35 protein-coding genes, 1 other RNA gene and 1 pseudogene are annotated in these 46,051 nt (G+C 55.2%); 27 read left to right on the plus strand and 10 right to left on the minus strand.

The window, feature by feature from the left end:
• From OEW58_06705 to OEW58_06715, 3 genes are all read right to left on the minus strand, one after another.
• On the minus strand, positions 1 to 3,419 hold a 3,419-nt coding region (locus OEW58_06705; GenBank protein MDH5301036.1), incomplete at its 3' end, for a hypothetical protein.
• Positions 3,409 to 4,074 (minus strand): DUF4194 domain-containing protein, encoded by a 666-nt coding sequence (locus OEW58_06710; GenBank protein ID MDH5301037.1) that lies wholly within the window; start codon positions 4,072 to 4,074, stop codon positions 3,409 to 3,411. The genes OEW58_06710 and OEW58_06705, both read right to left, overlap by 11 nt.
• Positions 4,075 to 4,082: 8 nt before the next feature.
• Positions 4,083 to 5,522, minus strand: coding sequence for a DUF5716 family protein (locus tag OEW58_06715; GenBank protein ID MDH5301038.1), 1,440 nt, complete (start codon positions 5,520 to 5,522; stop codon positions 4,083 to 4,085).
• A gap of 171 nt (positions 5,523 to 5,693) precedes the next feature.
• Between OEW58_06715 and OEW58_06720 the strand changes: the two genes are divergently transcribed.
• From OEW58_06720 to recR, 5 genes are all read left to right on the plus strand, one after another.
• A complete protein-coding gene (locus tag OEW58_06720) occupies positions 5,694 to 6,485 on the plus strand; it encodes an RMD1 family protein (protein ID MDH5301039.1) in 792 nt (263 codons plus the stop codon).
• A gap of 139 nt (positions 6,486 to 6,624) precedes the next feature.
• Positions 6,625 to 6,721, plus strand: an RNA gene (ffs, locus tag OEW58_06725) — signal recognition particle sRNA small type.
• A 34-nt stretch (positions 6,722 to 6,755) separates the two neighbouring features.
• Positions 6,756 to 8,690 (plus strand): DNA polymerase III subunit gamma/tau, encoded by a 1,935-nt coding sequence (gene dnaX, locus OEW58_06730; protein MDH5301040.1) that lies wholly within the window; start codon positions 6,756 to 6,758, stop codon positions 8,688 to 8,690.
• Positions 8,691 to 8,714: 24 nt separating this feature from the next.
• Positions 8,715 to 9,041: a YbaB/EbfC family nucleoid-associated protein gene (locus OEW58_06735; protein ID MDH5301041.1), complete on the plus strand. Its 327-nt coding sequence runs from the start codon at positions 8,715 to 8,717 to the stop codon at positions 9,039 to 9,041.
• 12 nt (positions 9,042 to 9,053) lie between these two features.
• Entirely contained in the window at positions 9,054 to 9,662 is a 609-nt protein-coding gene (gene recR / locus OEW58_06740; protein MDH5301042.1) for a recombination mediator RecR, read from the plus strand.
• 22 nt (positions 9,663 to 9,684) lie between these two features.
• Here the strand turns inward: recR and OEW58_06745 are convergent, their stop codons facing one another.
• From OEW58_06745 to OEW58_06755, 3 genes are all read right to left on the minus strand, one after another.
• Positions 9,685 to 10,314: a TIGR04211 family SH3 domain-containing protein gene (locus OEW58_06745; GenBank protein MDH5301043.1), complete on the minus strand. Its 630-nt coding sequence runs from the start codon at positions 10,312 to 10,314 to the stop codon at positions 9,685 to 9,687.
• 122 nt (positions 10,315 to 10,436) lie between these two features.
• Positions 10,437 to 10,757: a PilZ domain-containing protein gene (locus OEW58_06750; protein MDH5301044.1), complete on the minus strand. Its 321-nt coding sequence runs from the start codon at positions 10,755 to 10,757 to the stop codon at positions 10,437 to 10,439.
• A 232-nt stretch (positions 10,758 to 10,989) separates the two neighbouring features.
• A complete protein-coding gene (locus tag OEW58_06755) occupies positions 10,990 to 11,610 on the minus strand; it encodes an arylesterase (protein ID MDH5301045.1) in 621 nt (206 codons plus the stop codon).
• Here OEW58_06755 and OEW58_06760 point away from each other — a divergent pair.
• Positions 11,609 to 12,298, plus strand: coding sequence for an ABC transporter ATP-binding protein (locus tag OEW58_06760; protein ID MDH5301046.1), 690 nt, complete (start codon positions 11,609 to 11,611; stop codon positions 12,296 to 12,298). The genes OEW58_06755 and OEW58_06760 overlap by 2 nt on opposite strands.
• A complete protein-coding gene (locus OEW58_06765) occupies positions 12,298 to 14,784 on the plus strand; it encodes an FtsX-like permease family protein (GenBank protein ID MDH5301047.1) in 2,487 nt (828 codons plus the stop codon). The genes OEW58_06760 and OEW58_06765 overlap by 1 nt, the downstream gene beginning before the upstream one ends.
• A 44-nt stretch (positions 14,785 to 14,828) precedes the next feature.
• Here OEW58_06765 and OEW58_06770 read toward each other — a convergent pair whose 3' ends face one another.
• The gene (locus OEW58_06770; GenBank protein MDH5301048.1) at positions 14,829 to 15,191 is read right to left on the minus strand and encodes a phenylpyruvate tautomerase MIF-related protein; all 363 of its coding nucleotides are present in this window, start codon (positions 15,189 to 15,191) and stop codon (positions 14,829 to 14,831) included.
• 116 nt (positions 15,192 to 15,307) lie between these two features.
• Positions 15,308 to 16,042, minus strand: coding sequence for a response regulator (locus tag OEW58_06775; protein MDH5301049.1), 735 nt, complete (start codon positions 16,040 to 16,042; stop codon positions 15,308 to 15,310).
• A gap of 196 nt (positions 16,043 to 16,238) precedes the next feature.
• On the opposite strand from OEW58_06775, the gene OEW58_06780 reads away from it, so the two are divergent.
• Positions 16,239 to 16,862 (plus strand): nitroreductase family protein, encoded by a 624-nt coding sequence (locus tag OEW58_06780; protein ID MDH5301050.1) that lies wholly within the window; start codon positions 16,239 to 16,241, stop codon positions 16,860 to 16,862.
• Here the strand turns inward: OEW58_06780 and OEW58_06785 are convergent.
• Positions 16,859 to 17,158: a DUF3579 domain-containing protein gene (locus OEW58_06785; protein MDH5301051.1), complete on the minus strand. Its 300-nt coding sequence runs from the start codon at positions 17,156 to 17,158 to the stop codon at positions 16,859 to 16,861. The genes OEW58_06780 and OEW58_06785 overlap by 4 nt on opposite strands.
• A 320-nt stretch (positions 17,159 to 17,478) precedes the next feature.
• Here OEW58_06785 and OEW58_06790 point away from each other — a divergent pair, with 320 nt between their 5' ends.
• The 11 genes from OEW58_06790 to OEW58_06840 all read left to right on the plus strand — a co-directional run bounded on the left by OEW58_06790 (position 17,479) and on the right by OEW58_06840 (position 29,383).
• Positions 17,479 to 19,200 carry an acetolactate synthase 3 large subunit gene (locus OEW58_06790; GenBank protein ID MDH5301052.1) on the plus strand — a complete coding sequence of 574 codons (1,722 nt, stop codon included), beginning with the start codon at positions 17,479 to 17,481 and terminating at the stop codon, positions 19,198 to 19,200.
• On the plus strand, positions 19,200 to 19,694 hold the full coding sequence (gene ilvN, locus OEW58_06795; GenBank protein MDH5301053.1) for an acetolactate synthase small subunit: 495 nt from the start codon (positions 19,200 to 19,202) through the stop codon (positions 19,692 to 19,694). Before OEW58_06790 ends, ilvN begins: the two co-directional genes overlap by 1 nt.
• Positions 19,695 to 19,731: 37 nt before the next feature.
• A complete protein-coding gene (gene ilvC / locus OEW58_06800; protein MDH5301054.1) occupies positions 19,732 to 20,748 on the plus strand; it encodes a ketol-acid reductoisomerase in 1,017 nt (338 codons plus the stop codon).
• A 59-nt stretch (positions 20,749 to 20,807) separates the two neighbouring features.
• Entirely contained in the window at positions 20,808 to 21,464 is a 657-nt protein-coding gene (locus OEW58_06805) for a hypothetical protein (protein MDH5301055.1), read from the plus strand.
• Between the two features lie 17 nt (positions 21,465 to 21,481).
• A complete protein-coding gene (gene pssA / locus OEW58_06810; protein MDH5301056.1) occupies positions 21,482 to 22,249 on the plus strand; it encodes a CDP-diacylglycerol--serine O-phosphatidyltransferase in 768 nt (255 codons plus the stop codon).
• A 237-nt stretch (positions 22,250 to 22,486) separates the two neighbouring features.
• Positions 22,487 to 24,028 (plus strand): 2-isopropylmalate synthase, encoded by a 1,542-nt coding sequence (locus OEW58_06815; GenBank protein MDH5301057.1) that lies wholly within the window; start codon positions 22,487 to 22,489, stop codon positions 24,026 to 24,028.
• 5 nt (positions 24,029 to 24,033) lie between these two features.
• Positions 24,034 to 24,756 (plus strand): uracil-DNA glycosylase, encoded by a 723-nt coding sequence (locus OEW58_06820; protein MDH5301058.1) that lies wholly within the window; start codon positions 24,034 to 24,036, stop codon positions 24,754 to 24,756.
• Positions 24,753 to 25,211 (plus strand): ribosomal protein S18-alanine N-acetyltransferase, encoded by a 459-nt coding sequence (rimI, locus tag OEW58_06825; protein ID MDH5301059.1) that lies wholly within the window; start codon positions 24,753 to 24,755, stop codon positions 25,209 to 25,211. Before OEW58_06820 ends, rimI begins: the two co-directional genes overlap by 4 nt.
• Before the next feature lie 93 nt (positions 25,212 to 25,304).
• A complete protein-coding gene (locus OEW58_06830) occupies positions 25,305 to 26,744 on the plus strand; it encodes a hypothetical protein (protein ID MDH5301060.1) in 1,440 nt (479 codons plus the stop codon).
• Positions 26,741 to 28,582 (plus strand): hypothetical protein, encoded by a 1,842-nt coding sequence (locus tag OEW58_06835; GenBank protein MDH5301061.1) that lies wholly within the window; start codon positions 26,741 to 26,743, stop codon positions 28,580 to 28,582. The genes OEW58_06830 and OEW58_06835 overlap by 4 nt, the downstream gene beginning before the upstream one ends.
• Before the next feature lie 60 nt (positions 28,583 to 28,642).
• Complete coding sequence (locus OEW58_06840) at positions 28,643 to 29,383, plus strand: hypothetical protein (protein MDH5301062.1); 741 nt, start codon at positions 28,643 to 28,645, stop codon at positions 29,381 to 29,383.
• 932 nt (positions 29,384 to 30,315) lie between these two features.
• On the opposite strand, the gene OEW58_06845 is transcribed toward OEW58_06840, so the two are convergent.
• The gene (locus tag OEW58_06845; GenBank protein MDH5301063.1) at positions 30,316 to 30,918 is read right to left on the minus strand and encodes a hypothetical protein; all 603 of its coding nucleotides are present in this window, start codon (positions 30,916 to 30,918) and stop codon (positions 30,316 to 30,318) included.
• A gap of 508 nt (positions 30,919 to 31,426) precedes the next feature.
• On the opposite strand from OEW58_06845, the gene OEW58_06850 reads away from it, so the two are divergent.
• The 8 genes and pseudogenes from OEW58_06850 to OEW58_06885 form a co-directional block, all read left to right on the plus strand.
• Entirely contained in the window at positions 31,427 to 33,013 is a 1,587-nt protein-coding gene (locus OEW58_06850; GenBank protein ID MDH5301064.1) for a peptide chain release factor 3, read from the plus strand.
• Positions 33,014 to 33,859: 846 nt separating this feature from the next.
• Positions 33,860 to 35,479 (plus strand): annotated as a pseudogene (locus tag OEW58_06855) (GMC family oxidoreductase).
• A 2-nt stretch (positions 35,480 to 35,481) separates the two neighbouring features.
• Entirely contained in the window at positions 35,482 to 36,510 is a 1,029-nt protein-coding gene (locus OEW58_06860) for an esterase (GenBank protein MDH5301065.1), read from the plus strand.
• Positions 36,511 to 36,527: 17 nt separating this feature from the next.
• Positions 36,528 to 37,463 carry an acetoacetate decarboxylase family protein gene (locus OEW58_06865; protein ID MDH5301066.1) on the plus strand — a complete coding sequence of 312 codons (936 nt, stop codon included), beginning with the start codon at positions 36,528 to 36,530 and terminating at the stop codon, positions 37,461 to 37,463.
• Positions 37,436 to 38,938: a patatin-like phospholipase family protein gene (locus tag OEW58_06870; protein ID MDH5301067.1), complete on the plus strand. Its 1,503-nt coding sequence runs from the start codon at positions 37,436 to 37,438 to the stop codon at positions 38,936 to 38,938. The genes OEW58_06865 and OEW58_06870 overlap by 28 nt, the downstream gene beginning before the upstream one ends.
• Before the next feature lie 64 nt (positions 38,939 to 39,002).
• Positions 39,003 to 39,761, plus strand: coding sequence for a TatD family hydrolase (locus tag OEW58_06875; protein ID MDH5301068.1), 759 nt, complete (start codon positions 39,003 to 39,005; stop codon positions 39,759 to 39,761).
• A 344-nt stretch (positions 39,762 to 40,105) separates the two neighbouring features.
• Positions 40,106 to 44,782: an Ig-like domain-containing protein gene (locus OEW58_06880; protein MDH5301069.1), complete on the plus strand. Its 4,677-nt coding sequence runs from the start codon at positions 40,106 to 40,108 to the stop codon at positions 44,780 to 44,782.
• A gap of 296 nt (positions 44,783 to 45,078) precedes the next feature.
• Positions 45,079 to 46,051 (plus strand): hypothetical protein (locus tag OEW58_06885; GenBank protein ID MDH5301070.1); only part of this gene is annotated, 973 nt, incomplete at its 3' end.

A 46,051-nucleotide genomic window follows, 5' to 3' on the forward strand; every position in this document is an offset into this window, starting at 1 on the left:
GGACCGCATTTACTGGTCGGCATGATGAACAACAATTGCAGGCCCAGCGACTCTGTCAAATAGTTGATCACCTCGCGTGAGCGGGTTTCATCCATTTTGGAGAACGCCTCGTCGACCAGCACCATACGCAAATGACTGTTGCCTTCGGAGAAGCGGAACGCCGAAGTAATCGCCGCTGCACGAATGATGTACGCGGGCGTTTCCAACTGGCCGCCGCTGCCGGTGCCGTATTCGCTGAGTGCGATCGGTGGTTTGCCGTCCACTTCTTTGTAAATTTCATACCTGCGATAGTTGCGATAATCGGCAATGCGCTCGAGTTCGCCCAGGGCTTTTTGCTCGTCGTCGGACAACAGCATGGCCATCAGCTCATCGCGCACTTTCTGTGATGCCTTGCTGAGTTCCGCATTGAACAGTGTCACCTCATCGCCCAGGGTCGGGTTTTTAATAACATCCTCAAAAAACTTGGCGTAGGTGCGATATTCAGGAATCCATTCGCTATCAAAGCGGAAGGTTTCGCGATCAGCTCCAAAGCGGTGATGCTGCAGTTCCTTGTTGAGCATTTCAATTTGCCGCTGGCCATCGCTGATGGACTGGTAAATGGAATGGCACAAGTTGGTGACGAAGGCGTTGTTGAAGCTGTCCTTGAGTTCTTTCAGCTTGTGGTGCTTTTCAACCAGAATGTTGTTGCGCAGCATGTTGTAGACGCGGTCGATGTCTTTTTGCAAATCGCAAATGCGGCTGAACAACTGGCTGTCGTAGTTGGCGTCCAGACCCTGATAGAAAATCCGGTCGACCGGGCGGCAGTGTTCATTGTGCTGTTGCAGCAGATCGTTCATGCGACGTTCGCTGCTGCGCAGTTGTTTGCTGATGTCTTCGCGCTGTTTTTCGGCAATGCTTGCGTTGATCGAATCGATTTCCAGCTCGGCCTGATCCAGATGATGTTGTACATCAAAATCGGTCCAGACCTTGGCGATGGCGCGCAGGTTTTCAGCGCACTTTTCAACCGCCTGTTCGGTGCTGTCCTGCAGTTGCGAAAGTTGCTTGCAGGTGTCCGTCAGTTTTTTCAGATCGGACTGAAGTTCGCCTTCATGGATGTTGAGCTGATTTTCCTGGGCGCGGAAGGCTTTTTCAGTATCACGCAGCAAGTCCAGTTGGCGTTCCATGTCGGAAAACTCAGTCAAGTCCAGATGGCTTAACCGCGTTTCCAGTTGCTGAGTTTGTTTGTGAACGCCGAGCATGTCGCTGATCAAATCGCTAAAGCGCAGCTCGCGCAGGGATTGCACGGATTTGAGCAAGTCGCTGCTTTGTTGTGCTTCGGCGCTGGTCAGTTGGAACTGACGGTTCAGGTTGGCCAGTTCGGTTTGTTTGGCGAGCAATGCGCGTTGACGTGCGGCGGCACCGAATACCAGTTCGCTGTCGTCAATGTCGCAGCGCCACATGCTGTAGTTGCCCGAACCCACGCCATCGGCGGTGATGCCTCGGCGGGTCTGGCGCAGTTCTTCGGTGTTGTCGACACGTTGCACGCTGCCATAGCTGGCGGTCAAATAATGGCGCGCAGTGGCGTGGCTGAACTCCATGATGTGAATGATGGAATTGCTGTCGAGTTTGATGCGTTGCGCGTCGCTTTGCGCAGTTTGTCCCTGAATGATGCGCGCCCGATTATCGCGGCCACTCATGTTGCGCACGATGCGGGTGGCTTCGGCTTCGTATTCGGCGGCGACGATAATGGAAAAACGCGCATTGCCAAGATAGCCTTCGATGGCGGCCTGCCAGTGGGGTTCGCTGATTTCCACGTGATCGCACAACACGCGAGGATCAGCCTTGGGGCATTGCTGGCGTATCGCGGTTATGGCGCGCTCGACGTAGGCCGGATAACTTACCTTGTGATCCTGCAGGCGTTCGACTTCGTGTTGTTTGCGCGCCAGTTGTGGTTTGAGCTGTTCCAGTTGCTGTTCATTGCGCTGGGCAACGCGCTGCAGTTGCGCCAGCACGCTGTCAGTCCACAACGATGACCACTGGTGATGCAATTGTTGAAGCTGTTGTGCCTGAATGTGCAGTTGATCCAGCGCGCGCAAATCGCCGGTCCAGTCGCGATTGACCAGCGAACGAAAATCCAGTGATTGCCGGGCATCCTGTAAAAGTTGTTTGGACAGTGAGCGGGTTTTGCCGGCATCCAGCGAAGTCAGTTCTGTCAGCAGGTCGCTGTTGTTGAGGGCGTTGTCGGTGCTGCGAACCAGTTGTAATTGTTGTTGCCAGGTATTGTCTTCCTGCAACAATTGTTGCGCCAGACTGATTAATTGTTTTTGCAAATCCTGTTGCTGTTTTTCCAGTTGATCTTTTTCCTGCAGCACACGCACGCCCAGGCGTTTGGCCTCCAGTTCAACCAGTTGCTGGCGCGCCAGTTCGCGCTGTTCGCCGATATGCTGCAACTGTTGCTTGTTTTCCTGCATGGCGCGCATCAGGTCGCGCTGTGCCTGTTTGCTGGTGGTGTATTGCTGCTGGCGCTGACGATGCTGGTGTTGCGCCAGCGTGTAGTCCAGCGTGTTTTGCGCAATCCATTGCTCGATGTAGGTTTGCGAGTGGTGTCGCGTTTGCTGCAGCAAATCGATGGAACCCACCAGACGCGCAGCATCGCGTTCCATGGCATGAATGGTTTTTAACTGGCTGGAAATGGAGTGAATCACTTCATCCAGATTTTTGCGTTCTAGAATTTCTTCGGCGACGAAGTTGTTAATGCTTTGCACCGGCTTGTAGGCCATGAAACGGGAAAACGCCCGGGCCGCCGCCACCGCTTCGTTTTCGCTGACGGCATCGTCGCGGCCACGCAGCATGGCGTACAGGCGACGCAGGTAGGCCTTTTTGGTGTCGTATTTTTCCACATGCGCATTGCCATACTGTTTGATCAGCAGTTTGGGCAGGCGATCAATCGGGGTGACGTATTTGCCGCCAATGTCTTCGCGAACAAAATCGGCCAGACTCAATTGTTCTTCGGGCAGGATCAGGAAAAATAATTCGTCCTGGCGCGCCATGTTCAGGCCGCCGGCCTGATCCAGCCAGGCGCGAATGCAAATGACCGCGGTGAAGGGCGAGGCGCTTTCGCCTTCGGTCGGATGGAATACGCCGGCGAGATAACCGTCGGTGGTGTCGACACGGGCAAAGCTGCCGTCATCACAACCTAAAACGTAGGACGACAAGGTGCGAACTTTTTTGCCGCCGCGACCGCGCTGGGTGGTTTCGTCCTGGCCGGGATTGAACTGAAATAAATTTTCATGCGCGGCGGTCATGATGGTTTGGATCGCATCGGCAGCGGTGGTTTTGCCTGAACCGTTGCCGCCGGACAGCAGGTTCACCGGCCCCATGTCAAATTCCATGTTGGGAATGTTGCCCCAGTTCACATAGATGAATTTTTTAAGAAACATAGTCGCTGTCCAGTTCTTGTTCGGGCAGAGGTTGGTCACTGCTGTGCAGTTGTTGCAGTGCCGCATCGGTGACAAAGCTGACGATCATGGGATGAATTTTTATCCAGGCATCGTGATTGTCGAATTCCATTTCCTGACGATATTCAATCAGACGCAGCCGGCGTAAACGATGGAACAGTTTTTTGCGTTCAGTGACTTTTTCCGGCAGGTTGCGGCCCAGCAGATTTTTCATGGCGATGCTGATGGCTTCCAGCGGTTCGAGCACATAGCCATGATCGTCGACCTGGCCTTCGCGCAGGGCTTTGTCGTACTGGGCGCGCAGCACCAGGATCAATGCCACTTCGTGACCGGCCAAGCGCTGGCGCAAATTGGTGTTGAGGCTGTTGTCGCTGTCTTCGCCGGGCAGCAGCGAGCCGGGTGGATAAACGCGAACAAATTCAAATCGACTGTCGTGGTACAGCTTGATGTCGATGATGGACAGATAGTCGTTGACCAGCGGCGCAATGCGCAGGAAACGATCGTACAGTTGTTGCTCGATTTGATTTTCGTTGCGCACCAGCACGCCGTAGTTGAGCAGGCGAATGATCAGTTCCTTGAACTCGCCAAGGCTTAGATTGGCTTTTTCCAGTGCGATTTGCAGTTGTTCGGTAATCATGCTCGGGCTCAGGTTGGGCTGTGTTGCAGCTCGATGGTGAAATCATCCATGCGGCTGAAAAATTCATTGCTGACTTGTTCGCCAGTGAATTGCAGTTTGAAACGGAATTCACTCGACAGGTGATTGCTGGCGGCGACTTCGATGGCATGCGCCAGCATCAGCAATTCGTTGGCATTGTTGATCGGCAATTGGCTGCTGCGAATGACCTGCTGGTTTTGCAGCGCCTGGAAAATGTAATTTCGCAGTTGCTGCGAGTTAAAGCTGAACGCCTGATCGATGACTTGCTGCAAATACAGATTGCGTCGCGCATCCTGATCAATCTGGCCGTGATCTTCGCTGTCGGTATTGAGTCGGCGTTCCATTTTTCGATCGGGCAGACGCAGGCTGTCGGGATCGACAAAACCCAATTGGAATTCGGCCAGCAAGTCGCCCACCTGTTGCAGGCGCTGATCCTGTTCGGTTTCGCTGAGTTGCGCCAGTTGCTGGCACAGCGGCAGCAATTCGCTTTGCGCACCGCCGCTGTTGAAACTGAGTTGGCGAATGATGATGTCGGCGCGGCGGGTGAAACCATGCAGCGCATGGCGCAGTGCCGGCAACATGATTTCGGCGGCGCGATGCAGGCGCTGGTCGATGTTGTCGAGAATTTTCAGATAAATCGACTGGCGCGGATCATCCAGTAATTCGGGGGCCAGTTTGCGCAGCTCGCGTTCGGCGTCGGCTTTGAATTCGCTGCGTTTGCGTCGCGCCTTGTTGGTCAGGTCGGTGATCTGGTCGCGATATTTTTCGACGCTGTCGGCGGATAAACGCACCGCCAAATCCGGCATGAAGCGATTTTCCATGAACTGGAAAAATTCATCGCTGGCACTTTGGATCAGTTGCTGGGCTTCGACTTCTTTGACCAGTTGGCGTTTGCGTTCGTCGAGTTCGGCAATAACGTCAGTGAAGTCGCTGATGATGCGTTCGGAATATTCAAACGCGTCGAGTAAATCGTAGGCTTCGCCCTTGTCGAGAAAACTTTGCAGCGAATTGCGCGTATTGCGGGTGTTGCGATGCCGGGTGCGAAAGCGTGCGCCGCTGGTTTCCAGCATGGGCTGGGTGAACAGGCGACCGAAGCGGCTGAAGGCGTAACTGCTGCTCAGGCTGGCTTCGTCGATCTGGCGTTCCAGCCAGCCGTATTCCAGCAACAGGTTGAGTATCCAGCCGGAGTGTTCGCGCGGGGTGCGGGCGGGGCTGGCGTCTTCGCCGTCGTCGTCCAGGATGGGGCTGCGGGCGATGGCTTCCTGAAACAGTTCGATGATCTGGTCGCGGTCAAAGCTGCGGCTGTATTCGGCCAGCGAGCTGTAGCAACGGGCGTAGAGCAGCTTCAGGCAGTCCATGACCTGCTCGCGGTATTTGCCGTTGAGGGGGCGGAAAAAGTGATTACGCTGCTGCTGGAAGAAACTGCTCATGGGGCGCAATGATAGCCCGTTTGGCGGTCGGAGGCATCAGTCTTTATGGGTGTGAGTGAGTACTTGCAATCGTTTGCTTGAAAAATGATCGCTGCTGGCGGTGTGGGCGTCGGCTCGCATTTTGCTGTGCTGTTGTTAGACCTACAACCTGGCCACAATAAAGCTAACTATATGGATAACAGAGAAGTTTTTGTCGTTTGTCTGGGCAAGCAGTTCGCCTTTGCGCAGATGCAGCAGCAGTTGCTCTCCCAATACCGCTCGGCCCTGTATCGCAACGTGCTGTACCTGGAATGGCGCGATGGCGAAGTGTTTGTCTTCGATTACGGCGTGGCGGTGTTCTGGGGACTGAGTTACGACGAGCGTGCCGCAGTGCAGGATAAGCTGCTGGATTATGCCCAGGAGCCGTTGTCGCAGCCGGTAGAGGACTCGTTTGAGTACGAGCTGGGCTGTGGCGATACCAGTCTGCGCAATGACCTGATCAGGGTGGAAGACGACGAGCTGATGAGTCGACTGGCGATTTCCCACGGCCTGGCGCAGTCGGTCAAGCTGGGCCAGTTTGAGTCCGAAGTGCAGCAAACCATTCAGCAGACCGAGCACATTCCGGCCAACATTGCCCGGGTGGGGGACACGCAGATGAATCGCGGCGATATCGCCAAGATGCGTGGCCGGCTGTTTATGACCAAGAGCAATATTGTGCTGCAGTACGATTTGCTGGACGTGCCCGACTTCTTTTGGGAATACCCCGAGTTGCAACACCTCTATGACAAAGTGGTGCTCTATCTGGAGCTGAGACAGCGGCTGGATGTGCTCAACAAGCGACTGGAAACTATCCACGAGCTGTTCGAGATGATGGCCGATGAGCAGAAGCACAAGCACTCGGCGATGCTGGAATGGATCATCATCTGGTTGATCGCCATCGACATCGTATTGATCATGCTGCACGACATCTTCAAGCTGTTTTAACGGCGGGCTTGCCCCAGCGGCCAATAATCAGGATAATGGCGCCCTCTTGTCGGAATGTCGCCGCTGTCTTGTTCACACGCGGTTACGCGATTCCAACATGCTGAAATCATTGAATTTCAGTGAAATTTATGGTGACCCGTGCCGGTCCCCTCGCGACGATATATTGTGAACCCGGTCAGGTCCGGAAGGAAGCAGCCGCAGCAGTAGATTCGTGCGCCGAGGTAGGGCGGGTACGGGCCGCCGCCCAATTCAGTCAGATACCAGGGCCATATGAGTTACCAAGTACTGGCACGCAAATGGCGGCCCCGCATATTTTCTGAGGTGGTGGGACAGGAGCACGTACTGCGTGCACTGATCAATGCCCTGGACAACAACCGCCTGCATCACGCTTATTTGTTCACCGGTACCCGCGGCGTGGGCAAAACCACGCTGGGGCGCATTCTTGCCAAATCCCTGAACTGCGATAAGGGCGTTAGCGCCAGTCCTTGTGGCGTCTGCTCGGCCTGTCAGGAAATCGATCAGGGTCGCTTCGTTGATCTGCTGGAAGTGGATGCCGCGTCGCGCACCAAAGTGGAAGACACCCGCGAACTGCTGGAAAACGTCCAGTACGCCCCGACCCGTGGCCGCTACAAGGTGTACCTCATCGACGAGGTGCACATGCTGTCCAATCACAGCTTTAATGCGCTGCTCAAAACCCTGGAAGAGCCGCCGCCCCACGTAAAATTCATTCTCGCGACCACTGATCCGCAGAAACTGCCGGTGACGATTTTGTCGCGTTGTCTCAAATTCAATCTCAAGGTAATACCGCTGGCCCAGATCGTGGGCCACCTGTCCAATGTGTTGGGACAGGAAGGCGTCGAATTCGATTCTGCCGCCATCCGTTTGGTGGCGCGTGCCGCTGCCGGCAGTATGCGTGATGCGCTGAGTCTGACCGACCAGGCCATTTCCCACGGTGCCGGTGCAGTGCGCGAGGCCGAAGTGCGGGCGATGCTGGGTACCATGGATCGCAATGATGTCTCCGGCTTGTTGCAGGCACTGGTGACCAAAGACGGTCGAGCCCTGTTGGCGCGGGTGGACGAATTGGCGCAGATGGGCAGCGATTTCATGGCGGTGCTGGAAGAATTGCTGTCGGTGCTGCATGCCGTGGCGCTCAAACAAGTGGTGCCCGAGCATCCGCTGGAAGAGGCGGGCAACGAAATCCTGGCGCAGCAGTTGTCGCCGGCAGATGTGCAGTTGTACTACCAGATCGCGCTGACCGGGCGTCGTGATTTGCCGTTGGCACTGGATGCCCGTGCCGGTTTTGAGATGACCCTGATTCGCATGCTGGCGTTCGATCCGGAAATGTTTGCCGCGACTTCCGCCAAGGCACCCAGCAGTGGCAAGCACGCTCCGGCGGTGATGCCAGCGGCCGAGCCGGTGTCAGCGCCGGCCGTGCGGGCGACTGAGGTGGCGGCCGAGCCTGCGCCTTTGCCGACAACGCCCGCTGCCGCACCGCAAGCCACGGCTGCGCGCGGCGAGAAATCCGATTTGCCCAGTCCGCTGGCGGCGGCGCGTGCGGCCCTGGCCAAAAATAATTCGGGCAAGTCCGCGCCACGTGCCATGCCTGCTGCCAGTGCGCAACGGGTGGCTCAACCTGCGCGCCCTGCGCCGATGGCTGCGCCCGTTGACGAGGAACCTCCTCCCTACGTGAGCGATGTGCCGCCCATGATGGACGCGCTGGAACCGCCGATGATGGATGAGCCGCCACCCTGGGGTGAGGCGATGCATGCCACTGCGCCGGTCAATACCCCGCCCGTCACGCCAAGTGTGACTTCTGCGGAACCCGCCTGGAGTCAGGTGGTGGCCGCGTTGCAGGTCGGGGGCGTGATTCGCCAGTTGGCGTTGAATTCCACCCTGGTTCGTCGCGATGGTGCGCTGTTGACGCTGGGAATTGCGCCGTCACACGAACAATTGGCGAGCAAGGACAAACTGGAGCGTTTACAGGACGCGCTGAGCGAGTATTATCAGCAACCCATGCGGGTTGAGATCGTGTTGCAAAGTGGTTCGGGCGAAACTCCGGCGATGCAGGCGCAGCGCGAGCGCCAGGAGCGTCTGGCCCAGGCCGCGACAGCGATAGAAAATGATCCCGCCGTGCAGGCGATGAAACAGGCTTTTGGTGCGCAACTGGACCGGACGTCGATCCAGTTGCCCGAAGACAAACACTAGTCACTGATTATTGAGGAGAGAACCGTGTTCAAAGGTGGAATTGGTAACCTGATGAAGCAGGCCCAGCAGATGCAGGCCAACATGCAAAAGGCACAGGAAGAACTGGCGGCGCTGGAAGTCACCGGCAAGGCGGGTGGCGGCATGGTGACGGTGGTGATGACCGGTCGTCATGATCTGCGTCGCGTTTCTATCGATGACAGCCTGATGAAAGAAGACAAGGAAATGCTGGAAGACCTGCTGGCGGCGGCGGTGAATGACGCAGTGCGCACCCTGGAAGAAGCCACCAAGCAGAAAATGGCGGCAGTTACCGGTGGGATGGAATTGCCTCCTGGCATGAAGATGCCTTTCTAAGTCTTTTTGACCATGTCGTATCACACTGCCGATGGCTCGTTGCTGTCCCGCCTGATGGAAAGTCTGCGCTGTTTGCCTGGGGTTGGTCCCAAGAGCGCGCAGCGCATGGCTTATCATCTGCTGGAACGGGACCGCGAAGGTGCGCTGGCGTTGTCGCACGCACTGGCCGAGGCGATGGAGCACATCGGCCGCTGTGCATCGTGCCGGACGTTTACCGAGCACGAGCTGTGCTCGATTTGCCGCAACAGCAGCCGCGATGCGTCCCTGCTTTGCGTGGTCGAATCGCCGGCGGATTTGTCGGCCATTGAGCAGTCCACCGGATTTCGCGGGCGCTATTTTGTCCTCATGGGGCGCCTGTCACCCATTGATGGAATAGGCCCGAATGAGCTGGGACTGGATCAGTTGGAAAAACACCTGGACAGTGGCGATATCCGCGAAGTGATTCTGGCGACCTCTGCCACGCTGGAGGGGGAAACCACCGCGCATTTCATCAAGGAAATGGTGATGCGTCGCGGCATCGCTGTCACCCGCATTGCCCATGGCGTACCCATGGGCGGTGAGCTGGAATTCGTCGACGGCAACACCTTGTCGCGAGCATTTGCAGGGCGACAAACGCTCTAGGTTTTAAGCCGGTGGATTGTGATTACAGTCCGCCCCAGTTTTTCTTGCGCTGGCTCAGGCGTGGACCGAACATGCCCAGCAGTACCCCACCCAAACACAGTCCGGCACCCAGCAAGAACCAGCGTTGACTGGATTGATCGGACAACTTGATGTTCTCCTGTTTCAGACCGTTCATTTCCCGCTGCAATGCCAGTGTCTGCGCTTTGAGTTTGGTGGTTTCGTCATTGGGGTCAACAATGACGTCGGTAGTGGCTTGGGTTGGCGTGAATTGCACTTGCTCATGCTGTTGCTGCAGTGCCACGAGCTGATCATTGAGTGTCTGCGATTTTAGTTTTTCTTCTTCCAGCAATTTTTCCATGCGCTTGAGGCGACCGCTGAGTTGATCTTTGCCGGCGACGGCTTGCTCGGACAGGTAGCGACGAACAACCCAGCCTTCCTCGCCGCTTTCGGTGCGCACATGAATCATGCCGTTATTGGCGCTGTCATCCACGGTTTCCAGACGGGTGCCTATGCTTATATTTTTAACCACGCTGCTGTCAGCGGTGGGGCCGGCACGCAGTGCGATGTCCAAATTGTCGGAAACGTACAGGGTGGTTTGGGCGAAGCTGGCGCTGGATAACAGCAAAAACAGTGGCGCGACTATCGTTTTCATTCTTGGCCTTTGCGCGGAGTGGCATGTATGCACATTGTTGTTTTTTTGACGGAATATTGCAACTGTAAGAAAACGACGACAGCCGGCAGCATTGTGCTGTCGACTGCAGTCGTTTGGTTGGGTTAATGATATGCGGGAATTAACAAATGACTTTCTGTGAAAGCCAAAGCATCGAATTTGAAGTTTTCAAACAGTAAGCCGATTCCATCCTCTTTGGTGTGACGCACCGTGGCCCGTGCATTAATAATGCGGCGGTTTTCTCCCAAGGGATAGGCAAAGGAGACAGAAACTATGTCGTTACGATATACCAACACCCGGCCGGTTTGCACAAACATACCGTCGGCGGAAATATCGCGGGTTTTGCCCATGATGAGACCCAGTGGACCGTATTGCAGTGCGACACCAAATTTGATGGCTGCGCGCTCACTCCAACGATTGTCCATAGATTGTCCTCCAACAACTAAAAAAGTGAGTCGGAGACCGCTCCACAGGTTTTGCAGAGGCAAGATTCCCAACGCACTCTTTCATTTTTAGACCTTGATTGATCGTTTTTCAAGCACTCAGAAAATCATGAAATGCGGGGCCCTGGTTGTGGGCGTGGGAACTGAAAGCACGTGCAGGCCCCGCAGAATTCAAGTGACGTTAGTCATTAGGCTGTAAAAACAGATGGTTGGATCAGCTTTGAGGTGGCAGCATCGGCAGTAACGCAGGCCAGACATTATTTAGCATTTGCGGCTGGCCCTGTGCGTTGGGGTGGATCATGTCGGCCAGAAACAGCTCGCGTCTGGTTTCCAGTCCGGCGAGAAAAAAGGGAACCAGCGAGGTTCGGGTTTGCTTTGCCAGTTTGGTATAGGTCAGGGCAAAGCCCTGGGTGTATTGCGGGCCGTAATTGGGCGGAATTTGCATGCCCAGCAGTAGAACCTTGGCGCCGATGCGCTGTCCTTGTTCTATGATGCGACGCAAATTGGTTTCCATGGCATTGAGCGGCAGCCCGCGCAGGCCATCGTTGCCGCCCAGTTCGACAATAAGAATGGCAGGGCGATGGCTCAAGGCTTGTTCCAGGCGCGCCAGGGCCGAGCCGGTGGTGTCGCCACTGATGCTGGCATTGATCACGCGGTGCGGGTAGTCTTGCTGTTTGAGCCTTTGCTGCAGCAGGTCCACCCAGCCTTCACCGCGTTGCAGGCCAAAGCCGGCGCTGAGGCTGTCGCCCAGTACCACGATTACCGGCGGGGATGCGCTCCAGCCCGCTTGACTGAACATCCACAAACTGACAACGAGAAGTAACCGTCTTACCATGACTGACTCACCTGATAACCTCATCCTGAAAGTAGAGCAACTGACCAAGTGGGTGGAAAGCCCGGAAGGTCGGCTGGATATTCTTCGTGACGTGAATCTTACCATTATGGCCGGGCAAACGCTGGCCGTACTGGGGGCCTCGGGGGCGGGAAAATCCACCTTGCTGGGTATTTTGGCCGGTCTGGACGTGCCCAGCAGTGGCAAAGTCTGGCTAAAATCGCACGACTTTTTTCAGCTTAATGAAGATGGACGCGCACGCTTGCGCGGCGAGTTGATGGGCTTTGTGTTCCAGTCGTTTCAGCTCTTGCCCAGTCTGACCGCGCTGGAAAATGTCATGTTGCCGCTGGAATTGTCGGGGCATCGGGATGCCCGCGAGGCGGCGATGGCGACATTGCAGCGTGTCGGCTTGCAGCCGCGAGCGCTGCATTACCCACGACAATTGTCCGGTGGTGAACAGCAGCGCGTGGCGATTGCGCGAGCGTTTGCCGGACGGCCGGCGATTCTGCTGGCCGATGAGCCGACCGGCAATCTGGATGGTCACACCGGCGAGCGCGTTATCGATTTGCTGTTTGAACTCAATCGCGAACAGCACACCACTCTGGTGCTGGTGACGCACGATCTGGACTTGGCGCAGCGCTGTCAGCGGCGCGCGCGTTTGGCCGACGGCAGTTTGCACGAGGAAGCATAATGACATCTCCTTTGCGCATGGCATGGCGCTTGTTGCGCCGCGAGTGGCGGTCTGGCGAGCTACGGGTGTTGGCTTTGGCGCTGTTGATAGCGGTGGCGGCGGTGACCTCGGTAAGCTTTTTTACCGATCGCGTCGAACGGGCATTGTCGCAGCAGGCGAACGATTTGCTGGGCGCAGATTTGTTGCTCAGTGCCGGTAATGAATTTGCGCCGGCGTACGTGCAGCAGGCGGCCAAGCTGAATTTGCAGACCTCGGCGTCGATCAGTTTTCCCAGCATGGTGATGACGGATCAGGCCAGTCATCTGGGCATGATCAAGGCGATTGACGATCACTTTCCGTTGCGTGGCCATGTGCGGGTGGCGGACAAATTGTTTGCACCGGATTATGAGCTCGATCGTGTGCCTCATGCCGGCGAGATCTGGATGGAAGGTCAGATCATGAGCGCGCTGGGGTTGCAGGTGGGCGACCGGGTGGCGTTGGGGATGCGCGAATTTACTGTGGGTGCGGTGTTGACCACCGAGCCCGGCGTGGGCGGGATGTTTACCCTGGCACCGCGGATATTGTTCAACATGAGCGATTTGGCGGCCACGGAGCTGGTTCAGCCGGCGAGCCGGGTGAAGCATTATCTGCAAGTGGCGGGTGAACGCTCTGCGGTTGCCGAGTTCCGCGCCTGGGTTGCGCAGCGCAATGACGTGGGTGTGGCGGCGCAGGGTGTGGAGGATGCCCGTCCGGAAATGCGTCAGGCGCTGGATCGTTCCCGCCAGTTTTTGGGCCTAGCGGCGCTGACCTCGGTATTGCTGGCAGGTGTGGCGATTGCGTTGGCGGCGCGACGCTTTGCCCAGCGGCATCTGGATCATTGCGCGATATTGCGCTGTTTGGGTGCGGTTCAGGGATATGTGCTGAAAATCTATTTGTGGCAACTGGTGCTGCTCGGCCTGATTGCCAGCCTTTTGGGGTGTGCGCTGGGATTTGTTGCCCATTTGCTGCTGGTGGATTTGTTGGGCGGCTTACTGGACATTGCCTTGCCAGCGGCGTCATGGACCTTGTTGTGGGTGGCGATGGTGACCGGCGTGATGACCTTGCTGGGGTTTGCCTTGCCGCCACTGTTGCAGTTGCAGTCGGTGCCGGCGCTGCGGGTATTGCGCCGCGATTTGGGCCAACTGGGGGCGCCAGGCTGGATCAGTTATTCGTTGGGTTTGCTGGTGCTGGCGGGGTTGATGGTCTACCAGGCTGGTGAACTGCGGATGGGCTTGCTGCTGGTGGCCGGGACGCTGGTGGCGCTGCTGGTGTTGTGGTTGGTGGCGCAGTTGCTGGTGGCGCTACTGGGTCCACTGCGCGCACGCACCGGCGGTGCTTGGCGCTTTGGTCTGGTGAATATTGTGCGGCGGCGTCAGGCCAGCGTGGTGCAAGTGGTGGCCTTCGGTTTGGGTTTGATGGCGCTGTTGCTGCTGGCGGTGATTCGCGGTGATTTGTTGGCGCAGTGGCAGAACAGTATTCCGGATGGCGCGCCCAATCGTTTCATCATCAATCTTCAGCCGGAACAAGTACCGGCGATGCGGATTTTCTTTGCCGAAAATGGCCGTGATGCACCGCTGTTGTGGCCGATGGTGCGTGGACGTCTGGTGGCCATTGGCGATAAGCCGGTGGTGGCACAAAGCTACGCCGATGATCGTGCCCGGCAGTTGGCGACGCGGGAGTTCAATTTGTCGTGGACCGATACGCTGCCCAAGGCAAACAAGCTGCTTGCGGGCCATTGGTGGTCGGGGCAGGGGCATGAGTTTTCAGTGGAAAGTGGTGTTGCCAAAGCTCTGGGAATCCAGCTGGGCGACGAACTGCATTTTGAAGTGGCGGGGCAACGCTTTTCGGCGCGGGTTAGCAGTCTGCGTGAGGTGAGTTGGGATTCGTTTGAGCCGAACTTCTTCGTGCTGGGATCTCCGGGTAGCATGGATGGACTGCCAGCAACGTATATGACGGCGCTGTATCTGGGGAGCGAGGATTATACCCTCCTCAATCAAATGCTTCAGGCTTTCTCAAATGTGTCGGTGATTGACGTGGCGGCGATCATGACCCATGTGCGCAACGTCATTACGCGGGTATCCAATGCGGTGGAATACGTATTTGGTTTTACCTTGTTGGCGGGATTGATGGTGCTGTATGCCGGCATACAGTCGACTCATGACGAGCGCCTGCAGGAGAGTGCCATTGTTCGGACCCTGGGGGGGCAGAAAAAACAGGTGCTGCAGGCGTTGTTGATGGAGTTTGTGCTGCTAGGTGTGCTGGCCGGGACACTGGCGGCAGCGCTGGCGAGTGCGTTGGCCTGGGGGTTGGCCACCTGGGTGCTGAAAATTGACTACCATTTCAATGCGCTGGTCTGGCTGCTAGGTGTGGGCGGCGGTGCGCTGGCGGTGGGATTGGCGGGTGTGCTGGGCAGTTATCAAGTGGTACGCCAACCGCCGCTGACGACGTTGCGGAAACTGTCGCTTTGACGGCCACGGGCGATGCGCGTGACCGCAAAGGCGTTGCGCTGCTGTCAGGCGCTTTTCTTGACCGCAAAGGTATTGTTATTCCAGCCCCACATGTGACGGTGTGGGCTGCTGAACTCAATGTAGCAGCGCTCGGGGAGTATGCCCATGGACTGATACATAAACAGGCAAATGCGGCGGGAGAAATCGTCAGTGCGGTTTTCGTCCAGTCCCAGGCATTTGATTTCCAGATAGGCGGCAGGGTTATCGTCACCAGCGAGACTGAGAGTCTGGTTGCACTCAACCAGTGCCATGACGTAGTGCTCAGGTTTTCCTAATATTTCCGACGCCAGTCGGCTTGCCTGCTGGCAAATCGACTGGATTTCCTGGTGATTGTGGTGCGTGTTGGTGCGGATGTGAATTACCGGCATAAACCCCTTCCTTATTCCGAGTAATGTTTTTGCTTTACTACTAGCACATTATTTGTGCGGTTTCATCTGCTAAATCTGACAGTTGTGTAGCAAGCTGTAATCCGCAATTACGCCAGTTATTTGAGGGAAACTGATTTGGTGGTGGCGATGAAGCGCGACAGTTGCTCCAGCGCAGCAGGATCCTGGGTGCAAAATTGAAACGCCGCCAGCATGGTGCGTTTGTCATTGGCTTCGGGGTCGCGCTCGGCACGTACCAGCACGCCTTGCAAGGGGATTGGGCCGAGGTTGTCGTCGTTGACGGTGATGTCGGCGATGTCATAAATGCAGCCACCCTGACTGAATACCTGACTGCGCAGCAGGCATCCGCCCAGCGAGATGTCGATGATGGTGGCGTGGTATGGGTGGGTATCGAATTTTAAAGTGGTTGAAGTGGTTTCAAACAGCGAAACCCGCTCACTGGAGCGTAGTTGCAAATGTACCAGCTTGCGCAATTTAATGGTGAGGGTGTTGCCGTTGAATGGTTTGAGCAGATAATCGGAAACCCCTGCGGCTGCCGCGCGCATCAGTGCGTCGCGATCCCGGCGCGACGTCATGACCATAAATGAAGCATCTTTGGCGCTGGCGATTTGTTTCGCGGCCAGGATGAATTCGACACCGGCGCCGTCGTTGAGATCCAGTTCGGACAAAATCGCGTTTACTTTGCTGGTTTCGCGCAGCAGGCTGAGAGCGTGCTGGCTGGATGAGGATTCAATGAGTTGGGCGTTGGGAAGTTCTTGGCGAATGGTTTTGATGATGGATTTTCTGCTGGAGGAAGTGTGGTCAACGACCATCACGGTGCAGTTGTCATTCATGAAGTGACTTCCCAGGGTTAGTTGTTATTAATGCTCCTGTAGTGGTCGGCAGGTGGGTGTGGTTGTTTTAGCAGGAAATAGCAAAATTGAGTTACATTTCGCGTTTGGTGCCAGGCTGTGGGGCGGATTGGGCTAGACTCCAAGAAGTGGTAAAGTAGCGCCCCTTGGATATGATAGACGAAGAAATCAACGGTTTATGAAGCATAAGCATGCCCAAACATTGGTGCCTGTACACGAATTGATCGCGCAGCGCTGGAGTTCGCGCTCGTTTGATTTGCAAATGCCGGTTGCGCTGGATATTCAACTGGCGCTGATGGAAGCTGCCCGCTGGGCGCCCACCTGTTTTGACGAGGAGCCCTGGCGGTTTGTGGTGTTTGACCGCCATAGCGACCAGGTCAGTTGGGAAATGGCTCAGCAGTGTCTATCGATCTGGAATCGTCCCTGGGCTGAACGGGCGCCGGTGTTGGTGCTGGTAGCGTGCGCGACCAATTTTACCCTGAATGCCGAGATCCAGGGGCAGGCCAATCGCTGGGCGGCTTACGATACTGGCGCGGCGGTGGAAAACATGGTGTTGCAGGCAACGGCGATGGGCTTGATGAGTCGGCAGATTGGCGGGTTTGATGTCGAGCTGACCCGCGAGCGGTTTCAGGTACCCCAAGAGTTTGAGCTGTTGGCGTTCGTGGCATTTGGCTATCCAGCCGCCGATGCCGGACATTTATACACCAAGCACCAGCTGGCAGAGGCTTCGCCGCGCCGCCGGGTGCCGCTGGCGGACAACGTGTTTGCCGCGCAATGGGGTGGCAAGTTCAACGCCGACTAGGCGTTGTTGGTTTCTTCTTCCAGTTGCTCAACAATGTTCAGGTTGTTGCGCTTGGCAAAATCCATCACTAGCGCGAAAACATCCGGGTTGGTTTGTGCCAGATCCGGGGTGATGGCAATGCATTTAACGCCCTTGACGCTGATGGGGCGCAGTCTGGGTGAATAGTGGATGCGGTGATCGCGGCCGAAGGTGGACAACATGCCACTCATGCGCTCAGCCCAGTCGCTGGGGCGGAATTTGCGACCGTCCTGGGTGACGCCTTCGATGATGATGGATTTGACGGTGGGTTTGGACATGATGTTCTGCCGGAGGGCTCCCTAACTCTAAAACAAGGCTCGAATTGTACTGCGTAGCGATGAAAGGTCATTGTTGACCGCTGTTGGCTTGATGATGTTGCTCGCCAATCTGCGCGGTAATAGACCCGCCCCATAGTTTACAACAAACTTAACCCGGACGCATTCCAGGTTTTTGAACTTATTGATGAATTATTTTCCATGGCGACTGCAGGGCTGTTGTCGGGCAATGACAAATGGGCGTGCTTGGGGCAAAGAAATACGGTATCATCCCCGGTTTTCCCGACATTGTTGAAAAAAGGCTTTGAATTGTGGGTAAAAGCGTGGAATTAAGTGGGGCTGAGATACTGGTTCAGTTCCTAAAAGACGAAGGGGTCGAGTTCGTTTTTGGTTACCCTGGCGGCTCCGTGTTGCACATCTATGATGCGTTGTATGGCCAGACCGATGTAGAACATATTCTGGTACGGCACGAACAGGCAGCAACTCATGCTGCTGACGGTTATGCCCGTGCTACCGGCAAGCCCGGTGTGGTGCTGGTGACCTCTGGCCCCGGTGCGACCAATGCGGTCACCGGTATTGCGACCGCGTACATGGACTCCATTCCTATGGTGGTCATTACCGGCCAGGTTCCGACTCCGGTCATCGGTAGCGATGCCTTCCAGGAAGTGGACGCAGTAGGTGTTACCCGTCCCTGCGTAAAGCACAATTTCCTGGTCAAGCGCGTTGAAGATCTGGCGATCACCCTGAAAAAAGCCTTTTACATTGCCACGACCGGTCGCCCCGGTCCGGTGGTGGTTGACGTGCCCAAAGACGTGACCGATCCGCGCATCAAGATTCCTTACGAGCATCCCAAGTCTGTAACCATGCGCTCGTACAATCCGACCATGAAAGGTCATGCCGGACAAACCAAGCGCGCGGTCGAGATGGTCCTGAGCGCCAAGCGCCCCATGATCTACAGTGGCGGTGGCGTGGTGCTGTCCGATGCAGCGGCGGAGTTGACTGAATTCACTCGCATTCTGAATTATCCGATTACCAATACCCTGATGGGGCTGGGTGCCTACCCGGCCACAGACGAGCAGTTCGTCGGCATGTTGGGCATGCACGGCACTTACGAAGCCAACATGGCCATGCACGAATGTGACGTGCTGATCGCCATTGGCGCGCGTTTTGATGACCGCGTGACCATGAAGTTGGCAGAATTCTGTCCGCTGGCCAAAGTGGTTCATATCGATATTGACCCAGCGTCCATTTCCAAAAACGTGAAAGTGGATGTGCCCATCGTTGGTGATGTCAAAGCCGTATTGGTGGACATGATCAAGCTGCTCAAGGACGGCGCCGGCAAGCCGGATCAGATCGCGCTGACCAAATGGTGGAAGCAGATCAACGAATGGCGTGGTCGTCAGTGCCTGGAATACGATCGTGGTAGTGAGCTGATCAAGCCGCAGTACGTTATCGAAAAACTGTGGGAAGTGACGCGCGGTGAAGCGTTTGTGACTTCCGATGTCGGCCAGCACCAGATGTTTGCTGCGCAATATTACAAATTCGACAAACCACGGCGCTGGATTAATTCCGGTGGTTTGGGAACGATGGGCTTTGGTTTGCCCGCCGCCATGGGTGTGAAGTTGGCGCATCGCGATGCGGACGTGGCCTGTGTGACGGGCGAAGGCAGTATCCAGATGTGTATTCAGGAACTGTCGACCTGTCTGCAATATCACCTGCCCATCAAGGTGATCAACTTGAACAATCGCTACCTGGGTATGGTGCGTCAGTGGCAGGAATTCAGCTACGAAGGCCGTTACTCCATGTCTTACATGGATGCGCTGCCGGACTTCATGAAGCTGGCCGAAGCCTATGGTCATGTGGGCATGTGCATTGAAAAGCCCGGCGATGTTGAAGGCGCGCTCAAAGAAGCGTTTGCCATGAAAGATCGTCTGGTGTTTATGGACTTCATTACCGATCGCTCCGAGAACGTGTATCCGATGGTTGAAGCAGGTAAGGCGCATCACGAAATGCGTATGCGTGTGACGGAAACGGAGTTGGCGTAATGAGAGCGATTATTTCTATCCTGATGGAAAACGAATCAGGTGCGCTGTCACGTGTGGCAGGATTGTTTTCTGCGCGTGGCTATAACATCGAATCACTGACTGTTGCGCCCACCGAAGATAATTCACTGTCGCGCATGACAATTGTGACGACGGGTTCGAAAGAAATCATTGAGCAGATCACCAAGCAGCTGAACAAGCTGATTGATGTGATCAAGCTGATTGAGTTGACCGATGGTCAGCACATTGAGCGTGAATTGATGATGGTGAAAGTAAAAACCACCAGCGCCGATTTGCGCGAAGAAGTGAAGCGTATTTCCGATATTTTCCGTGGTCGCGTGATTGACGTGACTCCGGGCAGCTACATCGTCGAACTGACGGGCACCAGCGAAAAGCTTGATGCATTTCTTGCTGCGCTCGGCAGCGAGCTGATTCTGGAAGTGGTGCGCACCGGTGTGTCCGGTATTGCCCGCGGCGATCGCAGTTTGACAGTTTAATTTTTCAAATTCAAAACGAGACTTGAGGTAAGAGAAAATGCAAGTTTATTACGATAAGGACGCAGACCTTTCCATCATCAAACGCAAAAAGGTCGCGATCATCGGTTACGGTTCACAAGGCCATGCCCACGCCAACAATCTGAAAGATTCCGGCGTTGACGTGACTGTTGGTTTGCGTCCGGGTTCAGCCTCTGCTGTAAAAGCAGAAAAGGCCGGTTTGAAAGTTGCTCCTGTTGAAGCGGCCGTTGCTGCTGCTGACGTTGTAATGATTCTGACACCTGACGAATTCCAGTCTCAGCTGTACAAACAGCAAGTTGAGCCGAACCTGAAAAAAGGCGCGACTCTGGCGTTTGCTCACGGCTTCGCGATCATCTACAACCAAATCGTTCCACGCGCCGATCTGGACGTAATCATGGTTGCGCCAAAAGCACCTGGCCACACTGTGCGTTCTGAATTCGTTAAAGGCGGCGGCATTCCTGACCTGATCGCGATTCAGCAAGACGCTTCTGGTTCTGCCAAGGCGACTGCGCTGTCTTACGCATCGGCTATCGGCGGCGGTCGTACTGGTATCATCGAAACCACATTCCGCGACGAGTGCGAAACCGATTTGTTCGGTGAGCAGGCGGTATTGTGTGGTGGTGCCGTTGAACTGGTTAAAGCTGGTTTTGAAACCCTGGTTGAAGCTGGCTACCCAGCTGAAATGGCCTACTTCGAGTGTCTGCACGAACTGAAGCTGATCGTCGACCTGATGTACGAAGGCGGCATCGCCAACATGAACTACTCCATCTCCAACAATGCGGAGTACGGTGAGTACGTGACTGGTCCACGCGTTATCAACGAAGAATCGCGTGCAGCCATGCGTCAAGCACTGAAGAATATTCAGGAAGGCAAATACGCCAAACAATTCATTCTGGAAGGTCAGTCTGGCTACCCAGAAATGACTGCGATGCGCCGCATCAATGCTGAACACCCAATCGAACAAGTGGGTGCCAAGCTGCGTGCGATGATGCCTTGGATTCAAGCCAACAAGATCGTTGACAAGACCAAGAACTAATCGCCATTGTGTTGTTCAAATGAGGCTCGTCAGAGCCTCATTTTTTTTGTGAGCTCATCATGCTGCTCAAAAAATTCCCATTGATTGCCCGCGAAGGTTGGCCGGTTTTATTTGTTGTGGTGTTGTTGGCCGCAGGGTTGATCTATGCCGAGCAGTACGTGTGGGCGATCGCATTGTCGTTGCTGTTGTTGCTGTTGCTGTTTTTGCTTCGCGATCCGGCACGCAATGTGCCAGCGCTGCCGTTGGCGGTGGTCAGTCCAGTGGATGGCGTGGTGCGTCGGGTGGCCTCGACGGTCGATCCATTTTTGTCGACTTCGACCACGCTGATAGAGTTGCAGATGAATCCGCTGACTGATGTGTATTCGCTGCGCAGCCCCATTGAAGGCCGACTACAGCAACAATGGCATGGCGCAAGCGCGTCTACGGATGTAAAGTACGCACAATGCGTGCAAACGGATGAGAAAGATCGAATTGTGTGGGGTGTGGCGGCAGGTTCCTGGATGCGGCCACGCTGTTATGCCTATCCCGGCGATCGTTTAGGTCAAGGGCAACGTTGTGGCTATTTGCCGCTGGGTGGGAGAGTGTTGGTGTGGATTCCCGCCGACAGTCGCGTCAAAATCAAACAAGGCGACAAGGTGCTTGCCGGGGAAACAGAACTCGCCACCCTGGTGCATCAAAGCGCGGTGAGTAGTATTACTGAAGAAGGAAGTCTTTGAGTCATATGTCCGAACCCATCGTTAAAAAGCCCCGTCGCGGCATTTATTTGCTACCGAATTTATTCACGACCGCGTGTCTGTTTTCCGGTTTTTACGCCGTCATTTCGGCGACCAATGGTATGTACGAAAATGCCGCTCTGGCAATTTTCGTCGCCATGGTGATGGACGGTCTGGATGGTCGCGTGGCTCGCATGACCAACACCAGCACCGAGTTTGGCGTGCAATACGACAGCCTGGCCGACATGGTGTCGTTTGGTGTGGCGCCCGGTTTGGTGATGTGGTTGTGGGCATTGCAGACCATGGGCAAGCTGGGCTGGCTGGTGGCCTTCATCTACACGGCGGGTGCCGCGTTGCGTCTGGCGCGCTTCAATACCCAGGTCAAGGTTCAGGACAAGCGCTTTTTCCAGGGCTTGCCCAGTCCGGCGGCGGCTGCCCTGGTGGCTGGCGCGGTGGGATTGGGAACCCAATATGATGTGTTGGGCACCGACTACCGTGCGCCGCTGGCGTTTTTGACTGCGGCGGCGGGCCTGTTGATGGTGAGCAATTTCCGTTTCTACAGCTTCAAAGAGCTGGATATTAAAGGCAAGGTGCCGTTTGTGGTGCTGCTGGCGGCGATTCTGGTGTTTGTGTTTATCTCGATCGAGCCAGCTACCGTGCTGTTCTCTATCTTCCTGATTTACGCGGCCTCTGGTCCAATTGTGACCATCGCGGGCTTGCGCAAGCGCCGTGCGGAACGCCGCTCCACGCATGAAACTGATGGCCCGGGCCTTGGCAAGGGCGACTAAACTGGCTAAGATGAGACGACTTTTTCACGTTTAACGGCAGTGATGACTAAGACAGTGACTCCATCGTCGGCTCATTTTTCAGTTCTTGCGACTGCCGTTGTCGCTCGTCCCCTATCTCTAGCGCTACTCGGTCTGCGACTGCCCTAGCGGGCAGCTAATGAACTCCCGCCCCGGGGGATTACCGGGCAGTTTGAACGCAGATCAGTACAACCCATTTTTGAAATATTTGGTGTAGCCATGACAGACAGATTGATTATCTTTGACACCACCTTGCGTGATGGTGAGCAAAGCCCTGGCGCGTCGATGACGCGTGAAGAGAAAGTACGTATCGCCAAGGCGTTGGAGCGCATGCGCGTCGACGTGATCGAAGCCGGTTTCCCGATTGCCAGTCCCGGTGACTTTGAGGCAGTGAAGGCCGTGGCCGAGGCGGTGAAAGATTCCACCGTATGCGGCTTGGCCCGTGCGCTGGACGCCGACATAGATCGCGCCGGAGACGCCCTCAAGGGGGCCAACAGTGCGCGGATTCACACCTTTATCGCTACCTCGCCGATTCACATGCAGATGAAACTGCGCATGTCGCCGGATCAGGTGGTGGAGCAGGCGGTCAAGGCGGTGAAGCGCGCCCGCCAATACACCGACAACGTCGAATTTTCTGCCGAAGACGCCGGTCGTTCCGAACTGGATTTCCTCTGCCGCATTTTCGAGGCGGTGATCAAGGCCGGCGCGACCACGCTGAACGTGCCCGACACGGTGGGCTATGCCATGCCGCATCAGTTTGGCGAAACCATTCGCCAGTTGATCGAGCGCATCCCCAATGCCGACAAGGCGGTTTTCTCGGTGCATTGTCACAACGACCTAGGCCTGGCGGTGGCAAACTCGCTGGCTGCGGTGCAGAACGGCGCGCGCCAGGTGGAATGTACCATCAACGGTTTGGGCGAGCGTGCGGGCAATGCATCACTGGAAGAAGTGGTCATGGCGGTGCGTACCCGCAGCGATATTTTTGCCTGCGAAACGCACATTGACACCACTCACATCGTGCCGACTTCGCGGCTGGTTTCCACCATCACCGGTTTTGCGGTGCAGCCCAACAAGGCGATTGTCGGTGCCAATGCGTTTGCGCACGAGTCCGGCATTCACCAGGACGGCGTACTGAAAAATCGCGAAACCTACGAAATCATGCGCGCCGAAGATGTGGGCTGGAGTGCCAACCGCATGGTGCTGGGCAAGCACTCGGGCCGCAATGCGTTCCGCACCCGCATGACGGAACTGGGCATTGAGTTTGATTCCGAAGACGCATTGAACCAAGCGTTCAAAGCCTTCAAAGTGTTGGCAGACAAGAAACACGATATTTTCGACGAAGACCTGCAAGCCCTGGTGACGGACGTCGGCATAGAGGCGGAGAACGAGCACATCAAACTGGTGTCGCTGAGCGTCTGTTCGCAGACCGGTGAAACGCCCAACGCCAGCGTTGTCATTTCAATGAATGGCGAAGAGCGTCAGGCCCAGGCCATCGGTGGCGGTCCGGTCGATGCCTCGTTCAAGGCGATCGAATCCATGGTGAAAAGCGAAACCGAATTGCAGTTGTATTCGGTCAACGCCATCACCAGCGGCACTGATGCCCAGGGCGAAGTGAATGTGCGTCTGGAAAAAGCCGGACGCATCGTCAATGGCCAGGGTGCAGACACGGACATCGTGATTGCTTCAGCCAAAGCCTACATCAATGCGTTAAACAAAATCGTCAAACCGGCTGCACCTCATCCGCAACTGGGTGATGTCTAAGTCGTATGACGGCTGATGACCAGCGCAAGGCCTATTTGCAGGCCATGGGCATCAGTCTGTGGCAGGCGCGCGAGGGCATGTTGCCCGAGCCGCCTGCTGCTCCCCTCGCTTCTGCAAAAACCGCTATCGCAACAGCGGATTCGTTACCTGTTTCATCACCGCTAGTTTCATGGTCATCGCTGCGTGAACAAGTGCTCGGCTGCACCGCGTGTGCATTGTCGCAATCGCGCACTCAGGCTGTGTTTGGCGTGGGCGATACGCAAGCCCAGTGGATGATCATTGGCGAGGCCCCAGGGCGGGACGAAGATCTGCAGGGTGAGCCGTTTGTCGGTGCTGCCGGCCAGTTGCTCAACGAAATGTTGTTTGCGCTGGGATTGCAGCGCGAACAGGTTTACATCGCCAATATTCTCAAATGTCGTCCACCCAATAATCGTGATCCGCAACCGGATGAAGTGCTGCGTTGTCAGGGCTATTTGCAGCAGCAGATTCAATTGCTCAAGCCTCGAGTAATTTTGTCGGTGGGCCGAATTTCCGCGCAGCATCTGCTGCAAACCGATACGCCGGTGGGCAAATTGCGCGGACGCGTTCACCGTGTTGGTGAACAATCCATTCCGCTGATAGTGACTTATCATCCGGCCTATCTTTTGCGTAGTCCGCTGGAGAAACGCCGGGCATGGGAAGACTTGTGTCTGGCTAAATCCGTAGCGCAGGAGAACTCGATCGCGTGACCTCCGATTTACATTTTCGGTTTATGACTTCCGGTGATGTGCCGGAAGTGATGGCAATAGAAAACGATGTGCACTTGGCGCCGTGGACCGAGGGCATTTTTCAAGACTGCATTCGTGTTGCCTATCACTGCGAAGTGGCAGAGCAGGACGGCAAAGTGCTGGGCTACATCGTTTTGTCGGTGTCTGCCGGTGAGGCGCATTTGTTCAATGTCTGTGTGCGTCGCGATCAGCAGGGCAAAGGGCTGGGGCGGGCATTGGTGGCGCGTGCGGTTGAGGTTGCACGGATTCGCGAGGCGGATTCGATGTTTCTGGAAGTGCGCCCTTCCAACAAAGTTGCGCTGGCGCTGTACGATTCCATGGGCTTTAACGAAGTCGGTGTGCGCAAAAATTATTACCCTGCCAAAAATGGTCGCGAAGACGCGCTGATTCTGGCGTTGCCGCTGCCACCGCAATAATTTTCCCGTTATTCGTTTTCGTGTTGCTGCTGCGCAGTTGAGCCCGGCGCGGTTTTCTGCTTTATTGCCATATTGGCAGTAGAGGAATTCCGCATGGCAATCAGACTACGCACCAGCATGCTCGTGTTGTTATTGTGGCACGGCAGCCCGACATGGGCGGACCAGCCGCCTGCGGCACCCAACACCGTGTCTGCCGTTATCCCCATCACCATGGCCAATTTACGCGGCCAGAAAGCCCTCTACAAAGAAGGCTGGTTCATTGTCAGCTCCACCGAAAACACCTTGCGCTACGCCCGCGAAAAATCGCTGCGTTCCAGCGGACAGGCGCTGCAACAAATGCGCGCTCATCTGGCGCGCCACAGTGGTGAACTGGGCACCAATCTGGTCGACGACGTGACAGCGGCAGGCCGCAGCGGACGAACGATTTTATCCACCGGCACCGAATTCAGTGGCGATATTTTGCAGGGCACGCATCAACTGGCGAAATGGCAGCTGGAGGCGGCGCAAAGCGGTTTCGTCAGTGCCTGGGACAGTTTTGTGCTGGGCAATCTGTCGTTGGTAGCGCGCACCGAAGATGACCGACAGGCGCTGCGCGCCATCCCCGGCGATTTTTTCACTAACGTCAAAGCCGACTTCAGCAATGTCTACGAACTGACTGACCGGACGGTCGCTGCCGTAACGCCGACGGTGGAGGTCAAATGGTCCGACGCCATGAGCGAAGCAGCCAAGGCATTTGATGACGAATATCAGGCATCGGGCGAGGCGGGCAACAGTCTGGCTGGTCTGGGCAACATCGTCAGTGGTTACGCCAAGGCGCTGTACTTCGGCGTGGCCAAGCCCGGCAGCAAGGCGGTGGTGAAAGGCGCGACTGCAACGGCCAGTCTGGGGGGCAAATTGATTTTCCTGCCAACCGCCGGGGTGCTGATCGTCAGTGGTCGCACGGTGCAGTCGGCGGGAATGACGCTGTATTACACCACCAGTGCGGGCGTCAAACTGGTGTCGCCCACGGTTGAAGGCGGCCTGTTGGCCGGGGTGTCGCTGTTGGCGGCGACCACGGTGCCGGTGACCTACGCTGCCGGGGCCAGCGCCGGACTGGTAAATCAGGTGGCGGTAACGACGATGGCCCCCGTGGCCGCAACCGCCCAGGCGGCGGGAACCGTGGCGCTGGACACGGCGGCGTATGCCGGGCAGGTCAGTTATGACCTGATCAAAGGCGGCGGCACGGTGGTGTTCAACCAGGCATCCAGCGGCGTGGCGCTGGGCTACAACGCGCTGACCGCCTTGCCGGTGCAGGCGCTGCTGGGAACCGCCAACGCGACGTTCTTTCTGGTGTACGACGGCCCGCGATTGCTGGTGGCCAAGGTCAGTGGCGAACTTGATGGCGCGCATCCCTTGTCCGAACTGCCGGTGGGCAGCGTGGTGGACATGACACGTCTGCAGCAACAGCCTGGGGTGACACTGGAAGTCATCAGCGATGATCCTGCAGTGGTTGAACAGGTACTGCAACGGCTGCCGGAGGATTTGCGCCCATGAAGCGTTCGATACTGAGTGTTGCTCTGGGAGTTGTACTGCTCGGCTGCGCCACGCAACCGACGGCGGATGACCCGTTGAAAAATACCAAACGACTGGTCAGCGAAGGCCATGCGGATTTGTACCGCAATGGTGCGTTTCATGTGCCCAATACTCAGGTGGCACTGATACCTCCCGGTCCTTCGGCGGTGGAGTTGGGCACGGAGCTGATGGGCTGGCGTGCGCGCCAGTCGTTTGTGACGGCGGTGATCAACGCCAAGGACTCGGTGTATCTGGTGGCCGATGGCACCAAAAAAAGTTATCAGCTGGCTAAGGGAATACACGAAGGTACCGACGAGGTGGCGCAGTACATCACCGATCACAGTCGTGCCGGCAGTCGACTGCTGATCTACAAAGCCTATCCAAAAACCAAGCACATCATCGGCAGCTCCTGGGAACTGGCGGGCGACAGCGCGCGGGTGTTGAGTGAATTCGGCGATAACCTGGCGGATACCAGTCTGACGGCCGCGGCGGAAATCAGTCGTGACAGCGCCAGCGTCGGGCGACGACTGGTCGGCGGTTCCTGGCGCATGGCGGGCGACGTTCATCGCATCACCCTGCACGGCGCAAAAAGCTCGGCGGGTTATGCCTGGGACGAATTCGTTGAAGGCTATGCGGCCTTGCCGCAACGTCTGGGGGACCGGGCGGGTGCAGTGGCCGAGTCGGTGACCCTGAGCGGCTATGCGCGCGCCCTGGATAAATCGTTGGAATACCGGGCGAAGCGTTCGCAGTTTTACACCGACATCGTGGTCGACGGTACCGGTCACTACGTGGAAGGCGTCCAGCAATCGTTCCGTCATGCCGGCGAAGCGTTTGACGAGGTCGACGAAACCGGCATCAGTCTGGCGACGCTCAAGGCCACCCGCTGGGTGCTGCAGGGATTGTTCTGGGATGGCATGATCAAGCCGGTCGGTGCCACTGCCGTGGGTGCGGTGGGCTACGTGACGGTAAATGCCGTGACCTTCCCCACCATGCTGGTGGTGCGCAGCACTGTGCCCACCGCCGAAATCGCCGTGCAAGTGACCTGGAACACCGCCGGCGCGTTTTACGACGTGGTGGCCCCCACGGCAATTGCTGCTACAGCGTCGATTTTCAGCGTGACCCAATTGGCGGTGGGTGAAACTGCCGCTGCAGCGTCGGCGGTTGGCGGTACCGCGGTGGGTGGCAGCGTTGCGGCCCTGGGCCAGGGCGGGGCGGCGGTGGTGGCGGTGAGTGGTTTTGGCGCGGGCAAAACCGTGAAATACGTCGGCGTGCCGATGGCTGCGGCGGGGATTGCTGTGACCGGCACCGCCACTGGCGTGGTGGTGGGCACCGGCGCAGCAGCCACCGGCGCGACGGTGGCTGTGGCGGGCGAAACCACCGCCGTTGGCACCCAGGTGATGGGCAACGTACTGGCTGCCAGCACCTTGGTGGTGGGCACGACGGCTACGGTGGTGGGCAGCACCGGTGTGGGCGTGTATGAACTGAGCAAGGCGGTGATGGTTCCAACCAGCTATGCCCTGGGCGGTGGAATTGTGCTGGGCTATGGCAGCACCTCGCAGCTCGCGGCGCATTCCATTTTGGCGGTCGCCGATGCATCGTATCTGGTGCTATCGCTGGAAGGCCCGCGCTGGGTGATTTACGCCGTCAAAGGCAAAACCGGCGATGGCCGTGAACTCGCCCCCGGCACGGTGTTGAATCTGGAAAAGATGCAGCAACAAGGCGAAGAATTTTATTACCTGCCCGTGTCCGAACAAGAAACCCGCGCCGTGCTGGATTCCCTGCCGGCGGACTTGCCGACGGTGAGGGCGGGGGAGGAATAATTTTTTGGGGTAGCGAGGATCGCTGCCCGTTGTGTTTGTCATTAAACGGAGGTTGCAAAAATGTTTCATTTTCAGCGAGTGGTCCTGTTGGGTGTTGCGGTCATGGTCTCTGCATGTATGGAGTCGGACAAAAAAAATGATTCGCTAACAGGGCTATGGTATCTCGAGGCGACGCCCTCTTTTTTGGATTTCACCTACCGGCTTCCCATCGTACTGGTTGATCACGGGAGCACAATGGAGATGACAGGTTGTTCTGGAAGGACTAAGGGCTCTCTAAGTCGAATGGAGGACAAGTTTTATGATGGTAAAACTCAGGCTCTCACTGTGCTGTCGGACACGAAACTCTCGGTGGACTCATTCACTGTGGGAGGCGCGCCCTTTACTGCAATAAAGGTTAACAGTGATCCATCATTTAAAATGGGTAATGTCTCGATAAGTTCTGCTGCTATATCCGAGCTTAATGTAACTCAGACAGGTGATGTTTGCGCCTATCGATCAGGAGCGAGCAATGGAATGGCGATCAATTTTTCAATTCCGGTAGGAGACACAGCGATTGCCACACATCTGAGGATTGATGGTGTGGCGGCAGGGGATTATGTGATATTGCAAAACTCGACGGTAACTTTCGAGTCAGATCTATTTGTTTCTGCTTTTGGCGATAGTATGGCAGATGCTACAGCCGGAACGGTGACAATTTCACATATAAGGGATAACTATATCCAAGGTGTCTTGAGTGTAACCGCGATAAACGGCAATAGTTTGTACACAATCAATCAGAATTTCAGTGTTAGCTATTATTGATCGGCGTAGCCGAGTAGCTCCGATTGGCGTAGCGCAATCGGAGGCATGGGGGTATCCGTTCGTACGAATACGCTGGCGCTATTCGTACCCTCAGCCGAGTAGCTCCGATTAGCCGAGTAGCTCCGATTAGCGCAGCGTAATCGGAGGCATGGAGATCCATTTCATTCGTACGAATACGCTGGCGCTATTCGTACCAACTGTTCTGCGTTATGAGATCACTACACGTCCGGCTTAGCCCCAGATATGCAACACGAATCGGTAACCGGACGTGCTACTCGTTTCTTAAGCCAGCAATGAGGGTCGGCTCCCTGTGTTGTATTCGGTTTAACATAAGTCCATGACTTGCACTGGCGATCTTCATAGCAAGCATTTTCACACAGGCGAGGATTTGGGCTTTCTAGCTTAAAATTCCGATAATCTTCGCCAGGACGATCTACTCTGACTTCCATTTTTCCAGTGGGAGGCTTCACTCCTGATATGCAGCAACGATCCGAAGCTGCCGTTGGTGCCCCGCTTTTCAACCAGCATATACCACTCGGGGTTTGAGCGCGCGGGCGGCTCCATGTCCAAGCGAGACAGCGACGATCTGCTTTACAGGAATCTGCGCACTGTACGGGATTGCCCGCACTAAAGTTTCTTATGTCCCAACCCGGGAAGTTAGTATTTTGTGAAGCACCTTGTGGTGTAGGTAAAAGAGATGCGTGAGTCAGGTGAGCGGAAGAAAATGTAATCACTGCTACCAAATAACGTAGATATTTACGAATAACTATTTTGCTATCCATGGGTGTTCTCCGGGGGATGTTCGTTGTCCAAAATTAGGGAGGTAGGGGGGCAGCAAGCGCAACGTATTGCCGCACGAATATTGCAGCTGGCCGAATGCGCGCTGGTTGTTGCGCCTACAAAATCGACAGTGCCTTCTTCTATTCCTGTCATCAGGTCTTGCGAGGAGTAAGTTTTGCTGCCACTAGCTGAGTATCACCGATTTCATCGAACACCTTCACTCCAACTTGGAAAATGTTGGAAAAATCATTGAATTGGTTTACAGCGCGAGGGTCTCGGCTAGGGTCAAAGGTAATTGGGGAGTTGTCTATAGTTGTATGTGCGTCTGAGTAAACGTTCTTCCAGTCGGCATTACGGAACCACAGTTGAACTTGCTTATCACCCGCACCTTGAAAGGTAAATTCCAGATTGTATTTGGACAGATCAAGTCCCTCACCCTGTTTGCTGCGTAGCTTGGGTAGATACAGAGATCGAACATCCAATGACCATTCATCGCTACTCTTTTTGAATGAAGATGTACTCAAAGTAATGACAGCTTGCTCAGGCTTAGTTGGAGCTTGAGATTTTGGGAGGCTTGAGGTTGATGATGAGGACGTTGGCGGAGCTGACGGAGAGGATGAAACCGCTGCTACTGCGTTTTTGGGTTGATCATCGCTGGAGTTGTCTTTGATGACCTGGTTTATTACCCCAACGAGCCCCCCTATCGCAACAATGATACCTGCTAAGTATGGCCAGATTGATTTTTCTGAACTCATATATTCCTCCTTGATGTGGTAACAAATGAATGCTTATTACTCGATGCGATGCCGAACATGTCATTGTCCTGCTCGTTTGATACGCACGGAATGCTGGTAATTTAAATAGATGTGCTTGCTATACACAAGGTGGTGGGAAGGGGGCGTGATGGTGAAAAAAATAATTATTGGAAAGAATGTTAGCCGACTGCCACCTGTCTCAGCTCATTTTCAATCGTGCGGCGCTACAGCCAGTGGGCGCTTGCTGCAATATGGCCCCCTCGGCTCTGACTAGCTGAAATTTTGTTCAATCGGCTCCCTCGGGCGATGGCCGAAGATGTCGGGGGCTGGTTCTGGTCGTTTTGGGGCTGGCGGCGCGGTATTTGGGGTGTTTTGTCAAATTATCGGCGGGGTATAATGCCGAGCAACGAAATTAACCCCCCGGCGAGCGGTCGAAACTGCCATTTTAGGTCGGGAGTCGTAGTAAAATTGCGCGCGTCGATAAGCGCACACTGAAGGAATTGAGAAAATGACAACTGGCCCCCTGGCTGAGCAGATCAAGCGTCGGCGCACGTTTGCGATTATTTCGCATCCTGACGCCGGTAAGACCACCATCACTGAAAAGCTGCTGCTGTTCGGGGGCGCGATTCAGTTGGCCGGTACGGTCAAGGGGCGTAAGGCTGCGCGTCATGCCACCTCTGACTGGATGGAGCTGGAGAAACAGCGCGGTATTTCGGTGAGCTCGTCAGTGATGCAGTTCCCCTACGGCGACAGCATTATCAATCTGCTGGACACCCCGGGCCACGAAGACTTTTCCGAAGACACCTACCGCACGCTGACGGCAGTGGATTCGTGCCTGATGGTGATCGACGGTGCCAAGGGCGTTGAGGAGCGCACCATCAAACTGATGGACGTGTGTCGCCTGCGCGATACGCCGATCATCACCTTCATCAACAAGTTTGACCGCGAATCGCGCAGCCCGATCGAGTTGCTCGACGAAGTCGAAACCGTACTCAAGATCAAATGCGCGCCGATGACCTGGCCGATTGGTATGGGCAAGTTGTTTAAGGGCGTGTTCCACCTCTACAACGACACCATTCATCTGTTCAGTGCGACCCATGGCGGCAAGATTCAGCAAGGCGAAGTGATACAGGGATTGCAGAACCCACGGCTGGATGAATTGTTTGGCATGCTGGCGCAGGAGTTTCGTGACGAAATTGAGCTGGTGCGCGGCGCCAGTCACGAGTTCGATCAGGAGGCGATGTTGGCGGGCAAGTTGACGCCGGTGTACTTCGGTTCGGCGATTAACAATTTTGGTGTGCGCGAACTGCTGGACGCGCTGGTGGAATACGCGCCGGCACCGCTAATGCGCCAGACCGATGTTCGTCGCGTTGATCCCAGCGAAGAAAAGTTTTCCGGTTTCGTGTTCAAGATTCAGGCGAACATGGACCCGGCACATCGTGACCGCATTGCGTTTTTGCGGGTGTGCTCAGGTCAGTACGAGAAGGGCAAAAAAATTAAGCATGTGCGTTTGGGCAAAACAGTTCAGATCGCCAATGCGACAACGTTTATGGCACAAGATCGTTCACATGTCGATGAAGCATTTCCAGGTGACATTATCGGTTTGCACAACCATGGTACAATCCAGATCGGTGACACCTTCACCGAAGGTGAAGATTTGAAATTCACCGGCATTCCGCATTTCGCGCCAGAAATTTTTCGCCGTGCGCGTCTGCGTGATCCGCTCAAAAGCAAACAACTGCAAAAAGGTTTGGAGCAGTTGAGTGAAGAGGGCGCGACGCAGTTGTTCAAACCGCTCACCAGTAATGATTTGATTCTGGGCGCGGTGGGCATGCTGCAGTTTGACGTGGTTGCACATCGTCTGGCGTCAGAATACAAAGTGGAGTGCTCGTTTGAACCGGTGAACGTGGCGACCGCGCGTTGGGTGTTCTGCAACGACAAGCGCATGCTGGAAGATTTCCGCAAAAAAAATGAAGCTAATTTGGCTATAGACGGCGGCGGTGATCTCACCTATATTGCACCGACCAGGGTGAATCTTGATTTGACTCGGGAGCGTTGGCCGGACATCGAGTTCCGCGCGACGCGTGAACACTGAGAAAAATAAAACAAGATATGCTCATCATGAAACTACAAGGATGTATCGACGATGACAAAAACGAATCAGACGAATTTAGTGCGGCTTTACGCTGACCAGTCTGCTTCAATCATTTGCGAATACGTCCCACATTAAAAAGGCTGCCCGCTGCGGGCAGCCTTTTTTGTTTGCTATTCAGAAAATTTATTAGAGAGGCGAGTGATGGAAAATACGTTGGGCTTGACGTTTAAAGAAACAATGTCGGGGCATTTTGCGCTAGGTGCCACTGATCCACGCGCAGGTGCGGCTGCAGGCAGCAGTGCAGACCAGACGCTGGCGATGCATGCCGAAGTTATTATCGGCAACTTGGATGAGTTCATCGCCAATCCGATGCATTTGGGCAAGCTGCAAGGCTCGATTGATTTTGCTCCTTTGGGCGAAAATCTGGCGTCGCACTCCGGCGTGTTTAATTTGTTCAAGCCTACCGACGATGTCGACACCACTCGCATGATTTATGAGTTGGGCTTTAGCGCCAATGGCCAAGACTATTATCTGGCCGGCTACAAAGAAGTGCGCGATGACGTGGGCTTTGATTTGTGGAGCGACACCACTACGCTGTTCACCACCTTGCACAAAGGCAAAGACAAAACCGGTGAAGTGGTTGGCGCGGGCGTGCTGACCCTGGGCGTGACCGATCTGGCCAAACTGTTGTCGACCATGCGCGTGCTGAACGCCGAGAATACCGCACAGAAAACCCAGGCGCTGAGTCGCTTTGGTCAGTTCTTTATGGGCGAGCTGTGGGACAGCTATGCCGTTTCCAAATTCAGCGGTGCCCGCGAAGATGGCAACAACAATGAGGCTGAAGAGTTTGACGCAGTTGTTATCGGCAGCGGCTTCGGTGGCGCGGTTATGGCGGCACGTCTGGCCGAAAAAGGTATGTCCGTGTGCGTGCTGGAACGTGGCCGCGAGTGGACGCCAGAAACTTACCCGCGTAATCCTGGCGACGCCTGGTGGTGGGATGAAGACAAACCTGCCAAGAAAAACGGCTGGATTGATCTGCGCTTCTTCGACGACATGGCGACTGCTGCGGGCTGTGGTGTAGGTGGCGGTTCGCTGATTTACGCTAACATTTTTGTCGAAGCCGAGCCGTTCTCGTTTGAAGAAGGTTGGCCGAAGGAAATCAGCTACGATGGTTTGACTCCCTACTATCAGCGCACCGGCGAAATGCTCAACGTACAGCCGATTCCTGACAACCAGATGACCGCGCGTGGCAAACTGATGAAGGAAGCGGCAGATAAAATCGGTGAAGGTCATCGTTACCGCAAGTTGCCTCTGGCGGTGACGTTCAACAAGGACTGGAACTACGATCTGCCCGATCCGTTCAACGAGTCGCACAGCGTGACCCACACCAACGCGCAAGGCATGCAGCAGGGAACCTGCGTGCACTGCGGTAACTGTGACATCGGCTGTACGGTGCAGGCAAAGAACACTCTGGACCTGAATTATCTGCCGGTTGCCAAACGTAACGGCGCGCAGATTCGTCCGCTGCACTGGGTGCGTCGCATTACGCCAGAAGATAATGGTTATGAGATCGATTTTGATCGCATCGATGTGAAAAATGAAAAGCTGATCTCTGGCCATGTGCGGGCGAAAAAAGTATTCGTTGCCGCCGGCTCGGTGGGTTCAACCGAACTGCTGCTGCGTTGCCGCGATGAATACGGCAGCCTGCCCAATATCAGCGATCGCCTGGGTTATGGCTGGAGCTCCAACGGAGACTTCCTGACGCCTGCGTTCTATGAAGGTCGCGACATGGCACCCACCCGTGGACCAACGATTTCTTCGGCGATTGATTTCCTGGACGGCAGTTTCAAAAACGAGCGCTTCTTCGTTGAAGATGGCGGTTTCCCCGATGTGTTGGGCAATGCCATTCAGGATATGGGTGATGACATTGTGCGTTACGGCACTTTGGCGGCAGCGCTGGGACAAATGGTGCGTGATCGCAATCCGCTGTCGTGCGTGATGCCGTGGTTTGGTCAGGGCGTGGACGCGCCAGATGGCCGCTTTAGCCTGAAGCGCAGCTGGTTGCCGCCGTTCAAAAAGAAACTGGATCTGGATTGGGACGTGACGCGTTCAGAAGGCGCGGTGCAAGCCCTGATTGATATGCACAAGAAACTGTCTGCGGCGACAGGCGGTGAACCCATGGTACCTGCCACCTGGACTGTGCTGAAAAATCTGGTGACTCCGCATCCATTGGGCGGTTGCTGCATGGGCAACAATGCTGGCGATGGAGTGGTGGATCACAAGGGTGAAGTGTTTGGTTACCCTGGATTGTACGTGGTCGACGGCGCGATTTTCCCCAAGCCAGTAGGTTTGAATCCGTCACGGACGATTGCCGCACTGGCGGAACGCATTGCGGATTTTGTTGAGGTGCCACGCGGGGGAAAGCAGTCCGCAGCACAGCCTCGCGTTGAAGAGGTTGGTGCTTGAGCATGAACCTCATCGAAAGAGTTGTGCCGTTCACCGCCGGTGACGGCATGGCTCTGAACTTGATTCATGTGCGTTCGGCAGATCGCGCCGCGACCAAAGGTCCGGTGTTGCTGGTGCATGGTGCGGGGGTGCGCGCGAATATTTTTCGCGCACCCACCCAGCAAAACATTGTTGAAGCGCTGGTGGCTGAAGGCTACGACGTGTGGCTGGAAAACTGGCGCGCCAGCATTGATGTGCCGCGCAATCCGTGGACGCTGGATCAGGCGGCGCTGTTCGATCATCCGCAAGCAGTGCGCAAGGTGTTGCAGGAAACCGGGGCAAGCAGTCTCAAGGCGCTGATTCACTGTCAGGGCTCAACCAGTTTCATGATGTCGCTGGTGGCCGGTTTGTTACCGCAGGTGTCGGTGGTGGTCAGCAATGCGGTGTCACTGCATCCGGTGATTCCTGCGGTTTCCAAGTGGAAAATCACCTTGGCGACGCCGCTAGTTGGTTTGTTCACCAAGTATCTGAATCCGTATTGGGGCATTGAGCCGGAAGGTTTGTTTTCGCGCCTGTTGGTGTCGACCATCAAACTGACACACCACGAGTGCGACAACATTGTCTGTCGTGGTTCCAGCTTTGCCTACGGTGTTGGTTTTCCGGTGATGTGGTCGCATGAAAATCTGGGTGAGCGGGTACACGAGTGGCTGAAGGATGAGTTCAAAAATGTCCCCATCCGCTTTTTTCGGCAGATGACCTGTTGTGTGCACAAAGGCCATCTGGTGGCCGCCGAATCCTTGCCGGGTTTGCCGCAGGACTTTGTGGCACTGCCGCCAAAAACCGATGCAGCTATTCACTTTTTCGCCGGCGAAGACAACATTTGTTTTTTGCCGCAGAGTCAAATTAACACCTACAACTATTTTTTAACGCACTCATCGAACAAGCATTCGCTGACCCTGATTCCAGGCTACGGCCATCTGGATGTGTTTATGGGCATGAATGCTTCTCGGGATGTGTTTCCAAAAATGTTGCAGGCGTTGGCATCCAATTAACGCAAAGGAGAAAGGCGATGGGAATTCCCAAGCGCATAAGAAATCTGACGGGAAATTATTCGTTGGTCGACGGCATTCCATTTCAATTGCCAGTGGCGTGCGCGCCTTCGCCAGTGATCATGGCGGGATTCAGCATTGACGCCAATCGCGCCAAACAATTGCTGCCCAATGAAATTCATCCGCTGCGGTTGTGGAATGGCCGTGGCGTGTTGCTGGTGACGGTGATTAATTATTTGCAAACCAACATCGGCAAATACATCGAATACAGTATCGCCATTGCCTGTACGCACGGCGCGAAGCCGGCGATGCCGATGCTGCCCGCACTGTTGATGAAGCCGTTTGGTACAGGTCAATACGTGCTGGATTTGCCGGTGTCCACTGACGTGTCGGTTAAGGGCGGCAAGGGAATCTGGGGCATGCCCAAACACCGTGCGCCGCTGGATTTTCATGTGGGCGAAAATATTTTGTCCAGCCAGTACGATCTGGATGACAAGCTGGTGACTTATCTGGAAGTCGAGCGTCCCACCGGCAGGGCGTTGCCACTGAATGTTGGCGCGGCTAACTATTGTTCGTTTCGTGGCATGTTGATGAAGTCGTACATCTACTTCAAAGGTAATGTTCACTTCTGCATGGGTAAAAACGCCAAGGCGAGATTTGTGGTCGGTGAACACGAGCGTTCCGGTCCGCTGCGCTATCTGGATATTGATGACAAGCCATTGATGACTGCGTTTATTCCCAACGCAGTGGGCACGCTGGATGATCACATGGAATGCTGGTTCTTGCATGATGAAGAGGAAATCATTTATCAGCCGGAAGGATTTGAAAGCGTCATCAATCTGGGACGCGATGAAATTTGGCCGCCAGCGCCTACCGCACCGATTCGCAGTTGGGATCAGGCTTCTGAAACCAGTGACAAGGAGCGTTCATGGCCGCAGACCGAAACCGAAGTTTAACCAGCGCCAGCAGCGCTGACGGCATCAAGCGGTCGTTGGTGTTGCCCGGTGGCGGGATGCGCTTGTCGTATCAGGCGGGCGCGATGCTGGCGATGCAAGAGGCCGGCATTAGCTTTCAGCACATGGATGCTACTTCTGGCGGCAGTTTGAATTTGTCGATGCTGTTGTCCGGTTTGTCGCCGCTGCAAATGTGTCAGCGTTGGCGCAGCCTGAACATGGCCGATTCGATTGCGTTTTTGCCTCTGGAAAATTATCTGGACATTGCCGAGCTGGAAGCCTCTGGTTCGGGCGATGGTTTTGTCGAATCGGTGTATCCGCACCTGGGCATTGATTGCCAGCGCATTCGCCAGTTCGACGACATTCCCTGTACCTACAACGTGCTGGATTTTGGCGAAAAACAGGTGCGTGTGCTCAGTAATCATGAAATGGATGAGCAGTTGTTGCTGGCGGGCATGTCCTTGCCGGGGGTGTTTCCGCCGCTGCGCCGTGACGGCGACATTTTGCTGGATACCGGTTTTCTGCAAGACGCCAACGTTGCGGCGGCGGTGCGTCAGGGCGCAGAAGAAATCTGGTTGATCTGGGGTTTGGGCAACAGTCCCGAATATCGCGGCGGCGCGTTGCGGCTCTACGTGCAAATGCTGGAAATGGCGGCCAACGGCGCACTCAATCGTGACATGCAATGGATTGATGAAATCAATCAGGGCATCGCGCACGGCTACAGTCCGTATGGTCAGCAGCGCGCGATTCGGGTTCATGTGATCAAGCCGTTTTATCCATTGCCGCTGGACCCGGATTTGTATCTGGGCAAGGTGGATCATGCAACGCTGGTGGAAATGGGTTATGCCGATGCCAAGCAGTATTTGCAGCGACGTGATGAATTTGGTGCGGATTTGCGCAGCAATGTGACAGCGATGAAGGTGCTCCGCCCTGGCGTGCGTTTTCAGGAACAGCTTGCGGGCAATCTGAGTCTGGACGGCGATGCGGCGGCGGTTGAATTGAACCTGACGGTGCATGTCGAAGATCTGGATCAGTTTTGCGCTGATGCCATTCCGCAGGCGCGGGTCACTGGTCGGTTAACGTCTGCGGCGCTGGGTGGCGAGATGCTGGTGGCACATGGCGTGTTTCAGTTGTTGCGCGACTCGGACGCAGGCGCGCAACGGCGGTTGGTGTATGAACTGCAACTGGAAGACGGTGAGCATCGTTTGCAGTTGTTTGCCCAGCGGATTTTGCACGATGACGCTGGGTTTGATATGTGGAGCGATATTTCGCGCTTGCAAATGGAATTGTTCAGCCTCGATGGTCAATCGAGGCAATCGCTGGCCAAAGGTGAATTGCAGCAGGGGCTGAAAACCTTTGGCAAAGTGCTGACCTCCGTGCGTGCCACGGGTGGCGGTGGTGTGGTGGACGATGCCTTGCAGGTGGCGCGCTTTGGTCGCTTCCTGATGGGAGAGATTTACGACAGTTACCACAGTTAATCGTCGGTTCCGTGTTGCGCTGTGAGCGTGTTAACCTGACTCAAAGGGGTTAACACGCTTTTTTATGTTTGATTCTCACTGTCATCTGGATTTTGCCGAATTTGATGCCGACCGCGAGGCGGTGCTGGCCGACTGTCGTCGGCTGGGTGTCGAGGGCATGCTTGTTCCCGGTGTGACGGCGGCAACCTGGCCGCGACTGCTGGCGTTGACGGACGCGCATCCTGATGTGTTTCCTGCCTTGGGGTTGCATCCGATGTTTATTGACGAACATCGCGATGCGCATTTGGCCGAGCTTGAGAATTTATTGCAGGCGGGCCGCGCGGTGGCGGTAGGTGAAATCGGTCTGGATTTTTTCCTGCCGCAACTGGACCGGCAGCGGCAGCAGTATTTTTTTGTCGAACAACTCAAACTCGCCCAACACTATCACTTGCCGCTGATCCTGCATGTGCGCAAAGCGCATGATCAGGTGCTGGCGCAGTTGCGGCGCATGACACTGGTGGGCGGCATCGTACACGCCTTCGGTGGCAGTGAACAACAGGCATACCAATATATAGAGTTGGGTTTCAAGCTGGGTTTTGGTGGTGCCATGACCTGGCCACGCGCCAAAAAACTCCAACACCTTGTCGCAACCTTACCACTGGAATCCTTGCTGCTGGAAACCGATGCGCCGGACATGCCACCGGTCTGGGCGGCAGGTCAACGCAGCAGTCCGCAGTATTTGCCGCAGTACGCCCGATTCATTGCCCAGTTGCGTGGTGTGGATGAATCCTTGATTCGACGCCAAACAACGGAAACCGCACGCCGGGCGCTTGGATTGGCATAATTTGCGTGTTCTTTTTCGCCGGCCTCTGGCCTCGTTTTGCTGCATTTTTTCTCCAAAATCAACGCCGTTAAAATTCCCTGCAAAATTTTATGAAAACTAAAAATATCTTTATCTCATTGTATTTAAGGGATTTTGATATCAACGCGGTCTGCCTGTCGCCGATAGGGTCGCTATGAACGAATCGGCGCGAAGTCATGCCGATGTTCAGCGTAGAGGTTCAGGCGGTAATCACGCGCGAAAAACAGCGATGACAGAAGGCAAGTAAGGGACTATTGCACGCGTAATTGCCAAGGGTTGTTTGCCTTGAACCTCATTTGCACTTGAGGATATCCAAGGAGAAATCTATGTCATTTATAGGCCAACGTTGGCTGGCCGCTAGCATTGTGAGTTCACTGCTGGCGCTAGCCGGTTGTTCGGGCGGGGGAGATACCGCCACAGAAGACAGCAGTACCGCAGTCATCAGCGGACGGGTGAGTTTATCAAATGTAGTGGGAGATGATACCGCTGCGACCAAACCGCTGATGGCCAAGGCGATGGCCAAGGCCGCCGCCAGTGGCAAGCTGCTGAAGTCCACCGACAAAATACAGGCGGTGGAAATGTACGCCACCACCTCTACCCCATACAGCAAAGTCCTGCAGGAAGCGGGCTTGTTACCGCAGGAAGCGGCGGTGTTGGGTGGGGCGACCATCGAATTGTATGACGCCAACCAGCCCGAGTTGCTCGATCCCATCGCGCGGACATTGGCCGATGCCAACGGCGACTATATTTTTGACAAAACCCTGGATGGTTCCCCCATCCCTGCGGGTAACTACACGCTGATCGCCAGCAAATATGATCTGAACACCGGAACGCTCTATGTTGCGGTCCAGACCATCGTTGAGTCGTTTGCCGGGAATGTCGGTGGCAACGATCTGGTTGCGCAAGACAGCGACGCAGTGGCCAGCGTGATTTCTGTATTGGGTCAGGGGCAATCTGCAGCCGGCGGTTATGCTGACTCGACAATGCCGCAGGACGCGGGCTTGCCCGTGACCTTTAGCATGGCAATGGCACGGGGCACGATTCCCAATATCAAGGTGACCAATGCCACAGGTACGGTTGTGGCCGGAACCTGGAAAATTTCGCCTGACTTGCTGTCAGCGATGTTTTTCCCAACGGCAGATTTGACGCTGAATGAGTTGTACACCATCACTATTCCAGGTGGAAAAATCCTCAACACGGTCAACAACGTTTACGGCAAGGCAATCCCTGCAACTATAACTGCCAAGTTTACTGCGGTGGCGTCGGATACCACTTCACCCACTGCATCGGCGCTGGAGCCAGTAGGTCCAAATATTCCGGTAATTAACCCCATCCGGTTCGGTGTGAACGAACCTATTGATACTACGACGATTAATGTTGCGGTCACCAGGGGGCCAAGCCTGGGGGCCAAGCCTGCCATTCAATTCATTGGTAAGGACAGCGCAGCACCGATTTACAAGTTCGTCTATCAGATCATGCCGTCTGAAGGTTTGAAGCTGAATACTGACTACACCATTAAGGTGACTGACGGTATGGATTTGGCCGGCAATCCGATGGATCCGCTGAGCTTCTCGTTCAAGACCGAAGCGACCTCGGCCGGTATTTCTGCCTCTGACTCGGTTACCGTGGCGTCAGAAAAAGTGGCGGTCAAGGACGTATTTGGTAAGTGGCTGATGGCCATGCAAAAACGCGATACTTCACTGTTCAGCAGTTACATGAGCGGCGACTTCTTCTGGATTTCTCAGCCAGGCGACAAGGCGGACGTGAACCGTGACGGTCGTTTGTCGGTGAATGAGTTTACCGGCATGCTGTCCAAGGAACTGTTCCCGATGATCGAAATGTGTAGCGTTACCCTGGGCGGTGATGTGACCAGCGACATCGTGATCAATCCTGAGTTGACCAAGGCGATCATGTCATTCAATTTGACATTTACCCCCGGCAACACGCTGAACAGCCAGTGTGGTCAGATGGCCAGCGATGGTCCTGGCATATTGTCCATCGAGTTGCGCAAGCGTAACGGCATGTGGTTGATGACCAAAGGTGTTGATGGTGCTGACACTACCAAACTGAGCGGATTGAAGCCATACAAGCTGTTGGAGCTGGATACCCCTGCGGATGCGGCGGTATTGCCAGACCCTGGTGCGCAAAAACTGACACCTTCTCTGAAATGGGTTGCCGGCACTTACGATCATGATAATGACAAAGGTGTTGCAACGCCGGAAATCAAAATTCCAACCTATGCGGTTGTGTTGCTGGATGAAAGAAATCAGCGCACAGGTTGGGTGGCGCTGTATGACGCCTCTACTGCTGCGGCGGGCGATGTGCTAGGGGCGAAATTCAACCCCATGGCAGGTACCTATGGCAATACGATGGTTCTGCCAAATGGTCAGACCTTCGGTATGGAGCGCAGCATCAGTGAACTGGTGGCTGGCGGTAAATACCGTTGGGCGGTGCTGGGTCTGAGTTCAACTCTTGCGCAGTTGACACAAGATACCTCAACGTACACCAATAACGTCGTGGGCTCATCCATGGCGCGTAAGTTCTCCGTTGGTGGTAATTTTGCGGAGTTGGCGTTGAGTGTGTCTTCCGTGGCAGGTGTTCATACCTACAATCCATCGTTCGATGGCTATGACGTTGGTGGGGCGGACACGGTGGATATTACCGTGACGACGCCAAATCCCAATGTGATGCAGGCTCGCCTCGAACTGTTTGGTTATAAGCCGCAGATGTTGTTTGCAATGTTCACCAATGGTGTGGCGACATTTACGGGTGTGCCGCTATCCAAGGGCATGAATCATGTGACGGTTTGTGAGGATGTCTACGATCCAAACAACATGAACGGTGGTATGGGATGCTACAGCTCCCTGGGCTTGACCAAGGAGTTTAATGCTCAAACCTCCGGTGGTTTGCTGCCACAAATCAATTTCGGCACTGTGTATGAAATTGATGCGACTGGTGCGGAAAGTGCTGTCACCTTGAATTCATGGAGTGACTTTGATAGCACAACCGCAACTTCGGTCCGTGTTACTGGTACAGTTGCTGCGGGTATCACTGGTTTGAACTGGCAGGTACACGGTGAGAATGGTGAGCGCGCCCAAGGTAGTGCAGCATTATCCGGTGGCGGCTTTGACGTGATAATTCCGGTGTATCCAGGCTGGAATGGTATCGAGTTCATGGATGACATGTGGATGAACTTCAACCGCATTGGTGTTCGTACCTCAGCGGGTTCCGTCTACGTGCCTGACACCAAGATCAATAGTATCTCTGATGCAGGTATGGCAGCGATTGCGGTGCAAACCGAGGACTTCTACCAGTTGCGTGCGGATGCCGGAAACACTGACAGCGTGACACTCACCGGTACGTTCAACAACTGGGACAGCATGAACGGCTCAGCCAATTGGAATCACTGCATGGGTGAGAACTGTATGTCCTTTATCACCGGCGGTCCGCTGACGGTTACGCCTGATGTCAATGATGCCACGAAAGGCAATTTCACTCTGACAGTGACTGGTTTGGTCGATGGCTGGAACCAAATCGACGTTAACTGGTGCTGTGGTATGAATGGCGGTGCCTGGTACCGTGTACTGGTGTTCACCACCAACGGTAACGTGTTTGTGTTGCCACACTCACTGGTATCCTACGACGTGGGCGCAGGTGTAGTACCGTTCACCGGTTCTAGTAACTGGCGGTCAATTGACGTTGGTGCGGCTTGTTCGATCAAGGTCAATGGTTCAACCAACATGCAAGGTATGGTGTGGTCTGATGTGAACTACTATGATCCTGTTAAGGCTCTGGGTAGCTATCAGCGGGTGGAAACCCAAACCTCGCCAGTGCCAGATGGCAATGGAAACTACCCCTACAATCTGACTGCAAACATTTATGGTGGCGTGAACGATTTGGGTATCTACGATCCAAACGGCATGTGGCAGGGGCTTAATGTTACTACTACCTGTGCCAACAAGCCGGTGATTATGGAAGTAACCGGCATTACTGACGGTGCAGGCACTGCGTTGGCCAACAACTACGGTATGGTTGACGCGGGTATGGCAACGACGGTGCGTTTGACCGGTACAGCCAAGGCGGGTGCAACCCTGACGGCCAACATCTCTGGTCAGTACATGGAGACAGTGACAGCAGTTGCAGGTGCAGGAAATACCTTCACCATGGATCTGCCGATCTACAATGGTTACAACTACATCAACCTGACCGATGGCAGTAACTGGTTCTACTTGACGGTTGTTTCCAACGGCACACGTGTATATGTAGCACCGTTCTCCAGCATCTTTGTGGATGGAGGTGTCGGTGGTGCGTATTTCATGGGCGGTTGGGGCACTGGCGAAAGCTGGAACAACAGCCTGAATTCGACAGTAAACCTGTCGGGTTTGGTGGCGGCAGGATCGGGTAATGTTACCTGGTATCAGCGTAGCAATACTACGACGCAGTCTGGCACGGTTACGCCGGATGTTAACGGCATCTTCCAGATTCCAGTAACGCTGTTCCAAGGCTACAACGGCTTTGACCTGTACGATGGTAGTGGCCGTTACTACTACGTGGAGATCAGCTCAGCGGTTGGTATCGTACCACCTAAATTGGTGAGTGTGGTTTCACACGCGGATGGTGCGATGGCCTCTGGCCCGACCACTATCACCGTTGAGGTGGATCCAGGCTACGCCTATGCCAATGTTAACGTCTACGTGCGTAACTGGGGCAGTGCGGACCCATACGGTACTGAACAGCGTTTCACTACTGATCCCAACTTGGCAATGCCGGGCAGTGGCTGGACGTTGTTGAACGCTTCGGGTCTGCAGTTCTCTGCAACGGCGGATCTGACGGGTACCGACGTGGAAATTTACGTTGAAGCCCTAAGCGCTGATTACATGCAGTGGCACGGCCAGGTTGTGTACGTCAACAGCACCTGGACGGGTTACAGCTGGAAGCCAACCAAGGGACTGAAAGGCCCCGTGGCATCAAGACAGCATGTGATCCATCAATACCACAAATAAGTTTGTCAGACCTCGGTCTGACAACTGGAAAGCCCCGCTTCGGCGGGGCTTTTTTTTGCCGACGGGTAGTGGCAGTGATGCTGTGGGTTGAATAAATGATTGGGCGCTCTACTGCGGTCTGTACAAATTGGTAGGTGCACACGGGATATTCCCCTGGTTTTTGCTAGAAAATGACTGAAGTTCCCAAGTTCAGAGCCCGATAGGAAGTGTTGAGCACGTAATGAGGCAGTTCCGACCCACGTAGGTTGGGGAACGTGCATCAGTCAACATTTCCGTAAAATTCGCAGGAGCTAATGATGGGAAAGAAACGAAATTTATTCATGGTAGGCGCACTTAGCGCTGCCATGTTCTTAGGGGGTTGCTCCAGCAGCAACAATGATGAGAAAGCCAATACAGGCACTGTCAGTTTGTCCGGTGTGGTGAAGCAAAAGGCTGACGGAGCGGCGTTTGCCAAACCTGCCATGAAGGGCTCGGTGGACGGGGAGGCTTTGCCTTCTTTTGCTGTGACGCCTAGTGCATTTAACAGTGCACCGGCGATCCCTTCCTCGGTTAGCAAGGCGATTGCCTTTGGTATCAATGGCTTTGCCGAAACCAACGTTAACAGCGAAGGTGCATTTACCTTTACCGGACTGCAACAAGGTCAATACGCGGTAACATTCTACAGCGTTGATCGCACAACCGGCAAAACCACGCTGGTCGCCAGCCTGTCCATGGCGGCATCACCCACGACGGATGGCAATCTGAGTATCGGTGCTGATACCGATCTGGGCTTGATCCTGATCGACAGCACTGGACGTGCGATTTCTGAGGCGGATGTCAACGGCACGTTGACAACCACGCAGGATACAATCGTTGATGCCAATGGCGATGGTGTCATCTCCTCGGCAGAAGCTGCTGCCGCAGAAGAGACCCTGGCAACAGCCGCCACAACGCAAACAGTCTCCATCATGTCCTTCATGGGTGAGGCTAATACCTGGGCCATCGCCCAAGAGACGATGAAAGGCGGGGAAGAACCCTACGGTTGGGACAACGGGAATGGCGACTATGAACAGTACACCCGTTCAGACCGTCGTGCATTGAATGTGCGTCGTATGGTGTCGGTTGCCGGTCCACAAGGTACCAATGTCGACGTGGTGAAAGACGCCAGCATTGAATACTACGGCAAGGTTAAAAAAGAAGTATTCACTGGCGGTATCGGCGGCCCGCTTGACAATGCTCAAAGCGGTACAGCTGTTGGTTATTACGATTACAGTGCGGTGCTTAATTGCA

It is taken from the genome of Gammaproteobacteria bacterium (genome assembly GCA_029884425.1).
GTDB lineage: Bacteria > Pseudomonadota > Gammaproteobacteria > S012-40 > S012-40 > JAOUHV01.

What these genes read in the sequence shown, in the direction of transcription:
- OEW58_06710 (MDH5301037.1), bottom strand. Translation starts at nt 4,074, where the DNA reads ATGATTACCGAACAACTGCAAATCGCACTGGAAAAAGCCAATCTAAGC.
- OEW58_06715 (MDH5301038.1), bottom strand. Translation starts at nt 5,522, where the DNA reads ATGAGCAGTTTCTTCCAGCAGCAGCGTAATCACTTTTTCCGCCCCCTC.
- OEW58_06720 (MDH5301039.1), top strand. Translation starts at nt 5,694, where the DNA reads ATGGATAACAGAGAAGTTTTTGTCGTTTGTCTGGGCAAGCAGTTCGCC.
- dnaX (MDH5301040.1), top strand. Translation starts at nt 6,756, where the DNA reads ATGAGTTACCAAGTACTGGCACGCAAATGGCGGCCCCGCATATTTTCT.
- recR (MDH5301042.1), top strand. Translation starts at nt 9,054, where the DNA reads ATGTCGTATCACACTGCCGATGGCTCGTTGCTGTCCCGCCTGATGGAA.
- OEW58_06745 (MDH5301043.1), bottom strand. Translation starts at nt 10,314, where the DNA reads ATGAAAACGATAGTCGCGCCACTGTTTTTGCTGTTATCCAGCGCCAGC.
- OEW58_06750 (MDH5301044.1), bottom strand. Translation starts at nt 10,757, where the DNA reads ATGGACAATCGTTGGAGTGAGCGCGCAGCCATCAAATTTGGTGTCGCA.
- OEW58_06760 (MDH5301046.1), top strand. Translation starts at nt 11,609, where the DNA reads ATGACTGACTCACCTGATAACCTCATCCTGAAAGTAGAGCAACTGACC.
- OEW58_06755 (MDH5301045.1), bottom strand. Translation starts at nt 11,610, where the DNA reads ATGGTAAGACGGTTACTTCTCGTTGTCAGTTTGTGGATGTTCAGTCAA.
- OEW58_06765 (MDH5301047.1), top strand. Translation starts at nt 12,298, where the DNA reads ATGACATCTCCTTTGCGCATGGCATGGCGCTTGTTGCGCCGCGAGTGG.
- OEW58_06770 (MDH5301048.1), bottom strand. Translation starts at nt 15,191, where the DNA reads ATGCCGGTAATTCACATCCGCACCAACACGCACCACAATCACCAGGAA.
- OEW58_06775 (MDH5301049.1), bottom strand. Translation starts at nt 16,042, where the DNA reads ATGAATGACAACTGCACCGTGATGGTCGTTGACCACACTTCCTCCAGC.
- OEW58_06780 (MDH5301050.1), top strand. Translation starts at nt 16,239, where the DNA reads ATGAAGCATAAGCATGCCCAAACATTGGTGCCTGTACACGAATTGATC.
- OEW58_06785 (MDH5301051.1), bottom strand. Translation starts at nt 17,158, where the DNA reads ATGTCCAAACCCACCGTCAAATCCATCATCATCGAAGGCGTCACCCAG.
- ilvN (MDH5301053.1), top strand. Translation starts at nt 19,200, where the DNA reads ATGAGAGCGATTATTTCTATCCTGATGGAAAACGAATCAGGTGCGCTG.
- ilvC (MDH5301054.1), top strand. Translation starts at nt 19,732, where the DNA reads ATGCAAGTTTATTACGATAAGGACGCAGACCTTTCCATCATCAAACGC.
- OEW58_06805 (MDH5301055.1), top strand. Translation starts at nt 20,808, where the DNA reads ATGCTGCTCAAAAAATTCCCATTGATTGCCCGCGAAGGTTGGCCGGTT.
- OEW58_06815 (MDH5301057.1), top strand. Translation starts at nt 22,487, where the DNA reads ATGACAGACAGATTGATTATCTTTGACACCACCTTGCGTGATGGTGAG.
- OEW58_06820 (MDH5301058.1), top strand. Translation starts at nt 24,034, where the DNA reads ATGACGGCTGATGACCAGCGCAAGGCCTATTTGCAGGCCATGGGCATC.
- OEW58_06830 (MDH5301060.1), top strand. Translation starts at nt 25,305, where the DNA reads ATGGCAATCAGACTACGCACCAGCATGCTCGTGTTGTTATTGTGGCAC.
- OEW58_06835 (MDH5301061.1), top strand. Translation starts at nt 26,741, where the DNA reads ATGAAGCGTTCGATACTGAGTGTTGCTCTGGGAGTTGTACTGCTCGGC.
- OEW58_06840 (MDH5301062.1), top strand. Translation starts at nt 28,643, where the DNA reads ATGTTTCATTTTCAGCGAGTGGTCCTGTTGGGTGTTGCGGTCATGGTC.
- OEW58_06845 (MDH5301063.1), bottom strand. Translation starts at nt 30,918, where the DNA reads ATGAGTTCAGAAAAATCAATCTGGCCATACTTAGCAGGTATCATTGTT.
- OEW58_06850 (MDH5301064.1), top strand. Translation starts at nt 31,427, where the DNA reads ATGACAACTGGCCCCCTGGCTGAGCAGATCAAGCGTCGGCGCACGTTT.
- OEW58_06860 (MDH5301065.1), top strand. Translation starts at nt 35,482, where the DNA reads ATGAACCTCATCGAAAGAGTTGTGCCGTTCACCGCCGGTGACGGCATG.
- OEW58_06865 (MDH5301066.1), top strand. Translation starts at nt 36,528, where the DNA reads ATGGGAATTCCCAAGCGCATAAGAAATCTGACGGGAAATTATTCGTTG.
- OEW58_06870 (MDH5301067.1), top strand. Translation starts at nt 37,436, where the DNA reads ATGGCCGCAGACCGAAACCGAAGTTTAACCAGCGCCAGCAGCGCTGAC.
- OEW58_06875 (MDH5301068.1), top strand. Translation starts at nt 39,003, where the DNA reads ATGTTTGATTCTCACTGTCATCTGGATTTTGCCGAATTTGATGCCGAC.
- OEW58_06880 (MDH5301069.1), top strand. Translation starts at nt 40,106, where the DNA reads ATGTCATTTATAGGCCAACGTTGGCTGGCCGCTAGCATTGTGAGTTCA.